Source organism: Streptomyces sp. NPDC028711 (assembly GCF_055565415.1).
In genome coordinates this window covers 511601-565790 of record NZ_JBVHUJ010000001.1, presented here as the reverse complement: position 1 = coordinate 565790, position 54190 = coordinate 511601, and the positions used below count along the sequence as shown (strand labels likewise).

General features: G+C 73.2%; 54 protein-coding genes, 1 other RNA gene and 1 pseudogene (2 of these 56 cut by a window edge). 29 read left to right on the top strand and 27 right to left on the bottom strand.

From position 1 onward, the window contains the following. The 3 genes from ACZ4VK_RS02540 to ACZ4VK_RS02530 all read left to right on the top strand — a co-directional run. Window positions 1-28 carry the final stretch of a lipid-transfer protein gene (locus tag ACZ4VK_RS02540; protein ID WP_468347650.1) on the top strand. It extends 1169 nt beyond the left edge of the window, so 28 of the gene's 1197 nt are visible here — the last part of the coding sequence; the start codon falls outside the window, past its left edge; it ends in the stop codon at window positions 26-28. Between the two features lie 76 nt (window positions 29-104). Further along, the gene (locus ACZ4VK_RS02535) at window positions 105-1574 is read left to right on the top strand and encodes an MFS transporter (protein ID WP_468347648.1); all 1470 of its coding nucleotides are present in this window, start codon (window positions 105-107) and stop codon (window positions 1572-1574) included. 14 nt (window positions 1575-1588) lie between these two features. Continuing rightward, window positions 1589-2878 carry a phospholipase D-like domain-containing protein gene (locus ACZ4VK_RS02530; RefSeq protein WP_468347646.1) on the top strand — a complete coding sequence of 430 codons (1290 nt, stop codon included), beginning with the start codon at window positions 1589-1591 and terminating at the stop codon, window positions 2876-2878. A 74-nt stretch (window positions 2879-2952) separates the two neighbouring features. On the opposite strand, the pseudogene ACZ4VK_RS02525 reads toward ACZ4VK_RS02530, so the two are convergent. Continuing rightward, window positions 2953-3357: pseudogene (locus ACZ4VK_RS02525) on the bottom strand (response regulator); the annotation flags it as partial. Between the two features lie 321 nt (window positions 3358-3678). Between ACZ4VK_RS02525 and ACZ4VK_RS02520 the strand changes: the two are divergent. From ACZ4VK_RS02520 to ACZ4VK_RS02510, 3 genes are read left to right on the top strand one after another with little or no spacing between them, the layout of a single operon-like run. After that, on the top strand, window positions 3679-4533 hold the full coding sequence (locus ACZ4VK_RS02520) for a MaoC/PaaZ C-terminal domain-containing protein (RefSeq protein WP_468347644.1): 855 nt from the start codon (window positions 3679-3681) through the stop codon (window positions 4531-4533). A 33-nt stretch (window positions 4534-4566) separates the two neighbouring features. Next, window positions 4567-5643 (top strand): Zn-dependent alcohol dehydrogenase, encoded by a 1077-nt coding sequence (locus tag ACZ4VK_RS02515; RefSeq protein WP_468347642.1) that lies wholly within the window; start codon window positions 4567-4569, stop codon window positions 5641-5643. Window positions 5644-5654: 11 nt separating this feature from the next. Then, entirely contained in the window at window positions 5655-6599 is a 945-nt protein-coding gene (locus tag ACZ4VK_RS02510) for a 3-oxoacyl-ACP reductase (protein ID WP_468347641.1), read from the top strand. Window positions 6600-6693: 94 nt separating this feature from the next. Here the strand turns inward: ACZ4VK_RS02510 and ACZ4VK_RS02505 are convergent, their stop codons facing one another. Together ACZ4VK_RS02505 and ACZ4VK_RS02500 are read right to left on the bottom strand one after the other, a co-directional pair. Then, on the bottom strand, window positions 6694-6822 hold the full coding sequence (locus ACZ4VK_RS02505; protein WP_389683828.1) for a hypothetical protein: 129 nt from the start codon (window positions 6820-6822) through the stop codon (window positions 6694-6696). A 48-nt stretch (window positions 6823-6870) separates the two neighbouring features. Then, entirely contained in the window at window positions 6871-8043 is a 1173-nt protein-coding gene (locus ACZ4VK_RS02500) for a hypothetical protein (protein ID WP_468347639.1), read from the bottom strand. A 227-nt stretch (window positions 8044-8270) separates the two neighbouring features. Here ACZ4VK_RS02500 and ACZ4VK_RS02495 point away from each other — a divergent pair, with 227 nt between their 5' ends. The 5 genes from ACZ4VK_RS02495 to ACZ4VK_RS02475 all read left to right on the top strand — a co-directional run bounded on the left by ACZ4VK_RS02495 (window position 8271) and on the right by ACZ4VK_RS02475 (window position 13320). Continuing rightward, complete coding sequence (locus ACZ4VK_RS02495) at window positions 8271-9308, top strand: ABC transporter substrate-binding protein (protein ID WP_468347637.1); 1038 nt, start codon at window positions 8271-8273, stop codon at window positions 9306-9308. Window positions 9309-9418: 110 nt separating this feature from the next. Next, a complete protein-coding gene (locus tag ACZ4VK_RS02490) occupies window positions 9419-10237 on the top strand; it encodes a Nif3-like dinuclear metal center hexameric protein (RefSeq protein WP_468347635.1) in 819 nt (272 codons plus the stop codon). Further along, window positions 10234-10977, top strand: coding sequence for a zinc ribbon domain-containing protein (locus tag ACZ4VK_RS02485; RefSeq protein WP_468348806.1), 744 nt, complete (start codon window positions 10234-10236; stop codon window positions 10975-10977). The genes ACZ4VK_RS02490 and ACZ4VK_RS02485 overlap by 4 nt, the downstream gene beginning before the upstream one ends. Further along, the gene (locus ACZ4VK_RS02480) at window positions 10977-12464 is read left to right on the top strand and encodes a bifunctional RNase H/acid phosphatase (protein WP_468347633.1); all 1488 of its coding nucleotides are present in this window, start codon (window positions 10977-10979) and stop codon (window positions 12462-12464) included. Before ACZ4VK_RS02485 ends, ACZ4VK_RS02480 begins: the two co-directional genes overlap by 1 nt. Window positions 12465-12513: 49 nt before the next feature. Continuing rightward, entirely contained in the window at window positions 12514-13320 is an 807-nt protein-coding gene (locus ACZ4VK_RS02475; RefSeq protein ID WP_468347632.1) for a GNAT family N-acetyltransferase, read from the top strand. 131 nt (window positions 13321-13451) lie between these two features. Here the strand turns inward: ACZ4VK_RS02475 and eda are convergent, their stop codons facing one another. Together eda and yaaA are read right to left on the bottom strand one after the other, a co-directional pair. Further along, a complete protein-coding gene (gene eda / locus ACZ4VK_RS02470) occupies window positions 13452-14084 on the bottom strand; it encodes a bifunctional 4-hydroxy-2-oxoglutarate aldolase/2-dehydro-3-deoxy-phosphogluconate aldolase (RefSeq protein WP_468347630.1) in 633 nt (210 codons plus the stop codon). A 63-nt stretch (window positions 14085-14147) separates the two neighbouring features. Beyond that, window positions 14148-14915, bottom strand: coding sequence for a peroxide stress protein YaaA (gene yaaA / locus ACZ4VK_RS02465; RefSeq protein WP_468347628.1), 768 nt, complete (start codon window positions 14913-14915; stop codon window positions 14148-14150). 202 nt (window positions 14916-15117) lie between these two features. Between yaaA and ACZ4VK_RS02460 the strand changes: the two genes are divergently transcribed. Further along, window positions 15118-16560, top strand: a complete 1443-nt coding sequence (locus ACZ4VK_RS02460; RefSeq protein WP_468347626.1) for an RNB domain-containing ribonuclease — start codon at window positions 15118-15120, stop codon at window positions 16558-16560. On the opposite strand, the gene ACZ4VK_RS02455 is transcribed toward ACZ4VK_RS02460, so the two are convergent. Beyond that, window positions 16505-17416: a hypothetical protein gene (locus ACZ4VK_RS02455; RefSeq protein WP_468347624.1), complete on the bottom strand. Its 912-nt coding sequence runs from the start codon at window positions 17414-17416 to the stop codon at window positions 16505-16507. The two genes, ACZ4VK_RS02460 and ACZ4VK_RS02455, sit on opposite strands and share 56 nt — an antisense overlap. Further along, window positions 17413-18195, bottom strand: a complete 783-nt coding sequence (locus ACZ4VK_RS02450; protein WP_468347622.1) for a MerR family transcriptional regulator — start codon at window positions 18193-18195, stop codon at window positions 17413-17415. Before ACZ4VK_RS02450 ends, ACZ4VK_RS02455 begins: the two co-directional genes overlap by 4 nt. A 78-nt stretch (window positions 18196-18273) precedes the next feature. Between ACZ4VK_RS02450 and rnpB the strand changes: the two genes are divergently transcribed. Further along, window positions 18274-18672, top strand: an RNA gene (rnpB, locus tag ACZ4VK_RS02445) — RNase P RNA component class A. 51 nt (window positions 18673-18723) lie between these two features. Here the strand turns inward: rnpB and ACZ4VK_RS02440 are convergent. After that, window positions 18724-19233: a DUF1203 domain-containing protein gene (locus ACZ4VK_RS02440; RefSeq protein WP_468347620.1), complete on the bottom strand. Its 510-nt coding sequence runs from the start codon at window positions 19231-19233 to the stop codon at window positions 18724-18726. Between the two features lie 187 nt (window positions 19234-19420). On the opposite strand from ACZ4VK_RS02440, the gene ACZ4VK_RS02435 reads away from it, so the two are divergent. Continuing rightward, entirely contained in the window at window positions 19421-19882 is a 462-nt protein-coding gene (locus ACZ4VK_RS02435) for a VOC family protein (protein WP_468347618.1), read from the top strand. 32 nt (window positions 19883-19914) lie between these two features. Here ACZ4VK_RS02435 and ACZ4VK_RS02430 read toward each other — a convergent pair whose 3' ends face one another. Further along, on the bottom strand, window positions 19915-20985 hold the full coding sequence (locus ACZ4VK_RS02430; protein WP_468348803.1) for a serine hydrolase domain-containing protein: 1071 nt from the start codon (window positions 20983-20985) through the stop codon (window positions 19915-19917). A 241-nt stretch (window positions 20986-21226) separates the two neighbouring features. Between ACZ4VK_RS02430 and ACZ4VK_RS02425 the strand changes: the two genes are divergently transcribed. Both ACZ4VK_RS02425 and ACZ4VK_RS02420 read left to right on the top strand, forming a co-directional pair. Then, window positions 21227-22531 (top strand): sensor histidine kinase, encoded by a 1305-nt coding sequence (locus ACZ4VK_RS02425; RefSeq protein ID WP_468347616.1) that lies wholly within the window; start codon window positions 21227-21229, stop codon window positions 22529-22531. After that, entirely contained in the window at window positions 22528-23292 is a 765-nt protein-coding gene (locus ACZ4VK_RS02420; protein ID WP_468347614.1) for a response regulator transcription factor, read from the top strand. The genes ACZ4VK_RS02425 and ACZ4VK_RS02420 overlap by 4 nt, the downstream gene beginning before the upstream one ends. Before the next feature lie 103 nt (window positions 23293-23395). Here the strand turns inward: ACZ4VK_RS02420 and ACZ4VK_RS02415 are convergent, their stop codons facing one another. Continuing rightward, the gene (locus tag ACZ4VK_RS02415; RefSeq protein ID WP_468347612.1) at window positions 23396-23830 is read right to left on the bottom strand and encodes a hypothetical protein; all 435 of its coding nucleotides are present in this window, start codon (window positions 23828-23830) and stop codon (window positions 23396-23398) included. A gap of 170 nt (window positions 23831-24000) precedes the next feature. Here ACZ4VK_RS02415 and ACZ4VK_RS02410 point away from each other — a divergent pair, with 170 nt between their 5' ends. Continuing rightward, on the top strand, window positions 24001-24324 hold the full coding sequence (locus ACZ4VK_RS02410) for a nuclear transport factor 2 family protein (protein ID WP_468347611.1): 324 nt from the start codon (window positions 24001-24003) through the stop codon (window positions 24322-24324). A gap of 33 nt (window positions 24325-24357) precedes the next feature. On the opposite strand, the gene ACZ4VK_RS02405 is transcribed toward ACZ4VK_RS02410, so the two are convergent. After that, the gene (locus ACZ4VK_RS02405) at window positions 24358-25134 is read right to left on the bottom strand and encodes an SDR family oxidoreductase (RefSeq protein ID WP_468347609.1); all 777 of its coding nucleotides are present in this window, start codon (window positions 25132-25134) and stop codon (window positions 24358-24360) included. A 102-nt stretch (window positions 25135-25236) separates the two neighbouring features. Between ACZ4VK_RS02405 and ACZ4VK_RS02400 the strand changes: the two genes are divergently transcribed. Then, on the top strand, window positions 25237-26868 hold the full coding sequence (locus ACZ4VK_RS02400; RefSeq protein ID WP_468347607.1) for an alkaline phosphatase D family protein: 1632 nt from the start codon (window positions 25237-25239) through the stop codon (window positions 26866-26868). Here ACZ4VK_RS02400 and ACZ4VK_RS02395 read toward each other — a convergent pair. Continuing rightward, window positions 26855-27859, bottom strand: a complete 1005-nt coding sequence (locus ACZ4VK_RS02395) for a Gfo/Idh/MocA family protein (protein WP_468347605.1) — start codon at window positions 27857-27859, stop codon at window positions 26855-26857. The two genes, ACZ4VK_RS02400 and ACZ4VK_RS02395, sit on opposite strands and share 14 nt — an antisense overlap. An 83-nt stretch (window positions 27860-27942) precedes the next feature. Here ACZ4VK_RS02395 and ACZ4VK_RS02390 point away from each other — a divergent pair, with 83 nt between their 5' ends. The 3 genes from ACZ4VK_RS02390 (at window position 27943) to ACZ4VK_RS02380 (ending at window position 30753) form a co-directional block, all read left to right on the top strand. Beyond that, window positions 27943-29214, top strand: a complete 1272-nt coding sequence (locus tag ACZ4VK_RS02390; RefSeq protein WP_468348801.1) for a Bcr/CflA family multidrug efflux MFS transporter — start codon at window positions 27943-27945, stop codon at window positions 29212-29214. Between the two features lie 59 nt (window positions 29215-29273). Continuing rightward, complete coding sequence (locus ACZ4VK_RS02385; protein ID WP_468347603.1) at window positions 29274-29705, top strand: VOC family protein; 432 nt, start codon at window positions 29274-29276, stop codon at window positions 29703-29705. 64 nt (window positions 29706-29769) lie between these two features. Further along, window positions 29770-30753, top strand: a complete 984-nt coding sequence (locus ACZ4VK_RS02380; RefSeq protein WP_468347601.1) for a small ribosomal subunit Rsm22 family protein — start codon at window positions 29770-29772, stop codon at window positions 30751-30753. 25 nt (window positions 30754-30778) lie between these two features. Here ACZ4VK_RS02380 and ACZ4VK_RS02375 read toward each other — a convergent pair whose 3' ends face one another. Together ACZ4VK_RS02375 and ddaH are read right to left on the bottom strand one after the other, a co-directional pair. Then, on the bottom strand, window positions 30779-31252 hold the full coding sequence (locus ACZ4VK_RS02375) for a hypothetical protein (RefSeq protein ID WP_468347599.1): 474 nt from the start codon (window positions 31250-31252) through the stop codon (window positions 30779-30781). Between the two features lie 98 nt (window positions 31253-31350). Then, window positions 31351-32181: a dimethylargininase gene (gene ddaH, locus ACZ4VK_RS02370; protein WP_468347596.1), complete on the bottom strand. Its 831-nt coding sequence runs from the start codon at window positions 32179-32181 to the stop codon at window positions 31351-31353. Between the two features lie 155 nt (window positions 32182-32336). Between ddaH and ACZ4VK_RS02365 the strand changes: the two genes are divergently transcribed. Both ACZ4VK_RS02365 and ACZ4VK_RS02360 read left to right on the top strand, forming a co-directional pair. Then, entirely contained in the window at window positions 32337-32957 is a 621-nt protein-coding gene (locus ACZ4VK_RS02365; protein ID WP_468347594.1) for a TetR/AcrR family transcriptional regulator, read from the top strand. Window positions 32958-33060: 103 nt separating this feature from the next. Continuing rightward, complete coding sequence (locus ACZ4VK_RS02360; RefSeq protein WP_468347593.1) at window positions 33061-33840, top strand: bifunctional DNA primase/polymerase; 780 nt, start codon at window positions 33061-33063, stop codon at window positions 33838-33840. An 84-nt stretch (window positions 33841-33924) separates the two neighbouring features. Here ACZ4VK_RS02360 and ACZ4VK_RS02355 read toward each other — a convergent pair whose 3' ends face one another. From ACZ4VK_RS02355 to efeO, 4 genes are read right to left on the bottom strand one after another with little or no spacing between them, the layout of a single operon-like run. After that, window positions 33925-34947: an SCO2278 family lipoprotein gene (locus ACZ4VK_RS02355; RefSeq protein WP_468347591.1), complete on the bottom strand. Its 1023-nt coding sequence runs from the start codon at window positions 34945-34947 to the stop codon at window positions 33925-33927. After that, window positions 34907-35800, bottom strand: a complete 894-nt coding sequence (gene efeU, locus ACZ4VK_RS02350) for an iron uptake transporter permease EfeU (protein ID WP_468347590.1) — start codon at window positions 35798-35800, stop codon at window positions 34907-34909. The genes ACZ4VK_RS02355 and efeU overlap by 41 nt, the downstream gene beginning before the upstream one ends. An 18-nt stretch (window positions 35801-35818) precedes the next feature. Then, a complete protein-coding gene (gene efeB / locus ACZ4VK_RS02345; RefSeq protein ID WP_468347588.1) occupies window positions 35819-37075 on the bottom strand; it encodes an iron uptake transporter deferrochelatase/peroxidase subunit in 1257 nt (418 codons plus the stop codon). 60 nt (window positions 37076-37135) lie between these two features. Further along, the gene (efeO, locus tag ACZ4VK_RS02340) at window positions 37136-38293 is read right to left on the bottom strand and encodes an iron uptake system protein EfeO (protein WP_468347586.1); all 1158 of its coding nucleotides are present in this window, start codon (window positions 38291-38293) and stop codon (window positions 37136-37138) included. A gap of 196 nt (window positions 38294-38489) precedes the next feature. Between efeO and ACZ4VK_RS02335 the strand changes: the two genes are divergently transcribed. After that, the gene (locus tag ACZ4VK_RS02335; protein WP_468347584.1) at window positions 38490-39200 is read left to right on the top strand and encodes a PhzF family phenazine biosynthesis protein; all 711 of its coding nucleotides are present in this window, start codon (window positions 38490-38492) and stop codon (window positions 39198-39200) included. 46 nt (window positions 39201-39246) lie between these two features. On the opposite strand, the gene ACZ4VK_RS02330 is transcribed toward ACZ4VK_RS02335, so the two are convergent. Continuing rightward, window positions 39247-39897, bottom strand: a complete 651-nt coding sequence (locus tag ACZ4VK_RS02330) for a biliverdin-producing heme oxygenase (protein WP_468347582.1) — start codon at window positions 39895-39897, stop codon at window positions 39247-39249. A gap of 114 nt (window positions 39898-40011) precedes the next feature. After that, complete coding sequence (gene map, locus ACZ4VK_RS02325; protein WP_468347580.1) at window positions 40012-40869, bottom strand: type I methionyl aminopeptidase; 858 nt, start codon at window positions 40867-40869, stop codon at window positions 40012-40014. A gap of 61 nt (window positions 40870-40930) precedes the next feature. On the opposite strand from map, the gene ACZ4VK_RS02320 reads away from it, so the two are divergent. Beyond that, window positions 40931-41161, top strand: coding sequence for a hypothetical protein (locus tag ACZ4VK_RS02320; RefSeq protein ID WP_468347578.1), 231 nt, complete (start codon window positions 40931-40933; stop codon window positions 41159-41161). A 78-nt stretch (window positions 41162-41239) separates the two neighbouring features. Here the strand turns inward: ACZ4VK_RS02320 and ACZ4VK_RS02315 are convergent, their stop codons facing one another. Continuing rightward, window positions 41240-42565 carry an MFS transporter gene (locus ACZ4VK_RS02315; RefSeq protein ID WP_468347576.1) on the bottom strand — a complete coding sequence of 442 codons (1326 nt, stop codon included), beginning with the start codon at window positions 42563-42565 and terminating at the stop codon, window positions 41240-41242. Between the two features lie 222 nt (window positions 42566-42787). Further along, window positions 42788-43390 carry a hypothetical protein gene (locus ACZ4VK_RS02310; RefSeq protein ID WP_468347574.1) on the bottom strand — a complete coding sequence of 201 codons (603 nt, stop codon included), beginning with the start codon at window positions 43388-43390 and terminating at the stop codon, window positions 42788-42790. A gap of 103 nt (window positions 43391-43493) precedes the next feature. Between ACZ4VK_RS02310 and npdG the strand changes: the two genes are divergently transcribed. Further along, window positions 43494-44192 (top strand): NADPH-dependent F420 reductase, encoded by a 699-nt coding sequence (gene npdG, locus ACZ4VK_RS02305; protein ID WP_468347572.1) that lies wholly within the window; start codon window positions 43494-43496, stop codon window positions 44190-44192. Between the two features lie 46 nt (window positions 44193-44238). Next, window positions 44239-44478 (top strand): hypothetical protein, encoded by a 240-nt coding sequence (locus ACZ4VK_RS02300; protein ID WP_468347571.1) that lies wholly within the window; start codon window positions 44239-44241, stop codon window positions 44476-44478. A 19-nt stretch (window positions 44479-44497) separates the two neighbouring features. Here the strand turns inward: ACZ4VK_RS02300 and ACZ4VK_RS02295 are convergent, their stop codons facing one another. Beyond that, window positions 44498-45292, bottom strand: a complete 795-nt coding sequence (locus ACZ4VK_RS02295; RefSeq protein ID WP_468347569.1) for a site-2 protease family protein — start codon at window positions 45290-45292, stop codon at window positions 44498-44500. A 147-nt stretch (window positions 45293-45439) separates the two neighbouring features. Between ACZ4VK_RS02295 and ACZ4VK_RS02290 the strand changes: the two genes are divergently transcribed. Continuing rightward, complete coding sequence (locus ACZ4VK_RS02290) at window positions 45440-49147, top strand: AfsR/SARP family transcriptional regulator (RefSeq protein ID WP_468347567.1); 3708 nt, start codon at window positions 45440-45442, stop codon at window positions 49145-49147. A 30-nt stretch (window positions 49148-49177) separates the two neighbouring features. Here ACZ4VK_RS02290 and ACZ4VK_RS02285 read toward each other — a convergent pair whose 3' ends face one another. The 3 genes from ACZ4VK_RS02285 to panB all read right to left on the bottom strand — a co-directional run bounded on the left by ACZ4VK_RS02285 (window position 49178) and on the right by panB (window position 51992). Further along, a complete protein-coding gene (locus tag ACZ4VK_RS02285; protein ID WP_468347565.1) occupies window positions 49178-50032 on the bottom strand; it encodes an ABC transporter permease in 855 nt (284 codons plus the stop codon). Next, a complete protein-coding gene (locus ACZ4VK_RS02280; RefSeq protein WP_468347563.1) occupies window positions 50029-51021 on the bottom strand; it encodes an ATP-binding cassette domain-containing protein in 993 nt (330 codons plus the stop codon). Before ACZ4VK_RS02280 ends, ACZ4VK_RS02285 begins: the two co-directional genes overlap by 4 nt. A gap of 107 nt (window positions 51022-51128) precedes the next feature. Continuing rightward, on the bottom strand, window positions 51129-51992 hold the full coding sequence (gene panB / locus ACZ4VK_RS02275; protein ID WP_468347561.1) for a 3-methyl-2-oxobutanoate hydroxymethyltransferase: 864 nt from the start codon (window positions 51990-51992) through the stop codon (window positions 51129-51131). Window positions 51993-52369: 377 nt separating this feature from the next. Between panB and ACZ4VK_RS02270 the strand changes: the two genes are divergently transcribed. Next, complete coding sequence (locus ACZ4VK_RS02270; protein WP_468347559.1) at window positions 52370-53392, top strand: endonuclease/exonuclease/phosphatase family protein; 1023 nt, start codon at window positions 52370-52372, stop codon at window positions 53390-53392. Window positions 53393-53417: 25 nt separating this feature from the next. On the opposite strand, the gene ACZ4VK_RS02265 is transcribed toward ACZ4VK_RS02270, so the two are convergent. Next, window positions 53418-54190 carry the 3' portion of an alkene reductase gene (locus ACZ4VK_RS02265; protein WP_468347557.1) on the bottom strand. It continues 367 nt past the right edge of the window, so 773 of the gene's 1140 nt are visible here — the last part of the coding sequence; its start codon lies off the right edge, out of view — the gene reads right to left on this strand; it ends in the stop codon at window positions 53418-53420.

Genomic DNA, 54190 nt, shown 5'->3' with positions numbered 1-54190 from the left:
GGTGGTGACGCTGCTGCGGAAGCCGTAGGACTCCCGGCGTAGGCGAAAGCCGTAGGACTCACGGCGTATGTACGGGGTGGAGGCCGTCTGCGACCATGACATTCATGCCGCAGAACGACCCCGTCAGCAAGGCCGTCACGGCCTCCGCCCCCCTCCCCTCCATACCGGCCGCGCCGCCCCGCGCCTGGCTCGTCGTCCTCGCCGCCTGTGCCGGGCAGTTCCTCGTCGTCCTCGACGTCTCCGTCATGAACGTGGCCCTGCCGTCGATGAAGGCCGACCTCGGCCTCTCCACGCTCGGACTGCAGTGGGTGCTCAACGCCTACTCGATCGCCTTCGCCGGCTTCATGCTCCTCGGCGGACGGGCCGCCGACCTCTACGGGCGCAAGGCGATGTTCCTGCTCGGGCTCGGGCTCTTCACCGCGGCCTCCGTCGTCGGCGGCGTCGCCCCCGAGGGCCAGTACCTGATCGGCGCCCGTGCGGTGCAGGGCCTCGGCGCCGCCCTCCTCTCGCCGGCCACCCTCACCCTGGTCACGGCGGCCGTCCCCGCGGGAGCCGCCCGCACCCGGGCCATCGGGACGTGGACGGCGGTCGGCGCGGCCGGCGGCGCGGCGGGCGGCTTCGTCGGCGGGCTCCTCGTCGACCTGCTCTCCTGGCGCTGGGTCCTCCTCATCAACGTGCCCGTGGGCATCCTGGTCCTCGCCGCCGGGGCCCTGTGGCTCCGCGAGAGCCGCACCGGCGCGGGCCGCCGCCTCGACCTCCCGGGCGCCGTCCTCGTCACGGCGGGCCTCGCCACCCTCGCGTACGGCATCGTGCAGACGGAGGCGACGGGCTGGACCGCCCCGGCCACCCTGCTGCCGCTGCTCGGCGGCCTCGCCCTCCTCGCCGTCTTCGTCGTCGTCGAGTCCCGCACCCGGGAGCCCCTCGTACCGCTCGGCATCTTCCGCAACCGTGCCGTGTCGGCGGCCAACGCGGCGATCCTGCTGTGCGGTTGCAGCTCCTTCGGCATGTGGTTCTTCATGACGGTGTACGCGCAGAACGTCCTCGGCTACACCCCGCTCCAGGCGGGTCTCGCGCTCGTCCCCAGCTCCCTGAGCGTGCTCCTCGGCTCCAAGCTCGCGCCCCACCTGATGCCCGTGGTCGGCGCGCGGAACCTCGCCGTCATCGGCGCGCTCCTCGGTGCCGCGGGCTTCGCCTGGCAGTCGACGCTGACCGTCGACGGCACCTTCCTCGGCACGATCCTGGGCCCCGGCGTCCTCATGATGGGCGGCATCGGCCTCGCGACCACCCCGCTCGCGACCCTGGCCACGTCCAGCGCCTCGCCGGGCGACGCCGGCCTGGTCTCCGGGCTCGTCAACACCTCCCGCACGATGGGCGGCGCGATCGGTCTCGCCGTCCTCACGACCGTCGCCGCGGCCGCCACCCCGACGGTCGTCCACTTCGGCCTCGTACCCGACCCCGCCTGGCTGGTTCCCGGTTACGCGGCGGCCTTCCGCGTCTCCGCCGGGGTCCTCGTGACGGCGGCCGTCCTGATGCTGTTCTGGCTGCCGAAGGAGGCGGACCGGCGCGGGGCGTAGGCGACAATGCGGCCATGATGATCAAGAGCAGATTCAGAACCGCCGTGACCGCCCTCGCCGTCGGCGCCGCCCTGACGGTCGCGCCCTCGGCGTCGGCGGAGCCCGTCGTGGCCGTGACCACCGGCGCGATATTCAACGACCCGACGAGCACCGACAAGGCCGCCACAGGCCGCATCCTCTTCCACCTGACGGGCCTCGTCGACGGAGCCGAGGCAGGGTCGTCCATCCGGATCTCCCTGTACCTGTTCCACTCCCAGTACATGGCCGACCGGCTGGTCGCCGCCCACCGGCGGGGCGTCTCCGTCCAGGTGGTCCTCGACGCGGACAGCACCTCGGGGGCGGCCACGTACCTCGCGACCGAGCTGGCGAAGCCCGGCAGCGCGCCCTCCTGGGTCCGCACCTGCAAGCCCTCGGAGGCCTGCCTCGCCCTGGACCCGGGCACCACGGCCACGGACCCCGACGGCTGGTACAACAACGTCAACCACAACAAGTTCTTCCTGTTCTCCCGTACCAAGGGCAAGGGCGACACCCCGGTCGACAACGTCGTGGTGCAGTCCTCCGGCAACCTCACGGGGCAGGACACCGACGCCTGGTGGAACGACGCCCTGACGGTGGTGGGCAACACGGAACTGTTCGCCGCGTACAGCCGGTACTTCGACGACCAGGCGGCGGCCGCCGTCGGGGAGACTCCGCAGGTCGCTGACTACGCCCACGACACCCAGGCCGGCAAGGCCAAGGTCTACTTCTTCCCCCGGTCCTCCACCGACGTGATCGTGAACATCCTCAAGACGGTGGCGCCGGCCGGCACCGCGAACCCCTGCGGCGGCAACTCCCCGGGATTCGGCACCACCGACGGTCGTACGAAGATCCGCATCGCGCAGGGCCACATCACCCGCACCGAGGTGGCCAGGCAGCTGTGGGAGCTCGCCGAGCAGGGCTGCCACATCGAGATCGTGTACCGCTCGCTCGAGAACTGGGACGCGGCGGCCGGCAAGCCGATGACCGAGGTGTCCTCCTGGCTGTCCAGGCCGACCTCGGGGAAGGGCCGGATCATCCTGCACAAGCTCGACAACGACGGCCGCGGCGGCTCCGACACCCACACCAAGTACCTGCTGGTCGAGGGCACGTATCTCGGCGGCGTGAACAAGAAGATCGTCTTCACCGGCAGCCACACGTACACGGGAATGGCGCTCACGGTGAACGACGAGACCCTCCTCAAGTACGAGGACTCGACGGTCTTCGACCAGTACGCGACCAACTTCGAGGCCCAGCGCGCCGCCTCCCTCGCGGAACGCGAGCTGTAGGCGCCTGCCCCCCCACGCGTGACGCCGGGTGGCCCGCACCGCCTCCGTACGGTCGCGGGCCGTCAGTACTGCTCCGAGGCGGCCGCCGCCGCGAGCGCCGGGTCGATCACCGTCTCCCCGCGCAGCACCCGCCGGACCGCGTCGGCCAGCTCCTCCACGGGCCCGTCCTTGACCAGGAACCCGGCCGCCCCCGCCTCCCGTGCGCGCCGGAGATACCCCGGCCGCCCGGCGGTCGTCAGGACCACCACCCGGCAGTCCGGCACCTCGTCCCGCAGGTCCGCGGCGGCGTCGAGCCCCGAGCGCCCCGGCAGCCCGACGTCGAGCAGCGCCACATCGGGCCGCACGAGGAGCGCCGCGTCCACGACCTCGTCGCCGCGCCCGACCTGCGCGACCACCTCGAAGTCACGCTCCATCCCGAGCAGCATCGCCAGGGCGCCCCGTGTCGTCCCCTGGTCCTCGGCGAGCAGGATCCTGATCATTTCCGTGGGCTCCCCGTCGTGCGGGCCGGGGGCCGCCACGGGGAATTCCGCGGCGGCCCGGGATCCGCGCCCGGGGGCCGGTCCCGAGACCAGCGTGCCGCCTGCGGCCGCGACCCGCTCGCGGAGAGCCGTGCGCCGCCGTTTCTGACATACCGTCAGGAGGGTTCACAACCGTCATCGGCTCGGCTATACATGGGGACCACCGACCTAGAACGCGTTCTAGAACGGGCGCGTACGGGACGGTCCCCGCACGGCCTCGGTGCGGCCGACGGTGCGGACGGCCGCGCCGAGGTCTTCCCCGCCACGAGGAGCAGCAGCCCGATGCCGATCGACCCCGCCAAGGCCCTCGCCGCCGAACCCCGCAGCGCCGGGATCTCCTGGGACCACAAGGACGTCCAGCTCTACCACCTCGGACTCGGAGCGGGCCTCCCCGCCACCGACCCCGACGAGCTCCGCTACACCCTCGAATCACGGCTCCACGTCCTGCCCAGCTTCGCCACCGTCGCCGGCGCCGGCATGGGGGTCGTCGGCGGGCTCTCCGCCCCCGGCATCGACATCGACCTCGCCGCCGTCCTGCACGGCGGACAGTCGATCACCCTCCACCGCCCCGTCCCCGTCGCCGGCCGCGCCGTCTCCACCTCCCGCGTCGCCGCCGTGTACGACAAGGGCAAGGCCGCCGTCCTCGTCCTGCGCTCCGAGGCCGCCGACGACGAGGGCCCGCTCTGGACCAGCGACGCCCAGATCTTCGTACGCGGCGAAGGCGGCTGGGGCGGCGACCGCGGGCCCTCCGAGCGCCTCGCCCTCCCCGACCGCGCGCCCGACGTCACCGCCGAACGCCCGATCCGTGAGGAACAGGCCCTCCTCTACCGGCTCTCCGGGGACTGGAACCCGCTCCACGCCGACCCCGAGTTCGCCGAGCTCGCCGGCTTCGACCGGCCGATCCTGCACGGCCTCTGCTCGTACGGCATGACCCTCAAGGCGGTCGTGGACACGGTGCTCGGCGGGGACGTCACCCGGGTCACCTCGTACCGCACGCGCTTCGCCGGAATCGTCTTCCCCGGCGAGACCCTGCGCATCCGGATGTGGGCCGGGGAGGGCCGCGTCCAGGTGACGGTCACGGCCGTGGAGCGCGACGACGCCCCCGTACTCGCCGACACCCTCGTCGAACACTCGTAGAACCATCACACCCGTCCCGGAGGGAGCCGCACCATGCGCGCAGCCGTACTGCACGAGATCGGCCAGGACAAACTCGAAGTCCTCGACGACGTCGAGGCCGTGGGCTTCGGCCCCGGCAAGGTGCGGATCCGGGTCCGGGCCACCGGCCTCTGCCACTCCGACGTCTCCGCGATGAGCGGCGTCCTTCCGCAGCCCGCCCCGTTCATCCCCGGCCACGAGGGCGCGGGCGAGATCCTCGACGTCGGCGACGGCGTCACCGGACTCGACCAGGGCCAGCGGGTGCTGCTCTGCTGGCTGCCCGCCTGCGGCAGCTGTCCCGCCTGCCGGCGCGGCCAGACGCACCTCTGCCTTGCCGGCTTCATGAACGCCGGCACGCCCAACTTCAAGCGCCCCGGCGGCGACCTCTTCGGCTTCGCCGGCACCGGCACCTTCACCGAGGAGGTCGTCGTCGACGCCGGCTGCGCCGTCCCGATCCCCGACGACGTCCCCTTCGAGATCGCCGCCCTCATCGGCTGCGGCGTCACCACCGGCCTCGGCGCCGCCATCAACACCGCCAAGGTGGAGGCCGGTTCGTCGGTCGCCGTCATCGGCTGCGGAGGCGTCGGCGTCTCCGCGATCCAGGGCGCCAGGCTCCAGGGCGCCGCCCAGATCGTCGCCGTCGACCCCGTCGCCTCGCGCCGCGAGGCCGCCCTGCGCTTCGGCGCCACCGAGGCCGTCGCCCCGGACGCCCTCGCCGACGCCAAGCAGCGGATCACCGGCGGGGAGGGCTTCGACTACGTCTTCGAGGTCGTCGGCAGGTCTGCCACCGCCCGCACCGCGTACGAGACGACCCGGCGCGGCGGCACCCTCTGCGTCGTCGGCGCCGGAGCCCTCGACGACCACCTCAAGCTCAGCATGTTCGAGCTGTTCTTCGACGAGAAGCGGATCCTGCCGTCCATGTACGGCGGCGGCGACGTGCTCCGCTCGTACGAGAGGGCCATCGCCCTCTGGCGGGCGGGCCGCATCGACCTGGAGTCGCTCATCACCCACCGGGTGCCGCTCGCGGGGATCAACGAGGCCCTGGAGCAGATGCGCACGGGCGCCGCTCTCCGTACCTGCATCGAGATCTGAGAGGGACGGCCATGACCCTTCCGCTCGACGGACTGAGCGCGATCGTCACCGGCGCCGGGCGCGGTCTCGGCCGCGCCGAGGCCCTCGAACTGGCCCGGCTCGGCGCCGCCGTCGTCGTCAACGACTACGGGCAGCCCGGCCGCGACGGCTCGGGCACGGCCTCCGCCGGGCCCGCCGAGGAGGTCGCCGCCGAGATCCGCGCGGCGGGCGGCCGGGCCGTCGCGCACCTCGGCGACGTCTCCGACTTCGAGACCGCACGGGCCCTGGTCGCCCTGGCCGTCGCCCAGTTCGGGAAACTGGACGTCCTGGTCAACAACGCGGGCATCCTGCGTGACCGGATGGTCTTCTCGATGAGCGAGGACGAGTGGGACTCGGTCGTACGGGTCCACCTCAAGGGCCACTTCAACACCACCCACTTCGCCGCCGCGCACTGGCGGGGCCGCGCCAAGGCGGGGGAGACCGGTGTTCACGGCCGGATCGTCAACACCTCGTCCGAGGCCTTCCTCGCCGGCTCGGCCGGACAGCCCAACTACGCGGCGGCCAAGGGCGGCATCGTGGGCCTGACCACGTCGACGGCGCTCGCGCTCGCCCGGTACGGGGTGACGGCGAACGCGATCTGCCCGAGGGCCAGGACGCGGATGACGGAGGACGTGTTCGCCGGCTTCGGGGAGCCGACGGAGGAGGGCGCGCTCGACCCGCTGTCCCCCGATCACGTGGCGCCGCTCGTCGGCTATCTCGCCTCCCCGGCGGCGGCCGGGGTCAACGGCCAGCTGCTCGTCGTGCACGGCGGGATGGTGGCGGTCGTCGACCGGCCGCGGGTGTCGGCCAAGTTCGACACGGCCAAGGAGGCGTTCACGTACGAGGAACTGGACGGCCTGCTCACCCCGCACTACGCCGCCCGCCCGGCGGGCGAGACCTTCGCGGCGACGGAGGTGCTGGGACTCAAAAGGGGCTGAGGACCGGCCGTCGCACGAGGACGGTCAGCGGTGGGGATGACGAAGGGCCCCGGGGGAGACCCCGGGGCCCTTCGCCTCATCTGGACCTACCCGGTCACTGCGCGTCGGGCTCGCGGCGGTGACGGCCGTGCGGGGAGGACGCGGAGTCCTCCGCCGGCGCGGCCTGACCGCGGTGCTTGCCGGAGCCGTTGCGCTCCTGCCCGTGCGTGCTGTTTTCCGACATGGTCGAACTCACCCCGTTGACATCGGTCTTGCTGTGCAGCCCGAGAGTCTAGTCAGCGGGTTTCCGGTCGGTGAGAGGTGCCTGCTGAAGCGGCACCGGACGGCACACCCGGGGCTCCTCGACGACCGCCGCGGCGACCGCGACCGGCACCGGCTCGGGCTCCGGCGGCGCCTCCACGTCCGCGAGCCCGCACGGCGCCCCGGCCGTCACGTACGGCAGCCGCAGGACACCGCCGGCCGTCCAGAGCCCCGCACCGGCCAGCCAGCCCGCGGGGGCCGCCACCTGCCCCATCCGCCGGGCCGAGGGCTGCCAGGTCCCGACCCAGCTCCCGCCCGCCGCGTCGATCCGCAGCGCCACCCCGCAGCTCTCCGGCATCAGCACCTGCCCCGGCTGCACGGCGAACGGCGTCACCGCCGCGTCGTCGAGCCGCAGGCACTCGGGGAACCGCACCGGGAGCAGACTCCCGAGCACCCCCCAGCCGAGCCGGTCATGCCCGGGCGACGGCGCGTCGGAGCGGATCAGGAGCAGCCCGCTGTCCGGGTCGGCGAGGAGCAGCCGGTCGTGACTGTCCTCGGTGATCTGGAGCAGCGGCGTCACCTCCCCGCCCCGCTCCAGGTCGACGGCGACGGCCTTCACGGGACCGCCGTCGAGCCGCCGGTCGAGCGCGAGCATCCGGCCCGTGCGGTCGAGCCACACCCCGCCCGCGCAGCGGCCCTTCACCTCCGCCACCTGCTCAGGGCCGAAGGCGCCGCCCGCGACCAGCCAGAGCGTCGTCGTGTCGGGGCCGACGCACATCGCGTACGCGCAGATGCCGTCCGGCGAGGGCGGGAGCAGCGTCAGGTGCTCGGAGCCCGGGGCCTCCACCGCGCCGAGCTGGAGCTCGCCGGTGGCCGGTCCCGTGGGGTAGAGCAGCGAGAACGTGTTCCGCCGCCCGTCCACGCGGCGGGCGACGAGGACCCGGCCGTCGGCGAGGGGCAGCAGCTGGGTGCCCGGCTCCTCCGGCTGGTCGAGGGGGAGCGGCACCGCGTACGGCTCAGGACCGTCGAGGGTCCACCGCTCCACGTACAGGGCGTCCCCGGCGCCCGCGAGCCGGGCCGCGTACGCGCCGTTCGCCGTGATCGTGAACCCCGTCGGCCGGACGGCTCCCCCGGGGCGCTCCCCGTCCCGGCTTCCCTCGCGGTCGTCGTCCTCGGCCGCCGTCTCGATGGCACACGCTGTCATCGACTCGTCACCTCCGGCCACGAAGCTAGTTTTCGCACTTCCAGCCGAACAACACGAGCCCGGTCACTTCACACATAAGGGTGGCCGTGCGGCGGTTCGGCTGAGGGGAGGGGGGCGGCTGTGCTGGAGTGACCCGTGGTGAGTAAGGTAAGGCGAACCTAAACGGAGTCTGTGGCTCCGTCCGGTCGTGCCCGTAGCCCCGCCAGGACCCTTACAGGAGCCTTCTCATGTCCCTCCGCCGCCGCGGCACCGCCGCTGTCGTCGCCCTCGCCGCCTCGCTCTCGCTCGCGGCCTGCGGAGGAGGGGACGGAGGCTCCGACGCCTCCGCGAAGGAGGACACGACCAAGAAGAAGGACGTCGCCACCGGCGGCAAGGACTTCGGCGACGCGGCGGCCAAGACCGCGGCCCTGGGCACCGACGCCAAGGCCGGTCAGTTCCCCCGCACCCTGACCCACGCCCTCGGCAAGACCGAGCTGAAGTCCGCGCCCAAGCGGGTCGTCGTCCTCGACGTCGGCGAGCTCGACAACGTCGTCTCCCTCGGCATCCAGCCCGTCGGTTACGCCCCCTCCGAGGGCGACGACGGCATCCCCGGGTACCTCAAGAAGGACGCCGGCGCCCCGAAGTCCGTCGGCACCATCAACAACCTCAACCTGGAGGCCATCGCCAACCTCCAGCCCGACCTGATCCTCGGCAGCCAGCTCCGCGCCGCCGACAAGTACGACGAACTGTCGAAGATCGCGCCGACCGTGTTCTCCATCCGTCCGGGCTTCACCTGGAAGGAGAACTACCTCCTGAACGCCGCCGCGCTCGACAGGACCGCGGAGGCGAAGGCGAAGCTCGCCGCGTACGAGACGAAGGCGAAGCAGCTCGGCACGGACATCGGACCGAACAAGCCGACCATCTCGATGGTCCGCTACCTCCCCGGCAAGATCCGCCTCTACGCCAAGGCGTCCTTCATCGGCACCATCCTCGAGGACACCGGCCTGCCGCGGCCCAAGAACCAGCAGATCGACGACCTCGCCGCCGAGATCAGCCCCGAGAAGATCGACGAGGCCGACGCCGACTGGATCTTCACCGGCGTGTACGGCGACGCCAAGGCCACCAAGAAGGACACCGCCCAGGGCAACCCGCTCTGGAAGAACCTCAAGGCGGTCAAGGCCGGCCAGGCCAAGGACGTCCCGGACGAGACCTGGTACCTCGGCCTCGGCGTGACGGCGGCGAACGAGGTCCTCGACGACCTGCGCGCGGACCTCGTCAAGAAGTAGGGACGACGACCGGACGGCCACGGGAGTACGGGGGCCGGTGCGCGCCCCCGTACCCACGCCCCCGCACCGGGCACGACGGTCGGGCGCGTGAGCCAGGTAGCCTTTCCCCCGTGCCCCGTCTGTCTGAAGTCATCGCCGCGCTCGACGCCCTCTGGCCACCCGAGCGGGCCGAGTCGTGGGACGCCGTCGGCACCGTCTGCGGCGACCCCGACGCCGAGGTCACCCGCGTGCTCTTCGCCGTCGACCCCGTCCAGGAGATCGCCGACGAGGCCGTCTCCCTCGGCGCCGACCTGATCGTCACCCACCACCCGCTCTATCTGCGCGGTACGACGACGGTCGCGGCCGGCCACTTCAAGGGCCGCGTCGTGCACGGCCTCATCAAGCACGACATCGCCCTCCACGTCGCGCACACCAACGCCGACACCGCCGACCCCGGCGTCTCCGACGCCCTCGCCGGCGCCCTCGGCCTCCGCGTCACCGGCCCCCTCGTCCCCGAGAACAACCTCGGCCGGATCTGCGAACTCGACCACCCCGAGACCCTCGCGGAGTTCGCCGAGCGCGCCGCGAAGCGACTGCCCGCCACCGCGCAGGGCATCCGGGTCGCCGGCGACCCCGCCATGACCGTGCGCCGCGTCGCCGTCAGCGGCGGCTCGGGCGACAGCCTCTTCGACGCCGTACGCGCCGCGGGGGTGGACGCCTTCCTCACCGCCGACCTGCGCCACCACCCGGTCTCCGAGGCCACCCAGCACTCACCCCTCGCTCTGGTCGACGCCGCCCACTGGGCCACCGAATGGCCCTGGTGCGAGCAGGCCGCCGCCCAGCTCGACGAGATTTCCGACCGCCACGGCTGGGACCTCCGCGTCCACGTCTCGAAGACGGTCACCGACCCCTGGTCCTCCCACCACACCTCCCCTGGAGCCCCCAACTGAACGCCGCGCCCGCCGACCAGATCCGCCTCCTCGACGTCCAGGCCCTGGACGTCCGCCTCCAGCAGCTCGCCCACAAGCGGCAGTCGCTGCCCGAGCACGCCGAGATCGAGTCGCTGACCAAGGACCTCACCCAGCTGCGCGACCTGCTCGTCGCCGCGCAGACCGAGGAGAGCGACTGCGGCCGTGAGCAGACCAAGGCCGAGCAGGACGTCGACCAGGTCCGCCAGCGGGCCGCCCGCGACCAGCAGCGCCTCGACTCCGGCGCCGTGTCCTCCCCGAAGGACCTGGAGAACCTCCAGCGCGAGATCGTCTCCCTCGCCAAGCGCCAGGGCGACCTGGAGGAGATCGTCCTCGAGGTCATGGAGCGCCGCGAGTCCGCGCAGGAGCGCCTCGCCGAGCTGACCGAGCGGGTCTCCGCCGTCCAGGCCAAGACCGACGACGCCACCGCCCGGCGTGACGCCGCCGAGGCCGAGCTGGACGCCGAGGTCGCCTCGGTGACCAAGGAGCGCGAGCTCATCTCGGCCTCCGTCCCCGCCGACCTCCTGAAGCTGTACGAGAAGCTGCGCGTGCAGCAGGGCGGCGTCGGCGCGGCCCGGCTGTTCCAGCGCAAGTGCGAGGGCTGCCACATGGAGCTCAACATCACCGAGCTCAACGACATCCGCGCCGCCGCCCGTGACGCGGTCGTCCGCTGCGAGAACTGCCGCCGCATCCTCGTCCGCACCTCGGAGTCCGGTCTGTAATGTCCGCCCTTCCGTCTCCGCGAGAAGTGATCGTCGAGGCCGACGGGGGATCCCGGGGCAACCCGGGGCCCGCCGGCTACGGGGCGGTCGTCCTGGACCCCGTGACGGGCGAGACGCTCGCGGAGGCGGCCGAGTACATCGGCGTGGCGACGAACAACGTCGCCGAGTACAAGGGTCTGGTGGCGGGCCTCAAGGCGGCCCGGGCGCTGTTCCCCGACGCCGTCGTCCACGTCCGGATGGACTCCAAGCTGGTCGTCGAGCAGATGTCCGGCCGCTGGAAGATCAAGCACCCGGACATGAAGCCGCTCGCCGCCGAGGCGGGCCGGGTCTTCCCGGCCGGCCGGGTCCGCTACGAGTGGATCCCCCGGGAGCGCAACAAGCACGCGGACCGGCTCGCGAACGAGGCGATGGACGCGGGCAGGCGGGGCCGCCCGTGGGAGCCGTCCGCCTCGACGGCCGCGCTCGACGCCTCCGCCGCGCGCAACGCCGCCCTCGCCCCGTCGGGCCCGCCCGGCGACGCGACGGCGGGCGCGGCCCGCGCGAGGGCGGCGCTCGGCGCCCGGCCCTCGGGCGGCGCCGGGACCCGTACGGCGGACCGCGAGGGCATGACCGGGGGTGCCACCGGCACCGCCGCCTGGCCGAGCGCCGCGTCGCGCCCGTCGGCTCCGTCCGCGCCGGACGACGGCCTGTTCGCGACGGAAGCGCTGGTGGCCTCGGGCGAGCTCGTGACCGCGGGTGACGTCGTGACTTCGGACGAGCCCGTGTCCTCGGGCGACGTCGTGACCTCGGCCGACCTGGAGACCTCCCCGCCCGCCGCCGTCGCCCCCGCGCCCCCACAGGGCCAGGTCGGGCCCGACATGGGGGCGCCCGCCACGTTCGTGCTGTTGCGGCACGGGGAGACCGCGCTCACGCCCGAGAAGCGGTTCTCGGGAAGCGGGGGGTCCGACCCCGAGCTGTCACCGGCCGGGCTGCGGCAGGCGCAGGCCGTCGCCGAGGCGCTCGCCGCGCGCGGCACCATCCAGGAGATCGTCAGCTCGCCCCTCACCCGCTGCCGCCAGACCGCCGCCGCCGTCGCCGCCCGCCTCGGGCTCGACGTACGGATCGAACAGGGGCTCCGGGAGACCGACTTCGGTGCCTGGGAGGGGCTGACCTTCGGTGAGGTCCGGGAGCGGTACCCCGAGGACCTCGACGCCTGGCTCGCCTCCCCGAAGGCCGCGCCCACCGGCGGCGGAGAGAGCTTCGCCGCCGTGGCCCGCCGCGTCGCCGCGACCCGGGACCGGCTGACCGCCGCCCACGCGGGCCGGACCGTCCTCCTCGTCACCCATGTCACGCCGATCAAGACCCTGGTCCGGCTCGCGCTCGGCGCCCCGCCCGAGGCGCTGTTCCGGATGGAGCTGTCGGCCGCGTCGATCTCCGCCGTGGCCTACTACGCCGACGGCAACGCCTCCGTACGGCTCCTCAACGACACCTCGCACCTGCGGAACTGACGCCGTAAAGAGCTGGCGCGGAGCCCTCGCCCCGTACCAGCATCCCGTCATGACCTGGCACTTCACCGAGGACGCCACCGCGTTCCGTACCGCCGCCGCTGACCACCTGGCCGCCGAGCCCGCCCGTAACACCGCCGTCCTGACCCTCATGGACAGGGCGGACCTGCTCGGCTGGTGGGCCGAGCCCGACGGCCGCGTCACGGGCGTGTTCGTCGTGTCACCGGCCCGCGTGCCCGCCTTCGGGGCCATGACCGTGGCGGCGGCCCGCGCCCTCGTCCTCCCCGCGGGTGAGGAGCCGACCGGGCTGCGCGGTGAGACGGCCGCCGTCGAGGCGTACGCGGAGGCCTCGGGCCGCCCCTGGTCGCCCACCGTCCGGATGCGGCTCTTCCGGCTCGGCGCGCTGGTCCCGCCGGAGCCCGCCCCCGAAGGCAGGGCCCGTGTCGCGGACGCGGCGGACGTGCCGCTCGTCACCGCCTGGGCGCGCGGCTTCGCCCGAGCCATCGGGGAGGACCCCGAGCAGGACGTCACGGGCCCCGTCGCCGAACGGATCCGCGAGGGGCGGCTGCTGCTCTGGGAGACCCCCGGCGGCCGCCCGGTCGCGATGGCCGCGGTGTCCCGCACGATCGAGGGCCAGGCCCGTGTCCACCTCGTCTACACCCCGCCCGAGGAGCGCCGCAGGGGCTACGCGGCCGGGGTCACCGCCGCCGTCAGCCGGGCCGCCCTGGACGGCGGCGCCGCGCAGGTCCTGCTCTTCACGGACCTGGCCAACCCCACCAGCAACGCCCTCTACCAGCGTCTCGGCTACCGCCCGGTGACCGACCACCTCGGGGTGGAGTTCGCCCCCGCGCCCGTATGATCGCGCGGCTGTCGTCCGGAGGCGTGGGGGTGCGGCCGTGGAGACGGTGCTTTCGGGGAGGGGCACGCGCGCGCGGTTCGACGGCACGCGCCTGAGGATCGTGCGGGACGGCACGACATGGACGGTGCCGGTCAGCGCAGCGCCGCCGCCTCGCGCGCGAGGGACTCGACCCGTGCCCAGTCGCGGGCCGCGAGGGCGTCGGGCGGCAGCATCCACGTACCGCCGACGCAGCCGACGTTCGGCAGGGACAGATAGGCGGGGGCCGAGGCGAGGGAGACGCCGCCGGTCGGGCAGAAACGGGCGCGGGGGAGCGGTCCCGCGAGGGACCTCAGATACGGGACGCCGCCCGCCGCCTCGGCCGGGAAGAACTTCATGGTGTCCACGCCCTGTTCGAGCAGGGCCACGACCTCCGAAGTCGTCGACACCCCCGGCAGGAACGGCAGGCCCGACTCCCGCATCGCGCCGAGCAGCCGCCCGGTCCACCCGGGGCTGACCAGGAACCGGGCGCCGGCGCCGACCGCGTCCGCGACCCCGGCCGCCGAGACGACCGTCCCCGCGCCGACGACCGCGTCCGGCACCTCGGCCGCGATCGCGCGGACCGCGTCGAGTGCGGCCGGGGTGCGCAGGGTGACCTCGATCAGCGGCAGCCCGCCGGCCACCAGGGCCCGCGCCAGGGGTACGGCGTCGGCGGCGTCCTCGATCACGACGACCGGGACGACGGGCACGGGGGCGGCTTCCGGGGCAAGGTCGAACACGCTCGTCATGGCGTCATCCTGGCCATGACGAGCGTTCTGCGCAACGATCGTTGTGCAGGGCGCAATGAACCCCTAGTGGATCTCGTCCACCAGGACGTCAAGGGCTCCCGCCTTCGCGCCCTCCTCCACCACGTACCCCAGGTCCCGCAGCGCCACCACAAGATCCCGAGGCGACCCCGGCACCGCGCCCGCCTCCAGGAGGCTCCGCACGATCCGCCCCTTCGTCGCCTTGTTGAAGTGGCTGACGACCTTCCGGGTCGGCGCGTGCAGCACCCGCACCGTCACCGTCCGCGCCGCCACCTCCCCCTTCGGCTTCCACGCCGACGCGTACGCCGACGAACGCAGGTCGAGGACAAGACCCTCCCCGGCCTCCTCGGGAAGCACGGACGCCATCGCCCCGCGCCAGTGCGCGCCCAGCGCGCCGAGCCCCGGCAGCTTGACCCCCATCGAGCAGCGGTACGACGGAATCCGGTCCGTCACCCGCACCGCGCCCCAAAGCCCCGAGAACACGAGCAGCGACCGCCCCGCCCGCTTCCGGGCCGCCGCGTCCAGGGTCGCCAGGCCGAGCGCGTCGTACAGCACGCCCGTGTAGACCTCGCCGGCCGGGCGGGCGCCCGCCGTCCGCAGCTCCACGTTCTTCGCGACCTCGCCCCGCAGGCCCTCGCTCAGGCCGAGCACCTCACGCGCCTTCTCCTCGTCGGCCGCGCACAGCTCGACCAGCTCGTCGAGGACCGCCGCCCGCGCCTCCGCGAGCCCCGGCAGGGACAGCGACTCCGGCTTGAGCGGCGCCCCGCGCCCCGAGGAGGCCTTGCCCTCGGAGGGCGGCAACAGCACGAGCACGGTGGTTCTCCTTCGTCCGTACGGGATCGGGGGTGCGGCCCCGGCCGTCAAGACTACAAAGCGCGGACGCCCTTCCCCGCCGCGCGGCCGCTCAGCGGCAGCAGCTCCGGTGCCGTACGGGCCGAGCGCGTACGGCACCCCGGACCCCTGCCGCGCGGCCGTTCAGGGTGCCGTGCCCCGCGCCCCGCCCTACGCTCGGTCCATGCCCCGCCGCCCCATTCACGTGACCGGCGCAGCCGAGGCTCCGCTGCGGGCCGCCCTGCGCGCACTCCGTACCGAGCTCGCGATCCCCGAGGAGTTCCCGCCCGCCGTCCTCGCCGAGGCCGAGGCCGCCGCGAAAGCCCCCCGGCTCCCCGCGCACGACGCCACCGACCTGCCCTTCTTCACCGTCGACCCGCCCACCTCCACCGACCTCGACCAGGCCATGCACCTGGCCCGCAGGGCCGACGGCGGCTACCGCGTCCACTACGCCATCGCCGACGTCGCCGCCTTCGTCACCCCCGGCTCCGCGCTCGACGCCGAGGCCCACCGGCGCGTCCTCACCCTCTACTTCCCCGACGGCCGCGTCCCGCTCCACCCCGCCGTCCTCTCCGAGGGCGCCGCCAGCCTCCTCCCCGGCGATCCCCGCCCCGCCCTGCTGTGGCGGATCGACCTCGACGCCGAAGGGCGCAGGGTCGCCACCGACGTCCGCCGCGCCCTCGTCCGCAGCCGGGCCCGGCTCGACTACGCGGGCGTGCAGCGGCAGATCGACAGCGGTACGGCGGAGGAGCCCGTCGCCCTCCTCCGCGAGATCGGGCTGCTCCGCGAAGCCCTGGAAGTCGAGCGGGGCGGGATCTCCCTCAACGTCCCCGAGCAGGAGATCGTCGAGCAGGACCACACCTACGCGCTCGCGTACCGGGCCCCGCTCCCCGCGGACGGCTGGAACGCCCAGATCTCCCTCCTCACCGGCATGGCCGCCGCCGACCTCATGACCGCCGCCGGCACCGGCATCCTGCGCACCCTCCCCACCGCCCCCGACGGCGCCGTCGCCCGCCTGCGCCGCTCCGCGCACGCCCTCGGCGTCGACTGGCCGCACCACGTCTCGTACGCGGACGTCGTCCGGGCCGCCGACCCGACGAACCCGCGCCACGCCGCCTTCCTCCAGGAGTGCACCACCCTCCTGCGCGGCGCCGGGTACACCGTCTTCACCGACGGCCACATCCCCACCCCCGCCGTGCACGCCGCCGTCGCCGACGAGTACACCCACTGCACCGCGCCGCTGCGGCGGCTCGTCGACCGGTACGCGGGCGAGCTGTGCGTGGCGGCGGTGGCGGGCGACGAACCGCCCGAGTGGGTACGGGCCGCCCTGCCCACCCTCCCCGACGAGATGGCCGCGGGCTCGCGGCGCGCGAACACCGTCGAGCGCGAGAGCGTCGACATCGTCGAGGCCGCCCTGCTCAGGGAGCGGGTCGGGGAGGTCTTCGACGCGTACGTGATCGACGTGAAGGAACGCGAGCCCTCCACCGGCACCGTCCACCTGGACGACCCGGCCGTCGTCGCCCGGATCACGGGCGGCGAGGCGCGGCTGCCGCTGGGGGAGTGGCTGCGGGTCAGGCTGGCGGAGGCGGAGCCTGGGTCGGCGAAGGTGCTGTTCGCGCCCGCGTGACCGCCCGCGTGAGCCGCGTGTACAGGGCGCGCGGGTCGTCGGCGTGGACACGGATCAGCCGTACGGGGCGGGGCCCGCCCAGGAACCGGGGCGCGTTCACCGGTTCGGCGAGCTCGATCGTCAGGGAGGTCTGGGAGCCGACGGCGAGGTTCAGTTCGCCCTCGGTCTTCTCGTGCGTGAACCGCAGCTCGTGGCGGACGGCCGCGACCAGGCCGAGGGGCACCCGTACGTCGACGTGCGCGGCCTGCCGCAGCCGCAGGACGTCCCCGGTGAGGGTGTGCGGACGGGTCACGGACGCGGCGTGCAGCCCGAGGACGAAGAGCACGGTGTACACGTCCAGGACGAGGACGACCGTGTGGACCAGGGGCCAGTCGCCGAGCAGGTACGACATGCCGACCGTCTCCACCAGGCACACGAACGCGAAGCCGTACATCAGCGCCGCCTGGTCCCGCGCGTGCGGGAACACCGCGTCCGCGCCGTCGACCCCCTGCGGGCGCCGTGCCACCCACCGCGCCAGGCTCACCATGATCCGCAGCTCGTGCCCCATGATCCGCAGCACGGGCTCGGGCACCAGCTCGGCCACGGCGGCCCGCCGGGAGAGCCCCCGCCGTCGCAGCCGCAGATAGGACAGCCCCTCGGCGAGCAGCAGCACGACGAGCAGGAGCTCGGCCACGGCCCACACGGCCCCGGGGACCCGGACCCCGCCGACGAGCAGCACGGCGAGGACGACCTCGGCGGGCAGGGCGACATAGGCGAGGAGACGGAGAAGACGGACGGGACGGGTACGGGCGGGGGGCCCGGTGCGGGGGCGGTCGGCAGCGTCCGTCGGGCGCGGGGCGTCGAGTTCCGCCGTCATCGGCCCTGCTCCCGTCGCCGGCCCTGCTCCCGTCGCTCCGCGACCAGGCGGATCGCCAGGCGCACGGCCGCCGACTGGGCCGGGGCGAGGTCCGCGAAGAAGGTGTCGGCGAGGGAGCCGTCGGGAGCGTCCCCCGACTCGGCGCCCGGGATCTCCACCCCGAGCTCGTCCGGCAGACAGGCGGCGAGCACCCGGGCCGCCTCCGTGACCCGCGGGTCGTCCGGTTCCGCCCCGGCGAGGGCGTCGAGGAGCGGGTACACCACGCGCGCGTGCTCCGCCGCTCCCCGCATCAGACCCATCAACCGGGCCCGTTCGTCCTCGGGTACGACGGCGTCGAGCAGGGCCAGGATCTCCCGGTCCTTCACCGCCATCGGCGACTCGGGCAGCTCGCCGAGACCCGCGAGCAGCGCCGTGAGATCCGGCGACAGGGGCCCGTCGGCGGGCAGCCGCCCGGCCCGCGCCTCGACGAGGAGCGGGGCGAGCCGGGCCCGGCGCTCCCGGATCACCGCCTCCTGGCGCGCCAGGTCCTCCGCCAGCTCCTCCAGCACCTCCACGAGCCCCCGCCCCTCGTCGCCGGCGATCACGTCCCGTACCTCGTCGAGCCCGAGGCCCAGCTCGGTGAGCCGCCGGATCCGGGCGAGCAGGACGGCGTCGCGGATGCCGTACTCCCGGTACCCGTTGGCCCGCCGTACGGGCTCGGGCAGCAGGCCCGACTGGTGGTAGTGCCGCACGGCCCGGGGAGTGACCCCGACCAGGGCGGCGATCTCGCCGATACGCATGCGCCCAGTAGAAACCCTGACGCTGCGGCAAGGTCAAGCGGTGTCCGCGCCGACGGGTAGCATGGTCGGCACGGCAGACGAGCCGGGCGGACGGCCGCGTGAAGATCCCCGGATCTTCCCGAGGAACGTCCGGGCTCCACAGAGCAGGGTGGTGGCTAACGGCCACCCGGGGTGACCCGCGGGACAGTGCCACAGAAAACAGACCGCCGGGGGCCTCGGTCCTCGGTAAGGGTGAAACGGTGGTGTAAGAGACCACCAGCGCCTGAGGTGACTCAGGCGGCTAGGTAAACCCCACTCGGAGCAAGGTCAAGAGGGGACACCCCGGTGTCCCTGCGCGGATGTTCGAGGGCTGCTCGCCCGAGTCCGCGGGTAGACCGCAGGAGGCCGGCGGCAACGCCGGTCCTAGATGGATGGCCGTCACCCCGACGACCGCGAGGTCCCGGGGTACAGAACCCGGCGTACAGCCCGACTCGTCTGTCGGCCCGCGTGGAAGGGCCCCCTGGTCAGGGGGCCCTTTTCCGTGGCTGGTCAGGGGCGCCGCACCTCGAAGTGGAAGCAGCCGTACTCGACCGCCCTGACGTGCGCCAGGGCCACGGCCGGGTCGGCGAAGGCCTCCGTCAGCGCGTGGTCGAAGCCTTCCGTCGTCGCCTCCGGGATCTCCAGGAGCCGGCCGCCGACGATCCGGCCCGCCGCGTCGTAGCGGCGGACGGTCCGGAGCGCCCCCGGCCGGGCGAAGGGGTACGTCTCCGAGGGCGCGGGGCCGCCGCACTCCTCGGCGTGGATGAAGACGGGGCCCTGCTCGTCGTACGCGCCGGGATCGGCCCCGGTCCCGGCGGCCCAGCGCCGCAGCGGCGCGTACGAGACGAGCGCGATCCGCTCGCCGGGCACGGAGAGCCGCAGACAGCAGCGGAGCGGGTGCCCGCCGTCGGTGGCGGTGTACGGCGCGCAGGCGCGGCCCGCGTCGTCGCTGACCCGCAGCTCGGCGAGGGCCGTGGGTGGCACGGCGCGGGCGGTGTAGGCGGTGGTGTGGGTGCTCATACGGCCAGGGTGGCCGGGCCGGACGCGTACGGCTGGCGGAATTCGGACCGAGCGGTGGGAGCCCCGTTCCGTCGTGTGCCGGTCGTCCCGTTCACGGATTCGCCCTGGCATGGCGGACCGTTCCTGTCCTCATCGGGTGCCAGGGTGGATCCACCGACGCGGAATCCGCAACGAACGGAGCAGCATGATGAGCCGTCATTTCCAGGTCACGTTCGACGCTCACGACCCGAGGGCGCTGTCGTCCTTCTGGCGTGACGTCCTGGGGTACGTCCATCCCGCGCCGCCGGGGATCGAACTGCCGGAGGGCGCCGACCCGCTGGCGGCGTGGGACGACTTCCTCGCGACGATGGGCGTACCGGAGGATCAGCGCAACACGCGATCGGCCATCGAGGACCCGGCGGGGCAGGGACCCCGGGTGTTCTTCCAGCAGGTGCCGGAGGACAAGGTCGCCAAGAACCGGGTCCACCTCGACGTCCGGGCGGCTCCCGGACTGGAGGGGGAGGAACGCATGGCGGCTCTTGAGGCCGAGTGCGACCGGCTGGTCGCGCTGGGGGCGAGGCGGCAGCGCCGCTTCGAGCCCGAGCCGCCGATGAGCAACGGGTGGATCGTGATGGCCGACCCGGAGGGCAACGAGTTCTGCCTGGACTGACGCGGGCGCCCCCCCCCGGCACCCGGCCCCCATCAACCGCACAGAGCCGTGTCCACGACCTTCGTCACGCCCTTGATGCCCGCGTCCTCCGTGGGAATGCTCGTCACCGTGACGTTCGCGGCGCGGCCGTCGTCGGTCGCTCCGCCCCGGGTCTCGTAGCCCGCGATGTCACCGCCGTGGCCCCAGTAGACGCCGCCGCACGACAGCGGCCTGCTCATGAGCCCGAGGCCGTAGCGGAAGGGGGTGCCCTCGATGGGGACAGTGGTGCGCATCTGGGCGCGCTGGGCCTCGGCGAGGAGGAGGTCGCTGCCGAGGAGCTTGCCGAAGAAGCGGTTGAGGTCGGAGCCGGTGGAGATCATCTGCCCTGCCGCCCAGCCCGCCGACGGGTCGAGTTCCGTGAAGTCGCGCAGCGGCTCCTCCGCCTTCGTCCGGTGATAGCCCCTCGGGTGGGGCTCCCGGATGGTCCTGTCACCGGGGGCCGGGAAATACGTGTGGCGCAGCCCGATCTTCCTGATGACGCGCCGGTCGATCTCCTCGGCCAGCGGCCGGCCGGTGACCTTCTGGATGATCAGTCCGGCCAGGACGTAATTCGTGTTGCTGTAACTCCACTTCTCTCCCGGGGCGAAGACGGCCTTGTGCTTGAGCGCGATGTCGACGAGGTCGCGGGGTTCGAAGTACCGGTACGGGAGTTCGTCGTCGCTGATGTCCTCGGAGTACTCGGGAATTCCGCTCGTGTGCTGCAGGAGCTGCCGGACGGTGATGCGGCGTCCGTCGACCCCCTCCCCGCGTACGAGGCCCGGGAGGTACGTGTCGACCCAGCCGTCGAGGTCGATCCTTCCCTCGCCGACGAGTTGCAGGAGGACCACGGCCGTGAACGTCTTCGTATTGCTGCCGATCCGCACCTGACCGTCCCTCGGCACCTTCGCGCCGGTGGCCAGATCGCCGACCCCGGCGGTGTAGGTGCGCGTGCGGCCCGCCCTGTCCTTGACGCTCGCGAGGGCGGCGGGCTGGCCGTCGCGCACCAGGGCGTTCAGGCCCTGCTGGACCGTGTCGTGTTTCGGGGCGGCGAACGCGGTGGGCGGCGTCAGGGCACCCGCCGTCATCACGGCGACGACCACCGCCGCCGCGGCGGTCGCTCCTCGTCGTCGGCCTCCCCTCTGTCGCAGGGAGAAGCGAGTCCGTGACGCATTCGTCGCTTGCGTGTTCATCAGCTGTCCTTCCGTCGATCGGGCAGGACACGATCATGTTTTCCAGGGCTCGGACGCGCATCGCGGGAAGGCGGGAGTTTTCGCTCCCCCGATCGGGGGAGGCCGTTCGTGAACCGCCGGTACATACTGGCCGATCATGATCAAGGGACTTCGGCCGCTGCTGCGCCGCTCCACGTACTCGGGAGCGTTGTTCGCCTTCGGCGCCGCTCTGGCCAGCCTCCCCCTGTTGTCCTTCGCGCTGCTGCCGGCGCTGGCGTGGCGATCCGCTCCCGAGGGTGTGCAGGTCGTCGTGGTCCTGCTCGTCTGGGCGGCACTGATCGGCCTGGTCGGCCTGGCCCGCACCACGCGGCGGGTGCTGATCGTGTCCGCCCGGCGGCTGTTGAGCGTGGCGTTGCCGACCCCGGCCGCGCCGGGGGGTGCCGCTTCGTCAGCCGTCCCTTCCGGCGGCCCTGTTTCCGTTCGGTCCGGCGTCCCGTCCGTCGCCGGCCGTTGGCGGACTCCTCTCTGGCTGTTGCTGCATGTGGTGGTCGGCTGGACGGGTGCGCTCACGAGCGGTGTGCTGCTCTTCTTGGCCCTGGCTCTCCCGGGGGGCTGGCTCGGCGCCGAGTTCGGGCTCAGCCTGTTCGGCCGGTCGGTGCGCGTGGACGGCGGCTGGCAGAGCTGGGCGGTGGCGTTCGGCTGCCTGCTGCTCGCGGCAGCCGTCTGCGTGCTGGTCACGAACGCCCTGCGGTGGTCGGCGCCGAGGCTGCTCGGGCCGTCGGCGGCCGAGCGGCTCGCCCTCGCGGCCGAGCGGGAACTGAGGCTGGCCGCACGCAACCGGCTGGCCCACGACCTGCACGACTCCATCGGGCACACGCTGACGACGACCACGATCCAGGCCGCTGTCGCGGGCGAGCTGATGTCCGCGGACCCGGTGGCGGCGCGGGCCGCCCTGCGCAGCATCGAGGAGTCGGCCCGGGCCGCGCTCGAAGACCTGGACTACGTGCTGGGGGTACTGCGCGAGCAGGAGGCCGAGACGGCACCGGCCCGCACCCTGGCCGACCTGTCCGAGCTGCTCGACCGGGTGCGGCACGCGGGCGCGGTGGTGGATCTCGACCGGTCGGGGGATCCGGCGCAGGTGCGGGGGACGCTGTCCCGGGCGGCGTACCGGATCCTGCAGGAGGGGCTGACGAACGCCATGCGGCACGGAGCGGCCGGTCCCATCGCGGTCCGGGTGGCGGTCGGTCCTGACGTCCTCGAGCTCGGCGTGGTCAACGAGACGGGGGCCGGTGCGGGCGTGAGCGCGGGACCGGGCCGCCGGAAGGCCTTCCCCACCTCCGGTCACGGCCTGCCGGGTCTCGTCGAGCGCGTGCGACTGCTGCACGGGGAGATCGAGGCCGGTCCTGACGGGCCGACGCACTGGCGACTGGTGGTCAGGCTGCCCGTACGGTTGTCGGCATGACCGGCTCCGACGCCAGCGAAACCGTCACGACCCTCCTGATCGCGGACGACGACGAGGTGACCCGCAGCGGCCTGCGCACCCTGCTGGCCGCGCAGCCGGGGATCGAGGTGATCGGGGAGGCCGCCGACGGCGTGGAGGCGGTCGAGCGGGCGCTGCGGCTGCGTCCGGACGTGGTCCTGATGGATGTACGGATGCCCCGCCGCAACGGGATCGAGGCCACCCGGCAACTCCTCGCCGAGTCAGCCGAGACAGCCGAGTCAGCCGCGTCAGCCGCGTCGGGCACGTCCACCACGTCCGTCACATCGGCCGGGTCTCCTGACCACGACGCACCGGCGCCGAAGGTCGTCGTCATCACCACCTTCGAGAACGACGACCACGTCACCGCCGCGCTCAGCGCGGGGGCCAGCGGGTTCGTGCTCAAGCGGCTTCCGGTCCGGCAGATCGCGGAGGCCGTGCGGGTGGTGGCGGCGGGGGAGGCGATCCTCTTCCCGGCGACCCTGCGCCGGATGGTCGCCGCCCGTCCGCTGGACTCCGCGGAGGCGCTGCCGAGGGCGGCGCTGACGGGGCGGGAGGAGGAGGTGCTGCGGCTGATGGCCACCGGCCTGTCCAACCCGGAGATCGCGGAATCGCTGACGGTGAGCCTGGAGACGGTGAAGACGCACGTCGGGAACGTGCTGACCAAGCTCGGCGCGCAGAACCGGACCCACGCGGTGGTCATCGCGTACGAGTCCGGTCTGGTGGTGCCGGGGTTCACCGGCTGACGCGGTCGGTGGCCGTGGTGTTCACCGGCTGACGCGGCCGGCGGCGCGTCACCCCGGCCCGGGAGGGCCCGGCCGGACGGACACCGGCCGGGCCTCCGTGGGCTCAGTCGAGCACCTCGATCGTCCACTGGGGGTCCCGGTCGTCCGTACGGACGAAGACGGGCTTCGGAAGCGTGGACCGGTCCTCGAACAGGTCCCGGCCGAGGGCGAGACCGTTCTGGTCGATGGTGTAGGTGCCGTCCCGGAGTTCGGCGAGTGAGGTGATCGTCGTGACACCGCTCTCGTCGACGCGCTGGAGGCGCCAGATCGAGGCGGGGGAGTCGTCGGGGCGGACGACCGCCGGGGCGCGCTCGGTGCCCTCGGACGCGATGGTCTCCTCCGTGCCCTTCGCGGTGAGGCGGAAACCCCCGGCCTCATGGGTGATCAGCCACTCCGGTGCCCGCCCCCGGTCGACGAGGAACCCGACCGGTGTTCCGTCCTCGACCCCGACCGGGGCCCCCTTCACATACAGCTTGACGACCTTGCCGGCGTTCGGCATCGCTCCTCCTGGGTTGGTTCGGGAGTCACCCGACCATGCCCGGACGGCCGCGCCCGCGGGCGAGTGAACACGCAGGTCATAGGCTGGGTGGAGCTCAGAAGTCGTCAGTGAGGTGACACTTCCGCGTGGCCGGGCCGCGGTGCGCACCGGCCCGGTGTACGGGTGGGGGCATGACGATTCCTGTGAACCAGCTCAGCGATCCCGCCGTGCGCGCCTTCGTCACGGCCCTCAACGCCAACGACGTGGAGGCCTTCCAGCAGGCGCTCGCGCCCGGGGCGACCATGTCCGACGACGGGTCCGACCGCGACCTGGCCGCGTGGACCGAGAAGGAGGTCTTCTCCTCGCGCGGGCACATGGAGATCGAGTCCGAGAAGCGCGGCGGTCTCGATCTCGTCGCCCGCTTCCGCAACGACACCTGGGGTGAGATGCGGACCCGCTGGCACTTCACCGTCGCGGACGGCCGGATCTCCCGCTTCGAGACCGGCCAGGCCTGACGCCGCCGGGGCCCGGGGGTGGTCCCCGAGGGACTACCCCCGCCCGATGTACGGCATCCCCGTCGCCATCACCGTCGCGAACTGGACGTTCGCCTCAAGCGGCAGGGACGCCATGTGCACCACCGTCGCCGCCACGTCCGCCGCGTCCATCACCGGCTCCACCGCCGTTTCGCCGTTGGCCTGGAGGATCCCGGTCTGCATGCGGGCCGTCATCTCGGTCGCCGCGTTGCCGATGTCGAGCTGGCCGCAGGCGACGCGGTACGGGCGGCCGTCGAGTGACAGGGACTTCGTCAGGCCCGTCATCGCGTGCTTCGTCGCCGTGTACGCGATCGAGTGCGGGCGCGGGACGTGGGCGGAGATCGAGCCGTTGTTGATGATCCGGCCGCCCTGCGGGTCCTGTTCCTTCATGGTCCGGAAGGCGGCCTGCGCGCAGAGGAACGCGCCCGTCAGGTTGACGTCGACGACCGCGCGCCAGGTGGCCGGGTCCAGGTCCTCGGTGGGGACGCCGCCGCCCGCGAACGTACCGGCGTTGTTGAAGAGCAGGTCGACCCGGCCGTAGTGGTCACGGACCGCCGAGAAGAGAGCCGTGACCGCCTCCGCGGAGGTCACGTCCGTCGGGACGCACAGGAAGTCGCCGTCCGGCAGGGCCGCCGCCGTCTCCTCCAGGGCCTCGGCCCGGCGCCCCGCAAGGGCCACCGACCAGCCGGCCGCCGCCAGGGCGAGGGCCACACTGCGGCCGATGCCCGATCCCGCTCCCGTCACCACTGCGATGCTCATGGCCGCGCAGCGTACGCGAGACGCGTGCCCCATGAACTCATCCGTCCGACACGTGGATGTCCTGTACCCGACAACGTGACGTCGTCCCGCCCCACTCCAATACCGGACGGAGAGCATCCGTCAGGGGAGGGGCACATGACACACATACAGGGCCACAGCGAGGAACTCCGCGCCGCCGCACGCCACTTCGGCCGCCGCCGGTTCCTCACCGTCACCGGCGCCGCAGCCGCGCTCGCCTTCGCCACCCAGCTGCCCGCGGCCGGTGCCGCGGCCGCCGCCGAGCTCGACGGCCGGCGCGTCACCGAGGACCCGTTCACCCTGGGGGTGGCATCCGGTGACCCCCTGCCCGGCTCCGTACTGCTCTGGACGCGGCTGGCGCCCCGCCCCTTCGAGCCGGGCGGCGGGCTGCCGGCCGAGAGGGTCTCCGTCCACTGGGAACTCGCCCGCGACGAGCGCTTCACCCGGACCGTACGGCGCGGCCGGGCCACCGCGCACCCGGAGTTCAGCCACACCGTCCACGTCGAGGTGGAGCACCTCGACCCCGACCGCGCGTTCTTCTACCGCTTCCGCGTCGGCGACTGGACCAGCCCCGTGGGGCGGACCCGTACCGCGCCCGCGCCCTCGGCCCGCAACTCCGCGCTCAAGCTCGCCGCCGTCTCCTGCCAGGCGTACCACGACGGCTACTTCACGGCCTACCGCCACCTCGCCGACGAGGACGTCGACGTCGTCTTCCACCTCGGCGACTACCTGTACGAGTACGCCGTCAACGCCACCGGCGGCGCCCGCTCCTACAGCGACCGCACCCTCCCGGCCGTCTTCAACCGCGAGACGGTCACCCTGGAGGACTACCGGCTGCGCTACGGCCTCTACAAGACCGACCCGGACCTGCGGGCCGCGCACGCCGCCCACCCCTTCGTCGTCACCTGGGACGACCACGAGACCGAGAACAACTACGCGGACGGCACCCCCGAGAACAACGTCCCGCCGGAGGAGTTCCTGCTCCGCCGCGCCGCCGCCTACCGCGCCTACTGGGAACACCAGCCCCTGCGGGCGCCCCAGCGCCCCGAGGGCCCCGACATGCGGCTCTACCGGCGGCTGCGCTTCGGACAGCTCGCCCGGTTCGACATCCTCGACACCCGCCAGTACCGCTCCGACCAGGCGTACGGCGACGGCTGGCAGGTCCCGGGGCCGGAGTCCGAGAACCCGGCGCGGACGATGACCGGCGCCGCCCAGGAGCGGTGGCTGCTCGACGGCTGGAGGGCCTCCCGCGCCCGCTGGAACGTGCTGCCGCAGCAGGTCGTGTTCGCCGAGCGCCGCGACCGGCCCACCGCCGACTTCAAGCTCTCCATGGACTCCTGGGACGGCTACCCGGCCTCCCGGCAGCGGCTCCTCGCGGGGGCGGAGGCCGCCGGGATCGAGAACCTGATGGTGCTCACCGGCGACGTCCACGTCGGGTACGGCCTCGACATCAAGGCCGACTTCCGCGACCCGGCCTCCCGGACCGTCGGCACCGAGATCGTCGCCACCTCGATCAGCAGCGGCAAGGACGGCGCCGACCGGCCCGCGAACTACGACAGGCTGACGGCCGCCAACCCGCACCTGAGGTTCTTCAACGGGCGGCGGGGCTACGTCACGGTCGCCCTCGGCGAGGACGGCGCCCGGGCCGACTTCCGTACGGTGCCGTACGTGACGACCCCGGGCGCCCCCGTCACCACGGCCGCCTCCTTCGTCACGGAGGCGGGCGACCCGGGCCTCAAGCCCGCGTGACCGCCATCTCCTGGGGATAGCGGACGCCGATGCGGTCACGTACCGCGTCGAGCGTCCGCATCACCGCGAGCGAGCCGTCGAGGGGCACGAGCGGGGACTCGGTCCCGCCCGCCCGCAGACAGCGCATGACCTCGGCGGCCTCGTGCCGCAGCGAGTGCGGGTCGTCCCCGTTCGTGAACTCCTCCGGCTCCCGGCCGTCGCGGTGCAGCGTGAACCGCTCGGGGAAGAAGAAGCCGCGCGGCAGGTCGATCCGGCCGAGGGTGCCGGTCACGGACGCCGTCAGCGGCGTGTCCGCGACGAGCGAGCAGGAGAGCAGCGCCGACGCGCCCGCCTCCGACCAGCCCAGCAGCATGCCGGTGTTGAGGTCCACGCCCTCCGGCGAGAGCAGCGCGTGCGCCTGCACGGAGTCCGGCTCACCGAGGAGCAGCTGCGCGAACGACACGGGGTACACGCCCAGGTCGAGCAGCGCCCCGCCGCCCACCGCCGGGTCCCGCAGCCGGTGGTCCGCCGCGAACGGGCCCGCGAGCCCGAAGTCCGCCTGTACGGTCCTGACCTCGCCGATCGCCCCCGCGCGGACGAGCTCCACGAGCCGCCGGATCAGCGGGTTGCAGTACATCCACATGGCTTCCATGAGGAAGAGGCCACGGTCCCGGGAGAGCGTGACGAGTTCCTCCGCCTCGCGGGCGTTGAGCGTGAGGGCCTTCTCGCAGAGGACCGCCTTTCCCGCCTCAAGGGCGCGGCCGGCCGCCTCCCGGTGGGCGTGGTGCGGGGTCGCCACGTACACCACGTCGACGTCCTCGTCGGCGAAGAGCCCGTCCCACTCCCCGTACGCGCGCGGGATCCCGAACCGGTCGGCGAAGGCCTTCGCCGACGCCTCCGTGCGGGAGGCCACGGCGACGACCTCCGCGCCGCCGAGCGTCAGCAGATCCGTCGTGAACCGCTCCGCTATGCCGCCCGTCGCCAGGATTCCCCAGCGCACCTTCTCGCTCATGTTCCCCACCCATCCCAGAGAGGTCTCGACCATGCCGGTCGAGCTGAGAGCATAGGCAAGGTTTCAACGAAATGGAGCGGTCGATGCCGGAGAGCGGCCAGAAGACAACACAAGGACACATATCCCAACCCGCGCCCGTCGAGGCCGCCCGGCGGACCGGGCTGCTCGTCACCCTCGTCCTGGGCGGGCTCACCGCGCTGCCGCCGCTCTCCATGGACATGTACCTCCCGGCGCTGCCGGAGGTCACCGGCGCACTGAACGCCCCCGCCGCCACCGTCCAGCTCACCCTCACCGCCTGCCTCGCCGGCATGGCCCTCGGCCAGCTCGTCGTCGGCCCCATGAGCGACAAGTGGGGGCGCCGCCGCCCGCTGCTCATCGGCATGATCGTGTACGTCCTCGCCACCGCCGTCTGCGCGCTCGCGCCCACCGCCGAACTCCTCATCGGCTTCCGGCTGCTCCAGGGCCTCGCGGGCGCCGCCGGCATCGTCATCGCCCGAGCCGTCGTCCGCGACCTCTACGACGGCGTCGAGATGGCCCGCTTCTTCTCCACCCTGATGCTGATCTCCGGCGTCGCCCCGATCATCGCGCCCCTCATCGGCGGCCAGATCCTGCGGATCACCGACTGGCGGGGCGTCTTCCACGTCCTCACCGTCATCGGCGTCCTCCTCACCCTCGTCGTCTGGCGCTTCCTCGGCGAGACGCTGCCCGCCGAGCGGCGCCACGAGGGCGGGGTCGGCGCGGCCCTGCGCACCATGAAGGGCCTCCTCGCCGACCGGATCTTCACCGGCTACATGCTGACCGGCGGGCTCGCCTTCGCCGCCCTCTTCGCGTACATCTCGGCCTCGCCGTTCGTCGTCCAGGAGATCTACGGCGCCTCGCCGCAGACCTTCAGCCTGCTCTTCGGGCTCAACTCGATCGGGCTCGTCGCCGTCGGCCAGGTCAACGGCAAGCTGCTCGTCGGCCGCGTCAGCCTCGACAAGGCACTCGGCTGGGGCCTCGGAACCATCCTCGTCGCCTCGCTCGCGCTGCTCCTCATGACCAGCGGCGTCTTCGGCGAGGTCGGACTCGTACCCGTCGCCGCCGGGCTCTTCGTCCTCATGTCCGCGATGGGCCTCGCCATGCCGAACACCAACGCCCAGGCCCTGATGCGCACCCCGCACGCGGCCGGCTCGGCCTCCGCCCTCCTCGGCACCACGTCGTTCCTCATCGGCGCCGTCGCCTCCCCGCTCGTCGGCATCGCGGGCGAGCACACCGCCGTGCCGATGGCGGTCGTGCAGCTCACCTGCGCCGTCCTCGCCGTCGCCTGCTTCCTGGGCCTGTGCCGCCCGTGGCAGAACATCACCCGCACTCCCTAGGGGGTGTCCGTCCGGCGGATCTCCGGTGAGGCACGGCCCTGGCGTCCTATCGTGGCGTCATGGAACAGCGCATCAGTCTCGTCACGCTCGGCGTCGCCGACCTCGCCCGTGCCCGTACGTTCTACGAGCGCCTCGGCTGGCGCGGCCAGGAGGTCGAGGAGACCGTGTTCTTCCAGGCCGGCGGCCTCGGCCTGGTCCTGTGGAGCCGGGAGAAGCTCGCCGATGACTGCGGGGTCGACGATCCCCGCACCGACGGGTTCGGCGGCATCGCCCTGGCACACAACGTCCGCTCGGCCGCGGAGGTCGACCAGCTGCTCGCCGTGGCCGCCGACGCCGGTGCCACCGTCACCCGGCCCGCCGCCACCACCCCCTACGGCGGATACGCCGGAGTCTTCCTCGACGTCGACGGACACGCCTGGGAGATCGCCCACAACCCCGGCTTCCCCCTCGCCGAGGACGGGACCCTCACCCTCCCCGACTTCGGCGGTTAGCAGACCCCGCGAGGGCGCTGATCAGCGGGAGAGTGCCCCGGACCCGGCCGCCTAGACTGTTTCGGTGAACGCCTCCACCCCCTCCGCCGACTCCCTGCGCGCCGCCCTCGCCGGACTCCTCGACGGACTGCCGCCCAACCGGGCCGCCCGTGCCGTCGAGCGGCTGATCGCCAACTACCGGGGCACCACCCCGACGGACGCCCCCGTCCTTCGCGACCGCTCCGACGTCGCCGCGTACGCCGCGTACCGGATGCCGGCGACCTTCGAGGCGGTACGCGGCGCCCTCGGCGCGCTGCGCGAGGCCGCGCCCGACTGGGAGCCGCGTACGCACACCGACGTCGGCGGCGGTACGGGCGCGGCGAGCTGGGCGGTCGCCGAGGCCTGGGCGGAGGAGCCGCCCCGCACCACCGTCCTCGACTGGGCGGAGCCGGCCCTCGCGCTCGGCCGCGAGCTCGCGGCCGGGGCCCTGGACGCCGAGTGGCGCACCGCCAGGATCGGCGGCGCGCTCCGGCTCGCGGACACGGACCTCGTCACCGTCTCGTACGTCCTCAAGGAGCTGACCGAGGCGGACCGGGCGGCGCTCGTCGCCGAGGCGGCGCGCGCCGCGCGGACGGTCGTGATCGTGGAGCCCGGCACCCCCGACGGCTACGAACGGATCATCGCCGCCCGCACCCTCCTCGTCGACGCCGGGTTCACCGTCGCCGCCCCCTGCCCGCACAGCGGCGCCTGCCCGATCGAGCCGGGCACGGACTGGTGCCACTTCTCGGCCCGGGTGAGCCGCTCGTCGCTGCACCGCCAGGTGAAGGGCGGCTCGCTGCCGTACGAGGACGAGAAGTACAGCTACGTCGCGGCGACCAGGGACCCGGCGGCCGCGGCGGCCTCCCGGGTCATCCGCAGGCCCCAGATCCGCAAGGGCCTGGTCCTCCTCGAACTGTGCGGCCCCGAAGGGCTCGCCAGGGAGACGGTCACCAAGCGCCACGGGCCGCTGTACAAGCAGGCCCGCGACACCGAGTGGGGCGACTCCTGGCCGCCGGAGGACGAGGCCTGACGGGGCACGGGGCACGGGGCCCGGGTCAGTCGTCCGACGCCGAGGAGCGCTCCGGTCGGTCGACGGCCGGGACCAGGCCGTCCCGGAGGTCGGCGCGGAGCCCGGCCTGCCAGACGGTGGGGTCGCACTTCGGGCCGTTGGGCGTGGACTTCCGCAGGATTGCCTCCGTGGTGCGGTCGTAGACCGTCCGGCCGGAGGCCGGGTCCGTCACCTGGAGACGCACGGTCGTCCGCCGCTCGCCCGTGGCCTCGGGCAGGGGCACGGTGAAATGACCGACGGGCTCGGGCGGCCCGGTGGTGCGCAGCTCCTTGCAGACCTCGTCGACGCAGAACCGGTAGTGGGCGCCCGCGGAGAAGTCCGTCGGCCGGTAGACGACGTTCACCCCGGACTCGGCTCCGATCAGGGTGCACACCTGGCGGTCCCCGCTCCGGCAGCCGGTGGCCGCCGACAGGACCGCGACCATGACCACGGCGTACCGGAACGTGTCACGCGTACGCATCGAGAACGCCCCCCTGACGTCACGTCTCCGTGGATCAGGGGGACTCTACGGAGGCGGCGCGGGGAAGTCGACACCCCCCCCCCGCGAACCGCCACCCCCTACGGCCGCAGCTCCTGGGTGCAGCACTTCACGCTGCCGCCGCCCTTGAGGAGCTCCCCCAGGTCCATGCCGATCGGCTCGAAGCCCCGTCGGCGCAGGGGGGCGAAGAGACCCACGGCCGCCTGCGGCAGCAGGACGTGGTGCCCGTCGCTCACCGCGTTCAGACCGAGGGCCGCCGCGTCCTCGGCCGTGGCGATCAGGGCGTCGGGGAAGAGCCGGGCGAGCACCGCGCGGCTGCCGGGGGAGAAGGCGTCCGGGAAGTACATGACCTCGTCCCGGGCGTCGTCCAGGACGCACAGGGCGGTGTCCAGGTGGTAGTAGCGCGGGTCCACCAGTTCGAGGCCGATCACGGGCCGGCCGAAGAACTCCTGCGCCTCGTCGTGGGAGAGCGGGCTGGAGCGGAAGCCGCGCCCGGCGAGGATCCAGGAGGCGGTGACGGCGAAGTCGCCCTCGCCCTCGTTGACGTGCTCCGGGACCCGCACGGCGTCGTCCGCCCAGCCGTTCCTCCGGAACCAGGCCAGATGGGCCTCGGCCTCGGCCGCGCGCTCGGCGTGGGCGAACTTCGCGCCGAGGACCCGGCCGTCGACGACGGTGGCGCCGTTCGCGGCGAAGACCATGTCCGGGAGCGCCGGGTCGGGGGTGAGGAGCTCGACGGTGTGTCCGAGCGCCCGGTAGCGGTCGCGCAGGTCCTCCCACTGGGCGAGGGCCAGCGGCAGGTCGACCGGTTTCGTGGGGTCCATCCAGGGGTTGATGGAGTACGTCACCGTGAAGTGCGTGGGTGGGCACATCAGGTAACGGCGGGGCGAGGACGAGCGCGGAGTGGGGCGCAATGAGGGCTCCTCACGGACGGGTGGACGGAAGAACCGAAGGTCGGTGGACCCCATGGTCCGCCTTCCGGGCCCCGCACGCTGTGGACCGTTCGGGTGGTTCGGAACCGGCCCGTTCGGGCGAGACGCAGCGTCTCGCGTGCTGCTAGATTGGCCCCATGCCCGACACCAAGGCCCCCGACGCCTCCCGCCGCAGCGAACGCTCCCGCCGCGCCATCTTCGACGCCGCCCTCGCCCTCGTCGCCGAGACCGGCTACGCGAAGACCACCATCGAGGGCATCGCCGCCCGCGCCGGCGTCGGCAAGCAGACCATCTACCGCTGGTGGCCCTCCAAGGCCGCCGTCCTCCTCGACGCCTTCCTCGACCTCCAGACCCGGGCCGCCGAAGCCCTCGGCGGCGACGCCGGGAACGAGATCCCCGACACAGGGGACCTCGCCGCCGACCTGAAGCACGTCCTGCGCGCCACCGTCGACGAGCTGAACGACCCGGCCGTCGACGGCCCCACCCGCGCCCTCGCCGCCGAGGGCATCGTCGACGCCGAACTCGGCGCCCGCTTCACCGAGGCCCTCCTCGAACCGCAGCTCCAGTACTACGTCCGCCGCGTCGAGGCCGCCCAGGCCGCCGGCGACATCGACCCGGACGTCGACCCCCGGATCGCCCTCGAACTCCTCGTCGGCCCCCTCCACCACCGCTGGATCCACCGCACCCTGCCCCTCACCCACGCCTACGCCGACACCCTCGTCGACCTCGCCCTGAGGGGCCTCGCCCCGAAGCGCTGAGACGTCCCGGCCCACCCCGGTTCCGCACTCCGGTCACCCGAGGCGCAGGATGGTGGGACCATGGGCAGAGCCGAACGGGCGAGCATGAGGTGTGAGGGGATAGATGGGCGACGGCATCGGCCGCTACCGCGGCACGGAGAGCAAACTCGCACAGTGGCTGCGCAGGCGCCCGAAACGGACCGCGGCCGACGACGAGAACGACCGCGAGAAGCTGCTCCTGGCCACCGCCGCCGCCGGGCTGCCCCTCGCCCCCGCCGCGTACCCCGTCGGCTACAGCTGCTCCTGTGAGCGGATCGGCTGTCCCACCCCGGCCCGGCACCCCGTCTCCTTCGCCTGGCAGACGCAGTCGACCACCGACCGCGCCCAGATCGAGCGCTGGGCCCGCAACGAGCCCGAGGCGAACTTCATCACCGCCACCGGCATGGTCCACGACGTCCTCGACGTGCCGATGGCCGCAGGGCGCGCCGCCCTGGAGCGCCTCCTCGCCGAAGGCGTCGAGGTCGGGCCCGTCGCCGAGTCCGCCGACGTCGACCCCCTCGGCGGCCGGATGCTCTTCTTCACCGCCACCCGCGGCACCCCCGAGGACGAGGACGAGTGGTGGCCCTGTGAGCTCGACTGCCACCCGGAGACCATGGACGAGCACCCGGGCCTTCGCTGGCACTGCCGCGGCAGCTACGTCCTCGTGCCGCCCGCCCGGCTCCCGGGGGACGAGAGTGCCCATCCGGTCGTCGCCTGGGTCCGCGGCCCCGAGCATCCCCTGCCCGATCCGCTGAACCTCCTGGAGACCCTCCAGGACGCCTGCGCCCGCCACGCGGCGGAACGCCAGGCGGACGGGGACGGCGAGCACACGGCCCACGAGATCGCCTGGCCGCTGACCCGGTGACCCGCCGGCCCGCCCCGCCGACCCGCGGACGGGGCCTGACGGCGGGACCCGAGGGGGCGGGCCCCCTCCCCGGGCTCCGTGGGGTTACGAGCCCTCCGCGCCCACCACGCCCTGGAGCCGGCCCTTGACCGTGACCCCGTCGCGGTCCGTGCCCACCGGCTTCACGAGCGCCGCCTGGCTGGACACCCACTCCTTGGTGACCGTGTTCTTGATCTCGCCCGTCAGCAGCGCCTTGACGCCCGGGTCGACCTTCGGCCGGTAACCCGGCGCCGCCGTCTGCCGCTCGAAGAAGCGGGTGGCGAAGAAGACGAGCGCACCGCCGTCCTTCGTCCGCAGTCCGAGCGGCGCGAAGTCGCCCTGGTCGGTGACCCGGTCGAGGTACTGGGTGGCGAGCCCCGGCCGCTTGGCCGTCCTCAGCCGCTGCTCGCGCCACAGCGTCGTGTGCGGACCCGCCCCGAACTGTCCGGGCTCCCCGTCCTTCAGGAACGAGACGTACTGCGCGCCGAGATCCTCGGGCGCGACCGCCAGCGTCCCCGTGTCCGCGGCGACCGGCACCGCGTACCCCTCCTCCTCGGCGAACTCCGGCACCTCGGCCGGGTCCAGGACCACCAGGTGGGCGACCTCCCACAGCTGCTCGGGTCCGTTGCGTACGAAGACCAGGAGCCAGCGGCGCTCGGCGGAGCCCCGGTTGGAGTCGGTGTCCGCGAGGAACCACCGCGGCCAGCCCGCCTTCCGGGGCAGCACGAACCGCGCGTCCGAGAGTTCGAGGGGCTCGTGGTCCGGGTTGCCCCCGGGGTCGGTGATCGCCCGTGCCCGCAGGCCCGCCTGGTTGATCTCCCCGAGCGGGCCGGTGACCCTGCCCGCGTCCAGGGCGGGATCGTGGGCCTCGTCGGCCCGGTTGTAGGCGTTCGTGAAGTCCGCGAGGGCCTGCGCCGCCTCGGCCTCCGTCGCCGGCGGCAGCAGGGCGAGCTCGCCGTGCACCGTCACGCAGCCGCTCGCCGTCAGCGCCAGGACGGTCGCCGCCGCCGTGGCCGCGAGGAACCTCGCGGGCCGTGCCGTCAGCCGCTCAAGCGGTCTCGGCGCTCGCCTCAGCCTCAGCCTTCTCATCGGTCGCCTTCTGCCTCTTCACCCGCACGGACGGACCCGACCCTATCGGGGCCAGGAACAGCGCGAGCGCCGGGATCAGATACAGCGCCCACACCGTGACCTGAAGGACCGTCGGGTTCGGCTGGAAGTTGAAGACGCCCTTGAGGAGCGTGCCGTACCAGCTGTCCGGCGGGACCGTCGCCGAGACGTCGAAGGCCTTGTTCGCCAGGCCGTCGAGGAAGCGGGCCTCCTGGAGGTCGTGCACGCCGTACGCGAGGACGCCCGCCGCCACCACGACCAGCATCCCGCCGGTCCACGTGAAGAACTTCGCCAGGTTGATCCGCACCGCCCCCCGGTAGAACAGCCCGCCGAGGAGCACCGCCGTGAGGAGACCGAGGAGGACCCCCGCCAGCGGCGCGTACGTGCCGCCCGAGCCGCCGTCCGAGGAAGCCGCCCGTACCGACGCCCACACGAAGAGCGCCGTCTCCAGGCCCTCACGGCCCACCGCGAGGAAGGCGGTGGCGACCAGCGCGCCCGTGCCCATCCGCAGGGCCTCGTCCAGCTTTCCGTGCAGCTCGGCCCTGAGGTTCCTGGCCGTCCGCTTCATCCAGAAGACCATCCAGGTCACCAGGACCACCGCGAGGATCGACAGCGAGCCGCCGAGCAGCTCCTGCGCCTCGAAGGTCAGCTCCTGCGAGCCGAACTCCAGGCCCGCGCCGAAGGCGAGGGCGATGCCGACGGCCACGCCGATGCCGGTCCAGACCGGCTTCAGCGCGTCCCTGCGGTCCGTCTTCACCAGGTAGGCGATGAGGATGCAGACGACGAGACTGGCCTCAAGGCCCTCGCGCAGGCCGATCAGATAGTTGCCGAACACGTCAGTTCCCCTCCTCGGTCACGAGAACAGCGCCCGTCCCCACCAGTCGTCCTCGTCGCGGACGCCCGGCGGGATCGCGAACAGCGCCGAACCCACGTGCTGGATGTACTCGTTGAGGGCGTCGGCCCGGCCGAGCGAGGTCTGCACCGGGATGAAGCCGGTCCGCACGTCCCTCTGGTACGCGAGGAAGAACAGGCCCGCGTCGAGCCGGCCGAGCCCGTCCGTGCCGTCGGTGAAGGAGTAGCCGCGCCGCAGGAGCGTCGCCCCGCCGTTGGTGTCGGGGTGGGCGAGCCGGACGTGCGAGTCCGGCTTCATCGCCTTCAGGAACGGCTCGTCGTGCTCCGCCGCCCTGCCGACCGGGGCGCCCTCGCGCTTGTCGCGGCCGAAGATGTCCTCCTGCTCGGCGAGCGGCGTACGGTCCCAGGTCTCGACGTTCATGCGGATGCGGCGGGCGACGAGGTACGAGCCGCCGTCCATCCAGGCCGCAGGGCCCTCGGCGTCCTTCCCCGAGACCCACACGTGCCGCGCGAGCCGCTCGGTCTCGGTGCCCGCGATGTTGCGGGTGCCGTCCTTGAAGCCGAAGAGGTTGCGCGGGGTCTGGGCATCCGGGGTCGTCGACGACGTCTTGCCGAAGCCCAGCTGCGACCAGCGCACCGCGACCTTGCCGAAGCCGATCCGCGCCAGGTTCCGGACGGCGTGCACGGCGACCTGCGGGTCGTCCGCGCACGCCTGGACGCACAGATCGCCGCCGCTGCGCGCCGGATCCAGGTTGTCGCCCGGGAACCTGGGCAGCTCCACCAGGGCCCCGGGCCGCTTGTCCTTCAGCCCGAAACGCCCGTCGAAGAGCGTGGGGCCGAAGCCGATCGTGAGGGTGAGACGGGACGGCTTGAGGCCCAGGGCCTCGCCGGTGTCGTCGGGCGGCGCCTCCGGCAGCCCGCCGTAGGCGCCGCCGCCGACCTCCGCGCCGGCCGTCAGACGCTCGGCGGCCCGCGTCCAGTCCTTCAGGAGCTGGACGAGCTCGGCGCGGTCCTCCGTCCTCACGTCGAAGGCCGCGAAGTGCAGCCGGTCCTGTACGGCGGTGGCGATGCCGGCCTGGTGCGGCCCGTGGAAGGGCACGGCCGCGCCGCTGTCGGCGACCGGTACCGGGGTCTCCCCGTCCCGGGCCAGCAGGGTGGCGCCGCCCGCCACGGCGGCGGCGAGCCCGGCGCCGCCCAGAGCGATGACCGTACGGCGGGAGGGCGCGGCGGCCCCGGCTTCCCTGTCGTCCTCGGACATGTCCCCGTCCTCCCCGTCCCTGACTGTCTCTCGACTGCTCGACTGCTCGGTGGTCGACGGCTACTTGACGACGGCGGCGGCGAGCTTGGAGAGCGGTTCGGCCAGCGCGTTGACGCCGTTCGACAGCTCCTTGCGCTCGGCCGGGCCGACCTTGTCGTACGAGGTGAAGACGTAGCTGTTCTTGTCCGTGCGGTACTTGTCGAGCAGCGTGTTCAGCGCGGCGAACTGCTCGTCCAGTTCGGCGACGAGCTTCGGGTCGTTCTTCGCGGCGACCGGCTTGAGCAGCTCGAAGGACTTCTGCGCGCCCTCGACGTTCGCCTTGAAGTCGACGAGGTCGGTGTGCGAGTAGCGCTCCTCCTCGCCGGTGACCTTTCCGGTGGCGACCTCGTCCAGGAGTTCCTTGGCGCCGTTGGCCATCGAGGTCGGGGTGATCTCGGCCTTGCCGACCCGCTTCACCCAGTCCGCGAGGTCCTTGTCGAGGGTGTCGGCGAGGGTCTTCTCGATGGCGCCGATCCTCTTGTCCTGCCAGAGCGCCTTCTCCAGGCGGTGCCAGCCGGTCCAGTCCTTCGCCGGGTCCTGGCCCGCTTCGAGGCCGTCCTCGCGGACGTCGACCTTGGGGTCGATGTCGCCGAAGGACTCGGCGACGGGCTCGGTCCGCTCCCAGCCGATGCGGGACTCGGCGTAGGCCTTCTTCGCGGCCTCCATGTCACCGGCGCGGACGGCGTCGGTGAAGACCTTCACCTTGGGGAGGGTGGCGTCGGCCTGCGCCTGGACGTACTGGCGGTAGGCGGCGACGGCGGCGTCCATCTCGGGGGAGCGCTTCGGGCCTGCGGCGGCGGCGCCGGTGACCTCGACCTGCTGCCGGATGCCCGCGCCGGTCATGCCGGGCTTGCAGACGATCGCGTAGGAGCCGGCCTTGATCTCGGCGGTGACGGTGGCCCTGGTGCTGGGGCCGATGTTCTCGCGTTCGGTGACGATCCGGTCGTCCGGGTAGAGGACGTAGACCTCGGTGACCTTGGAGCCGCGGTTCTCGACGGCCAGCGTCACATGTCCGGCGGGGAACCGCTTCTTCGACACCTCGCAGGAGTCGTCCTTGGCGACGACGGTGATCGCGCCGTCCTCGCCCTTGGCGTCGCTCTTCTCGGTGCAGCCCGTGACGGCGGTCAGAGCGGCCGCGGTCACGGCGGCGGTGACGAGGGGGAGGCGGACGGCTCGCATGAGGACTCCAGGACGGCGGGTGCGGGGCTGAGGGCAGTGCTCGGTACGGGGCGGTGCGGGGCCGAGGCGGACCCAACTTAGCCGTGGCTTACCTAAGAAAGGGTCAACAGTCGGTCAAGCACCGGGAACCGTCGGGCCGCACCCGATCGGCGGATGCGGCCCTGCCGCCATGTCGCGGAATGGTTCAATTTCTGCCATGAACACGACCGCCACTGACTTCGCCACTGACATCGACGTCCTCCGGGTCTTCTGCGCGGGCGACGGCCGGTACGGCAACGCGCTCGGAGTCGTACGGGACGCCCGTACGCACCCCGACGAGTCCTCCCGGCAGGCGCTCGCCAAGGAACTCGGGTTCAGCGAGACGGTGTTCGTGGACGACCCGGAGCGCGGGATCGTCGACATCTACACCCCCGGCCTCCGGCTGCCGTTCGCCGGACACCCGCTCGTCGGCGCCGCCTGGCTGCTCGACCTGGAGGTCGTGTGCCCGCCCGCCGGTGAGGTGTGGGTGCGCGGCGACGGGGAGTTCACCTGGATCGAGGCGCGCGCCGAGTGGGCACCGCCGCGGACCCTCCGCCAGTACGGCTCCGCCGCCGAGGTGGACGCCCTCGACGTGCCCGAGCCGGGCTATGGGGCATCCCCTGGACGAAGTCCTTGGGGAGGGATTTACGCCTGGGCCTGGGAGGAGGAGGCCGCGGGCCGCGTCAGGGCGCGGGCGTTCCCGGGGCGCGGCGACGGCATCGACGAGGACGAGGCGACCGGCGCCGCGGCGCTGCTGCTCACGGCCGAGCTGGGACGGGCCCTGAACATCACGCAGGGCCGGGGGTCGCAGCTGCTGACCGCCCCCGGCCCGGACGGCATCGTGGAGCTGGGCGGACGGGTCCGCCTCGAAGGAACGCTCACGCGCTGAACGCGCGGGCCCGGGGAGCGGAGGACCCGCACGCTCCCCGGAAGCCTCACGCGCTGAGCGGGTACTCGCCTCCCAGCTGGTGGAAGACCGCGCTGTTGAAGGCGAAGGCGCGCTTGCACTCGTCGACGATCCGCTGCTTCTCCAGGTCGTCGGCGTTCACCCCGTCGAGCAGCTCCCGGTACGCCCGCTTGAACGCGGCCGGGTTGGCGATCTCCTCGAAGACGTAGAAGCGGACGCCGTCCCCCTTGCGGGAGAAGCCCCAGGTGCGCTCCGCCTTGTCGCGGATGATCTGACCGCCCGACAGGTCGCCCAGATAGCGCGTGTAGTGGTGGGCCACGTACCCGGCGGGCCAGTCACGGGCGCACTCCGCGACCCGCTCGGCGTACGCGGTGGTCGCGGGCAGCGGTGAGAGTCCGGCCCGCCAGCCGGGGCCGCGCAGATGCGCGAGGTCCTGTTCGAGGGCGGCCGTGCGGAACAGCTCGGACTGTATGAAGGGCCCGGCGACCGGGTCCTCGCGCAGCGCCTCCGCCCCCTCCTCGAGCGCCCGGTACACGAACCACAGCTGCTCCGTGTAGCGCGCGTAGGCGTCGACCCCCAGACGCCCGCCGAGCAGGTCGCCCATGAAGGACGAGGTCTCCGCCTCGGTGTGCTGCTCGTGCGAGGCCGTTCGGATCAGGGTGGAGAAGGGGGTGTCCAAGGCGTGCCTCCGTGACCGATGGGACGGGAACCAGTGACGATCCTGCCAAGTTAGGCTTACCTAAGTCAACTGGTTCCCGACGTCCTGTCGGTAAAACGGTACCCACCTCGGGGGTCAGGGCAACGTGAGGATTTCGGCCCCGCTCTCGGTCACGACGAGCGTGTGCTCGAACTGCGCGGTCCGCTTCCGGTCCTTCGTGACCACGGTCCAGCCGTCGTCCCACATGTCGTAGTCGTGCGTCCCGAGCGTCAGCATCGGCTCGATCGTGAAGGTCATGCCGGTCTTGATCTCGGTGGTGTGGTGGGGCGAGTCGTAGTGCGGGACGATCAGGCCCGAGTGGAAGGACGAGTTGATGCCGTGCCCGGTGAAGTCACGGACGACGCCGTAGCCGAAGCGCTTGGCGTACGACTCGATGACCCGCCCGATGATGTTGATCTGACGGCCCGGCCTCACCGCCTTGATGGCCCGGTTCAGGGCCTCCCGGGTCCGCTCGACGAGCAGCCGCGACTCCTCGTCGACGTCCCCGCAGAGGTAGGTGGCGTTGTTGTCGCCGTGGACGCCGTTGATGTACGCGGTGACGTCCAGGTTCACGATGTCGCCGTCCCGCAGGACGGTGGAGTCGGGGATGCCGTGGCAGATGACCTCGTTGACCGAGGCGCACAGCGACTTCGGGAACCCGCGGTAGCCGAGGGTGGACGGGTAGGCGCCGTGGTCGCACATGAACTCGTGCGCGACCCGGTCGAGCTCGTCGGTGGTGACGCCCGGGGAGATGTGCTTGGCGGCCTCCTCCATCGCCTGCGCGGCGATGCGGCCGGCGATCCGCATCCGCTCGATGGTGTCGGAGTCCTGCACCTCGGGGCCGGTGTACGGGGTCGGGGCGGGCTTCCCGACGTACTCGGGGCGGCGGATGGAGCCCGGAACGGAACGATGGGGGGAGAGCTCCCCCGGTACGAGAAGCGACTGGCCAGACATGCCAGCGAGTCTAACGACCGGGTCTGGGGCAGCATGGTCTCGGAGGAAGGAGCCGACCACGATGGCCCTGTTCAAGAAGCGCACGGTGGGCAAACCGGGCGAGTGGTACTACTGCCTGCAGCACAAGAAGGTCGAAGAGGGCCCCGAGTGCCCGGCGAAGAACCGCTTCGGCCCGTACACGACGCGCGAGGAGGCCACCCACGCCATGGAGACCGCCCGCGAGCGGAACCAGGAGTGGGAGACCGACCCGCGCTGGCACGACGAGCCCCGGCCGCAGGAGCCGCCGGACTAGGGGGTCGCCCTGCGGACCGCGGCCGGGCTCCTCCCACGGTCTCGGCTGTGGTCCGGCCGGGTCCGCGTACGGGACCCCCTAGGAGCCGGTGGCCCGGTGGTCCGGCTCTCGTGGGCCGTCCTGCCGGGCCGCGTCCTGCTGGGCCTTGCGCCGCAGGGCGTCCTCGTCCGTGCCGGAGTCGTACGTCAGGAGCTTCGGCAGCGCCAGGCAGAGCAGCCCCACCGAGGCCACGCAGGCCACACCGCCCGTCCAGACCGCCGCCCGGGTCCCCGTCCAGCCGGCCATGACGCCCGCCCGTACCTGGCCCAGCTGCGGGCCGACGCTGTACGAGAGCACCTCGATGCCCGCGAGCCGCCCGCGCAGCTCCTCCGGGATCGTCTGGTTCCAGATCGTGGCGCGCCCCAGCCCGCTCAGCATGTCGCCGGCTCCCGCGAACGCCAGGCAGAGCAGGACCAGCCAGACGTTCCCGAACCAGCCCGCCGCCGCGATCGCGAGACCCCAGCCGGCCGCGCCCCCGACCACGAGCAGCCCGTGCCGCCGCACCTTCGACGTCCAGCCGCTCGTCAGGCCGAGCAGCAGGGAGCCGACCGAGCCCGCCGCGTACATCAGGCCGAGCGACCAGTCCGCGTCCAGGTCGTCCGCGAGGAACGGGAAGATCGTGTTCGGGAAGGCGAAGAACATCGCCGCGAGGTCGATCGCGTACGTGCCGAGCAGCACCGGCCTCGACCAGGCGTACCGTGCCCCCTCCGCGATGCCCCGCAGCGAGGGCTTCTCCGCGTCGTGGGCGGGCGGCGCGGGGGAGAGCCGGCGGCAGAGCAGCACCGAGACGGCGAAACCGGCGATCGTCACCCCGTACGCGGGCGCGTGACCCGCGTACGCCACGACCAGACCCGCGAGCGCGGGACCCGCGATCGCGCCCATCTGCCACCGCAGCGAGTTCAGCGCGGCCGCCGCCGTCTGCTGCTCGTGCGGCACGATCCGGGCGAGCAGCGAGTCCAGGGCCGGGCGCTGGAGCCCGGCGAGCGCCGAGACCCCGGCCGCGACCACGTACAGCGGCCACAGCAGTGGCTCCGGGAGCAGCGCGTTGACCAGGAGGATCAGGGCGAGGAGCCCGAGGCCTGCCTCGGTCGCGAGGATCACCTTCCGCCGGTCGACCGCGTCGGCGAGCGCCCCGCCGTACAGCCCGAACACCACGAGCGGCACCAGTTCGACCGCGCCCATCGCGCCGACCGCGAGCGGTGAACCCGTCAGCTCCTTGATCTGCAACGGCAGGGCGATCATCGCCATCGCGCTGCTGAAGTAGGTGACGAGCCCCTGGATCCACAGGAGCCGGAAGTCCCGGGACGAGCGCCACGGCGCGAGGTCGGGCAGCAGGGCGGAGATCTTCGCGAGGGGGGAGGACACGAGGGGTCATGCTCCGGCGGGAGCGCGCCGGGGGCAACCGAAATTAGCGGGACGACCCGGCCCCGGGCCGCTACCGGCGGGGCGCGGAGCCGTACGGGCCCGTGCCCGGGCCGCTACCGGCGGGGCGGACGTACGGGCCGGTACCAGCGCCGTTGGAGCCGTACGGGCCCCGCTCCCGGGCCGCTACCGGGGGCGGAGCCGTACGCCCGGTCCCAGGCGCCGCTACCAGCGCGACGGCGGCGGGGCCGTCAGCCGGTCCGCGAGGCTCGCGAGGCGGTCACGGAAGCGCCGGGCACCGCGCGGCGACGGCAGGCTGTTCTCGCCGGCCGCCGCGCTCACCAGGTGCTGCACCGTGTCCAGGTCCACCCCCGCGTCCTCCGCCACCGTGAGCGTCTCGTGCGCGAGCCCCCGCACCTCCTCGTCGCCCCCGTCGAGCGAAAGGACCGTCGCCCCCGCCCGCCGGGCGTCGTGCACCCGCTGGAGCAGCCCCGCGCCCGGCCGCCGCGGCGCCACCATCAGCAGAGTCGCCCCACGCCCCGCCGCCTCGATCCGGCCCAGGCCGACCGCCAGATGCGCCGGATCACCGGGCCGCACCCGGTGGCGTACCAGCGTCGGCGCCAGCTCGGGCAGCCCCGACCAGGCGGACTCGTCGACGAGGTGCGCGGCCAGGTGCCAGGGTTCGTACTCCTCCGTGCCGACCAGGAGCAGCCCCTCCCGGTGCGGGACGACCGAGGACCTGAGCGCTCCGGCGAACCTGCGGGCCGCCGCCGGCCACTCCGTCCCGGCGAGCACCTCCCGCAGCAACGCGACCCGTACGGCATCCATGGGCCCGCATCCTGCACCAGAAGGAGGCGGGCGCGCGGCCGGTTGCGGCGGTTCCACCCGTACGGGAGTCCCCGCGGCGCGACCGCTCGGTAATGTCGGGTCCATGACTACGACTGACAGCAAGCCCGCCCCCAAGGACCCGTGGGACCTCCCCGACGTCTCCGGTCTCGTCGTCGGCGTCCTCGGCGGCACCGGCGAGCAGGGCCGCGGCCTGGCCTACCGGCTCGCCAAGGCCGGCCAGAAGGTGGTCCTCGGCTCCCGCGCCGCCGACCGCGCGCGGGCCGTGGCGGCGGAGCTCGGGCACGGCGTCGAGGGCGCCGACAACGCCGAGTGCGCCCGCCGCAGCGACATCGTGATCGTCGCCGTGCCGTGGGACGGTCACGCCAAGACCCTGGAGTCGCTCCGCGAGGAGCTCGCCGGCAAGCTCGTCGTGGACTGCGTCAACCCGCTCGGCTTCGACAAGAAGGGCGCCTACGCCCTGAAGCCCGAGGAGGGCTCCGCCGCCGAGCAGGCCGCCGCGCTCCTCCCGGACTCGCGGGTCGCCGCGGCCTTCCACCACCTCTCGGCCGTCCTCCTCCAGGACACCTCCCTGGAGGAGATCGACACGGACGTGATGGTCCTCGGCGAGGAGCGCGCCGACGTCGAGCTGGTGCAGGCGCTCGCCGGCCGCATCCCCGGCATGCGCGGCGTCTTCGCAGGCCGGCTGCGCAACGCCCACCAGGTCGAGTCGCTCGTCGCCAACCTGATCTCGGTGAACCGCCGCTACAAGGCCCACGCGGGGCTCCGCGTCACCGACATCTGAGCCGGTCCCGGCGGGCGGCCTGAGCCGGTCCCGGCGGGCGGCGGGCATGGGGGACACTGGACGGGCACCAGCAGCCGTACCCGGACAGGAGCCGACCCCCATGCCCCGCCTCGCCCTCTACGCCCTCGTGGTCTGCGCCCTGGCCGTCACCGCGGCCGTCGTCTCCTTCGTCGAAGGCAGCTTCCTCGGCATCGTCTGGGTCCTGCTCGCGGGCCTCTCCTCCAACATGGCCTGGTACCACATCCGCCGGGCGAAGATGGAGAAGGCGGCCGCCGCCGAGGGCTAGGACGCGTCGGGTCCGGGCCCTAGACCTGGCAGAACTCCGGTGTCTCCTGCCAGAACCGGAACAGCTGCGAACCGCAGTAGCGGAAGACGTCCGGCACCCCGAGCGACCGCAGCAGCGCGTCGATCGCGTCGAAGAAGGCCCCGTTGACCGCGGGCACGAACAGCAGCGCGATCACGATGAAGAAGCCGTACGGCGCGTACGGCTCGATCTGCCGCTTCACCTTGTACGACAGCCAGGGCTCCACGATGCCGTAGCCGTCGAGCCCCGGCACCGGCAGCAGGTTCAGGAGCGCGGCCGTCACCTGGAGGAACGCCAGGAACGCGAGCGCGAACCGGAACGCCGGCGGCACGCCGTCCAGGGCGTCCAGCCAGAACGGGGCCGTGCACACGAGGGCGAAGAGCACGTTCGCCAGCGGGCCCGCCGCCGAGACCAGACTGTGCTTCCAGCGGCCCTTGATCCGGCCCTGCTCGATGAAGACCGCGCCGCCCGGCAGACCGATCCCGCCCATGATCACGAAGAGCACCGGAAGCACGATGCTCAGGACGGCATGGGTGTACGCCAGCGGGTTCAGGGTCAGATAGCCCTTCGCGCCCACCGTGATGTCCCCGCCGTGCAGCGCCGTACGGGCGTGCGCGTACTCGTGCAGACAGAGCGACACCACCCAGGCCGAGGTCACGAAGAGGAAGACGGCCAGGCCTGGCGAGGCGGCGAAGTCCGTCCACACCGCCCAGCCGGTGACGGCCATGACGGCGAGGATCGCCAGGAAGACGGGACTGATCCGCCGTTCGTGGCGCCGGGTGGTGGCCGTGGTCATCGCGGGAGCTCCCAGGGGACGGGGACGGAGGGGCCGACAGGGGTGACGAGGTGTCTGACGGGGTGTTGCCGGTCCTGTTGTGCGGGAAACGTACCGGGGGACGGGGCGAGTTCCGGAGACGGGGGCCGTCTCACGGAGAATGGGCCCGTGCGCTACTCCGTCCTCGGCCCCACCCTCGCCCACGCCCCCGACGGCACCGACGTGGCCGTCGGCGGCCCCCGGGTCCGTGCGCTGCTCACCGTCCTCGCCCTGCGGGCCGGCCGGACCGTGCCCGTCCCCGAACTGGTCGACGAGGTGTGGCACGGCGACCAGCCGCCCGCCGACGCCGTCGCCGCGCTCCAGGCCCTCGTCGGACGGCTCCGCAAGGCCATCGGCCGGGAGCGGGTGATCTCCGCCGAGGGCGGCTACCGGCTCGACGCCCGCCGGGAGGACGTCGACGCCCGCCGCTTCGAACGCCTCGCCGCGCTCGGCGTCGCCGCGCTCGGCACGGGGGAACCGGCGAGGGCCGCCGCCCTCCTCGACGAGGCCCTCGGACTCTGGCGCGGGCCCGCCCTCGCCGATCTGCCGGACCGGGACGCGGAGGCCGCCCGCTGGGAGGCCCGGCGGCTCGACGCCCGCCGCGCCCGGCTCGACGCGGCCCTCGCGCTCGGCGAGGCGGCCACGGCCCTCCCCGAACTGACCGCCCTCTGCGCGGCCCACCCGCTCGACGAACCCCTCCAGGCCCTGCGGATCCGCGCCCTCCGCGACACCGGCCGCGCGGCCGAGGCCCTCGCCGCGTACGAGACGGTCCGCCGCACCTTCGCGACCCGCCTCGGCACGGACCCGTCCCCGGCCCTCCGCTCCCTCCACGCGGAACTGCTCACCCCACCCCCGACACAGAACGGGCTACGGGAACCCGAGCGTGCCCCGGCGCCGCAGCCGCCGCCCGGGCGGGGCCGGGTGCCGTGGCCCGGCCCCGCGCCGCAGCCGACGTCCGGGCAGGCACCCGGCCCGACATCCGGGCAGGAGTCGGGCCCGGTGTCGGGCTCCGAGGTCGCTCCCGCGTCGCGGTCGGCGTCCTGGCCCGCCGCTGGGGACCAGCCGACGCCGTGGCCCGCGTCCGGGCCGCAGTCGGCGTCCGGACAGACGCCGGGCCCGGCCCCCGGGCAGGCGTCCGCCCCCGGCCAGGCCCCCGCCCCCGAACAGCCGCCGGCCCCCCTACCTCCCGTCCCCGGCAACCTGCGTGCCCGGCTCACCAGCTTTGTCGGGCGGGAGCAGGAGATCGCCGCCCTTCAGGAGGATCTGCGTACCGCCCGGCTCGTCACTCTTCTCGGGCCCGGTGGGGCCGGGAAGACGCGGCTTTCGCAGGAGGCGGCCGATCGGGGGGCCGGGGCGTGGCCCGATGGGATCTGGGTCGCCGAACTCGCCGCCGTCACCGACCCCGAGGCCGTCGCCGAGGCCGTCCTCGCGGCCGTCGGTGCCCGAGAGACCGTGCTGCGCGGCGCCGGAGCCGAGGAGCTGCGGGCCGGGGGCGACCCGCTCGCCCGGCTCGTCGAGCACTGCGCCGCGCGCCGGATGCTGCTGCTCCTCGACAACTGCGAGCACCTCGTCGCCGCCGCCGCCGAACTGGCCGAGACGCTCCTCGCCCACTGCCCCGGCCTTCGGGTCCTGGCGACGAGCCGGGAGCCGCTGGGCGTGCCGGGGGAGAGGGTGCGGCCGGTGGGCCCCCTGCTGACCGAGACCGCCCTGCGGCTGCTCGGTGAGCGCGGCGCGGCGGTCAGGCCGGGGTTCCGCGTCGAGGAGGACCCGGAGGCGGCCGCCGAGATCGTGCGTCGGCTGGACGGGCTCCCCCTGGCGATCGAGCTGGCGGCGGCCCGGCTGCGGATGCTGACTCTGCGTCAGATCGCGGACCGGCTCGACGACCGCTTCCGCCTCCTCACATCGGGCGCTCGGACGGTACTGCCCCGCCAGCAGACCCTGCGCGCGGTCGTCGACTGGTCCTGGGACCTCCTCGACGACACCGAGCGGGCCGTCCTGCGCCGCCTCTCGGTGTTCACCGGCGGCAGCGACCTGGAGGCGGCGGAAGCCGTATGCGCCGAAGCCGGGGCCGGAGCCGGAGCCGAAGCCGGAGCCGGAGCCGGAGCCGGAGCCGGGGCTGACGTGGCCCGAACCGCCCCCGGACCCCCCGCCCCCGCCGCCCCGCCCGCCGACGTCCGGCCGACCGACGTCCTCGACCTCCTCGGCTCCCTCGTCGACAAGTCGCTCGTCGTCTCCGCCCCCGACGGCGCGGCCGGTATGCGGTACCGGCTTCTGGAGACCGTCGCCGAGTACGCCGGGGAGCGGCTCGACGAGGCCGGGGAGCGGGCGGCGACCGAGCGGCGGCATCTCACGTACTACCGGGAGCTGGCCCGCCGTACCGACCCCGAGCTGCGTGGCTCCGGCCAGGTCGCCGCCATCGCCCGCTTCGGGACGGAGTACGGCAACATCCGTACCGCCCTGCGCCGGGCCCTCGACAGCCGTGACGAGGACGAGGCGCTCGTCCTCGTCCACTCCCTGCTCTGGTACTGGCAGATGCGCGACCTCCGCACCGACGCCCTGTACTGGGCCAGGGCCGCCGCCGCCCTCGGCCCCGACCCGTTCACCCCGCCCGCCGCCCCCGTCGTCCCCCTGGACGAGCCGTGCACGGCCGCGCCGCCGCCGCTCTCCGAGGAGCAGCGCTGGGAGGCCCGGCGCGGGGTGCGGCTCGTCGAGCTGCTCAACATGGACCACGAGACCGGCCGCTGGACCACCCCGGAAGGGGTGCGGCGGCTCCGTGAGATGACCGCCGTCTACGCGCCGGGCCTGCCGCAGACCTGCCGGCTGCCCGGTTCGTTCGCCGTCTTCGCGGTCCTCCTGACAGGCGAGGCCGGCCGGCTGCGGGAACTCCTCGACACGACCGTCGAGGCCTGCCGCCGCCACGGCTACGCATGGGAACTCGCCAACGCCCTCCAGCTGCGCGCCAACATGTTCGCCAACCGGACCGACCTCGCCGGCGAGGCGAGCGCCGACGCCGACGAGAGCCTGGAGATTTTCGTCCGCCTCGGCGACGCCTGGGGCGCGGCGGAGGCGCTCCAGTCCCGTGCGGAGGCCCGTGAGCGGCGGCTCGAATTCGACGGCGCGGCCGAGGACTTCGCCGCCGCGATCGGCTACGCGGAGAAGATCGGCGCCCAGTCGCAGATGGCGCTGCTGCGCGCCCGCTACGCCGGCATCCTCGTCGAGATCGGCCGGGGCGACGAGGGGGAGGCGATCCTGCGGGAGATCATCGCCGGGCGCCACGGCCGGGGCCATGAACCCATGCTCGGCGCCCGCCTGTTCCTCGGCATGACGCTCGGCCGCTCCGGCCGCACCGCCGAGGCCCGGGAGCATCTGAACGCGCTGCGGCGGGAGTTCCGCTCCGAGACCCTCTCCCTCTTCGAGGGCTTCACGATCGGCAGCCTGGGCTGGCTCGACGACCTCGACGGACGGTACGACTCCGCGCTCGCCCTCGCGGCGCAGGCGTACGAGCTCTCCCTCGGCGCGCTGTCGATGATGGTCGCCCCGCAGATGCCGGCGAGCCACCTCGTCATCGGGGCCTGGGCCCTCGCCGGGCTCGGCGGCCCGGAGGCGCGGACCGGCGCCGTGCTGCTGGGGGCCAGGGAGGGCCTGCTGCCGCCGGGGCACCTGGCGCCGCCGATGGAGCGGGAGAGCCTGGAGCGGGCGACGGAGCTCGCCCGGTCGGTGCTCGGCGAGGACGTGTTCGCGGCGGCGTACGCCGAAGGCGACGGCCTCTCCCTGGAAGAGGCCGCCGCCCTGCTCGGTCGCGCCGCCGACGCGATCAGTACGCGCGCCGAGTCCTGAACCCCCGCCGGGATCCCCGTACCCCCCGACTCAGGTCTTCTTGCGGAACTTGGCCACCGCGAGCGGCGCCGTGACGACCGTGATGAGGAGCGCCCAGCCGAGGGTCATCCACACGGAGTGGGCGACCGGACCGCCGTTGATCAGGTTGCGGGCGGCGTCGGCGAGGTTCGACAGCGGGTTGTAGTCGGTGAAGGCCTTCAGCCAGTCGGGCATCGACGTCGGCGGGGCGAAGATCGACGAACCGAACTGCAGCGGCATCAGGACGATCATCGCCATGCCCTGGACGGCCTGGGCGGTCTTCAGGGTGAGACCGAGGAGGATGAAGATCCACATCAGGGAGGCGCCGAAGACCATCGACAGACCGATCGCGGCGAAGAGGTGGAGCACCGAGGTGTGGATCTCCAGGCCGAGCAGGAAGCCCATGCCCAGCAGGATCGCGGTGGCGATCAGCATCCTGCCGACCTCGACGACGATCTTCGCGATGAGGACGGAGGACCGGGCGATCGGCATCGTCCGGAACCGGTCCATGACCCCCTTCTTGAAGTCGTCGTTGATGCCGACACCGACGGCCATGGCGATGTTCATGCCCATCATCGCCATCAGGCCCGGGGTCACGTAGTTGACGTAGACGTCGTTGTTGCCCTTGCCCGAGATGGCACCGCCGAAGACGTACACGAACAGCAGGATGAAGATGATCGGCATCATCACCGCGTCGAACATCGACTCCGGGTCCTGCTTGATCTGCAGCGCGTTGCGCCGGGCGAGCGCGCCGATGTGGCGGAGGTTGGCCCGGAGGCCGATCCGTCCCTCGGCGACGGGCGCCCGCCGCGCCGGAGCCGGCCCCGGGGTGCCGACGGGGGACTTGGTGACCGTGGTCGTGCTCACGCCGCGACCTCCTCGTTGATCTCGTCGGAAACGGCGGTCTTCTCGCCGGTGATCGCCAGGAACACCTCGTCCAGGCTGGGGAGATGCGTGCCGATGTGGGCGATGCCGAAGCCCCGCGCGCCGAGCAGGGCCACGACGGCCGTCAGCTGCTGGTCGGTGAGGATCGGTACGTACAGCGCGCCCTCGTCGGGCACGACCGTCGAGCCGGCGACGCCGTCGAGGCCGGTCTCGCGGAGCGCGGCCGCCATCGCCGACAGCTGATCCGGGTCCACCGGGCGGACCTTCAGGGTCCGGCCGCCGACCTTGGCCTTCAGCTCGTCGACCCCGCCCTTGGCGATGACCTTGCCCCGGTCGATGACGGTCAGCTCGCTCGCGAGCTGCTCCGCCTCCTCCATGTACTGCGTGGTGAGGAGGACGGTGACGCCCTCCGAGACCATCCGCTGGACCTCGTCCCACACCTCGTTGCGCGTGCGGGGGTCGAGGCCGGTGGTCGGCTCGTCCAGGTAGAGGACGGCGGGCTGCCCGATCATCGAGGCGGCGAGGTCGAGGCGGCGCCGCATGCCGCCGGAGTAGTTCATCGCGGGCCGCTTGGCGGCCTCGGTGAGGGAGAAGCGCTCCAGCATCTCGTCGGCCCGGCGGCGGGCGTCGGCGCGGGAGAGGTCGAGCAGCCGCCCGATCATGTACAGGTTCTCCCAGCCGGACAGCTTCTCGTCGACCGAGGCGTACTGTCCGGTGAGCCCTATGGTGCGGCGCAGCTGGCGGGGGTGCTTCACCACGTCGTACCCGGCGACGACGGCGGTCCCGGCGTCCGGCACGAGAAGGGTGGACAGACAGCGGACGAGCGTGGTCTTCCCGGCGCCGTTGGGCCCGAGCACCCCGAGGACCGTGCCCTCCCGTACGTCGAGGTCGACCCCGTCGAGGGCCCTGGTGGCGCCGAAGTGCTTCACGAGGCCCCGGACCTCGACGGCGTTGGTGTGTGATCGCGTCATGCCCCCACTAGACCAGGGGCCACCGACAATCCCCCTACAGACGACCGACAGCCCGCCGATGGGGGATGTCGGCGGGCTGTCGGCCTCTTCGGTGGAACCGCAGTGGACTAGTGGAAGGTGTGCTCCTCGGCGGGGAACGCCCCGCCGCTGACGTCCTCGGCGAAGGCGCGCGCGGCGTCGCCGAGCGTCTCGCGGAGGTTGGCGTACTGCTTGGTGAAGCGCGGGACCTTGCCGCCGGTCAGACCGGCCATGTCGGTCCAGACGAGGACCTGGGCGTCGGTGCCGGCGCCCGCCCCGATGCCGATGGTCGGGATGTGCAGCGAGCGGGTGACCTCGGCGGCCAGCTCGGCCGGCACGAGCTCCAGGACGACCGCGAAGGCGCCCGCGTCCTGCGCCGCCTTCGCGTCACGGAGCAGCCGGTGCGCCGCCTCGTCGGAGCGGCCCTGCACCCGGTAGCCCATGGTGTTCACGGACTGCGGGGTGAGGCCCAGGTGGGACATGACGGGGATGCCGGCCTGCACGAGCAGCTCGGTCTGCGGCAGCGAGCGCTCGCCGCCCTCCAGCTTGATCGCGCCGACCCCCGCGTCCTTGACCAGCCGGGTGGCGTTGCGCAGGGCCTGGACGGGCCCTTCCTGGTACGAGCCGAAGGGCAGGTCACCGACGACGAGGGCGCGCCTGGTGCCCCGTACGACGGCGGCGGAGAGCAGCGTCATCTCGTCCATCGTGACGGGCACGGTGGTGTCGTAGCCGAGGTGACAGTTGCCCATGGAGTCGCCGACGAGGATCACCGGGATGCCGGCCTCGTCGAAGACGGAGGCGGTCATCGCGTCGTAGGCGGTGAGCATGGGCCACTTCTCGCCGCGCGTCTTGGCGGCGGCGATGTCGTGGACGGTGATGCGGCGCGTGCCCTTGCCGCCGTACAGCGCCTTGCTGCTGTCGGCGGGAGTCTTCGGGGCAGGCTGAAGCGTCATGGTGAAGCTCCTTGTGTCATCTCGAGGCGCCCTGACGGCGTCCCCGGACCACATCCATGGTGGCACTTCGCCGGGCGAGCGGGGAAGTGGGCCGGAGTGGCGCTGTTCACACACCGGCGCGGCGGGGGTGGTCGTACGCCCGGTAGGGGCGGCCTCACGCCCCGCAGCCGGCCGCCCGGCCGGCCTGATGCACGCCGCCGGCCGGGATCGGCCAAATGTGCGCGTTCTGTCACAGCCCGCCCGCACGCGTCACCTGCGGGAACCCGCCACGCCGCCGACGTCGTCCCTCGGGACGTACGACGGACCCGTCATCCCCTAGTGTCGATGCCGGGTCGCGGAGCAGGACCGGCAGGACAGCAAGGCAGTGAGGACGGGCGATGGCGCGGGTGGACATGACGGAGACCGAGCAGGGCGGCGCGGGGCGGGAACACCCCTCCTCCCGCTTCCGGACCGCCCTCGACCGGCTCCGCCGTGACCGGGGGATCTGGCGCCGGGGCATCCTGATCGCTCTCTGCGCGGTGGCCCTCACCCTGCTGATGGTGTTCCGCGCCGACATCCCCAACAGGGTCGGCAACCTGGGCAGTCTGACCGAGACCTTCCTGCCCTGGCTCGGCCTCTTCGTGCCGATCCTGCTCGTCCTCGCCCTGATGCGCCGCTCCGCCACGGCCCTGATCGCCCTGCTGCTGCCCGCCGTGGTGTGGCTCAATCTCTTCGGCGGGCTCGTCGCCGACAAGTCGGCCGCCGGCGGTGACCTGACCGTCGCCACCCACAACGTGAACGCCGACAACCCGGACCCCGAGGGCACGGCCCGCCAGCTCGCCGCCTCGGGCGCCGACGTCCTGGCCCTGGAGGAGCTGAAGGGCGACATGGTCCCGGCGTACGAGCGCGGTCTCGCGGAGACGTACCCGCACCACTCCGTCCAGGGCACGGTCGGACTGTGGAGCAAGCTGCCGCTGCGGGCCGCGCAGCCGGTCGACATCCGGATGGGCTGGACCCGCGCCATGCGGGCGAACGTCGTCACGCCGCAGGGCGAGGTGGCCGTGTACGTCGCCCACCTGCCGTCCGTCCGGGTCAAGCTGAACGCCGGGTTCACCGCCAACCAGCGCGACATCAGCGCCAACGCCCTCGGCGAGGCCATCTCCGACGACCCGCACGAGCGGGTCGTCCTCCTCGGCGACCTCAACGGCACCATGAACGACCGCGCGCTCAACGCCGTCACCTCGCAGCTCCGCTCCACCCAGGGCGCGGCCGGCGACGGCTTCGGCTTCAGCTGGCCGGCCTCGTTCCCGATGGCCCGCATCGACCAGATCATGGTCAAGAACGTCGAGCCGATGTCGTCCTGGACCCTCCCGGAGACGAACAGCGACCACCTCCCGATCGCCGCCCGTGTGAAGCTCTGAGGACGAGGGCGCACGCGCCGGCGGTTCAGGCGAGCGTCGGATAGTCCGTGTAGCCCGTCTCGCCGCCCACGTACATCAGGTGGGCGTCCCGGATCGGGTTGAGGGGCGCGCCCACCCGCATCCGCGCCACCAGGTCCGGATTGGCCAGGAAGGAACGGCCGAGGGCGATCAGGTCGGCACCGGCCGCGAGCAGCCGCTCGCCGGCGCCCCGGCCGCCGTCGGCGGGCAGCGGGCCGGGCCACGGCAGGGCCGGGTTCGCGATGAGCGTGCCGGGCCAGGCCGCGCGCAGCGTCCGGAAGAGCGCGGAGTCCGGGTCGGCGAAGACCACGTGCAGATACGCGAGGCCGAGGTCGCGCAGCTCGCCCACGAGCGCCGGGTAGACCGCCTCGACGTCGTCCTCCCGCATGCCGTTGGCGGTGACGCCCGGGGCGATGCGCACCCCCACCCGGTCGGGGCCGATCGCCTCCGCGACCGCGCGGACGACCTCGACGGTGAAGCGGATGCGACGGTCGACGGAGCCGCCGTAGCCGTCGGTGCGCCGGTTGGTGGCGCCGGACAGGAACTGGTGCAACAGGTAGCCGTTCGCGGAGTGGACCTCGACCCCCGCGAAGCCGGCGTCGACCGCCCGGCGCGCGGCGGCGGCGAAGTCGGCGACGGTGGCCGCGATCTGCTCCACCGTCATCTCCTCCGGCACCACGGCCTCCTGGTGCCCGGACGGGGTGAAGACCGTGTCCGGCAGCGGGACCGGCGAAGGCGCGACCGGGTGGTGCCCGCTGGTCTCCGGGTGCCCGACCCGGC

Bases quoted from the DNA above. Each gene is read 5' to 3' on its own strand.
- panB (WP_468347561.1), bottom strand. From the start codon at position 51,992: ATGACGCTTCAGCCTGCCCCGAAGACTCCCGCCGACAGCAGCAAGGCG.
- ACZ4VK_RS02365 (WP_468347594.1), top strand. From the start codon at position 32,337: ATGCCCGACACCAAGGCCCCCGACGCCTCCCGCCGCAGCGAACGCTCC.
- ACZ4VK_RS02385 (WP_468347603.1), top strand. From the start codon at position 29,274: ATGGAACAGCGCATCAGTCTCGTCACGCTCGGCGTCGCCGACCTCGCC.
- ACZ4VK_RS02435 (WP_468347618.1), top strand. From the start codon at position 19,421: ATGAGCCGTCATTTCCAGGTCACGTTCGACGCTCACGACCCGAGGGCG.
- ACZ4VK_RS02295 (WP_468347569.1), bottom strand. From the start codon at position 45,292: ATGACCACGGCCACCACCCGGCGCCACGAACGGCGGATCAGTCCCGTC.
- ACZ4VK_RS02495 (WP_468347637.1), top strand. From the start codon at position 8,271: ATGTCCCTCCGCCGCCGCGGCACCGCCGCTGTCGTCGCCCTCGCCGCC.
- ACZ4VK_RS02475 (WP_468347632.1), top strand. From the start codon at position 12,514: ATGACCTGGCACTTCACCGAGGACGCCACCGCGTTCCGTACCGCCGCC.
- ACZ4VK_RS02400 (WP_468347607.1), top strand. From the start codon at position 25,237: ATGACACACATACAGGGCCACAGCGAGGAACTCCGCGCCGCCGCACGC.
- efeO (WP_468347586.1), bottom strand. From the start codon at position 38,293: ATGCGAGCCGTCCGCCTCCCCCTCGTCACCGCCGCCGTGACCGCGGCC.
- ACZ4VK_RS02455 (WP_468347624.1), bottom strand. From the start codon at position 17,416: ATGACGGCGGAACTCGACGCCCCGCGCCCGACGGACGCTGCCGACCGC.
- ACZ4VK_RS02440 (WP_468347620.1), bottom strand. From the start codon at position 19,233: ATGAGCACCCACACCACCGCCTACACCGCCCGCGCCGTGCCACCCACG.
- ACZ4VK_RS02460 (WP_468347626.1), top strand. From the start codon at position 15,118: ATGCCCCGCCGCCCCATTCACGTGACCGGCGCAGCCGAGGCTCCGCTG.
- ACZ4VK_RS02270 (WP_468347559.1), top strand. From the start codon at position 52,370: ATGGCGCGGGTGGACATGACGGAGACCGAGCAGGGCGGCGCGGGGCGG.
- ACZ4VK_RS02310 (WP_468347574.1), bottom strand. From the start codon at position 43,390: ATGGATGCCGTACGGGTCGCGTTGCTGCGGGAGGTGCTCGCCGGGACG.
- ACZ4VK_RS02420 (WP_468347614.1), top strand. From the start codon at position 22,528: ATGACCGGCTCCGACGCCAGCGAAACCGTCACGACCCTCCTGATCGCG.
- ACZ4VK_RS02320 (WP_468347578.1), top strand. From the start codon at position 40,931: ATGGCCCTGTTCAAGAAGCGCACGGTGGGCAAACCGGGCGAGTGGTAC.
- ACZ4VK_RS02405 (WP_468347609.1), bottom strand. From the start codon at position 25,134: ATGGGGCACGCGTCTCGCGTACGCTGCGCGGCCATGAGCATCGCAGTG.
- ACZ4VK_RS02480 (WP_468347633.1), top strand. From the start codon at position 10,977: ATGTCCGCCCTTCCGTCTCCGCGAGAAGTGATCGTCGAGGCCGACGGG.
- npdG (WP_468347572.1), top strand. From the start codon at position 43,494: ATGACTACGACTGACAGCAAGCCCGCCCCCAAGGACCCGTGGGACCTC.
- ACZ4VK_RS02300 (WP_468347571.1), top strand. From the start codon at position 44,239: ATGGGGGACACTGGACGGGCACCAGCAGCCGTACCCGGACAGGAGCCG.
- efeB (WP_468347588.1), bottom strand. From the start codon at position 37,075: ATGTCCGAGGACGACAGGGAAGCCGGGGCCGCCGCGCCCTCCCGCCGT.
- ACZ4VK_RS02280 (WP_468347563.1), bottom strand. From the start codon at position 51,021: ATGACGCGATCACACACCAACGCCGTCGAGGTCCGGGGCCTCGTGAAG.
- ACZ4VK_RS02375 (WP_468347599.1), bottom strand. From the start codon at position 31,252: ATGCGTACGCGTGACACGTTCCGGTACGCCGTGGTCATGGTCGCGGTC.
- ACZ4VK_RS02335 (WP_468347584.1), top strand. From the start codon at position 38,490: ATGAACACGACCGCCACTGACTTCGCCACTGACATCGACGTCCTCCGG.
- ACZ4VK_RS02500 (WP_468347639.1), bottom strand. From the start codon at position 8,043: ATGACAGCGTGTGCCATCGAGACGGCGGCCGAGGACGACGACCGCGAG.
- ACZ4VK_RS02530 (WP_468347646.1), top strand. From the start codon at position 1,589: ATGATGATCAAGAGCAGATTCAGAACCGCCGTGACCGCCCTCGCCGTC.
- ACZ4VK_RS02360 (WP_468347593.1), top strand. From the start codon at position 33,061: ATGGGCGACGGCATCGGCCGCTACCGCGGCACGGAGAGCAAACTCGCA.
- ACZ4VK_RS02505 (WP_389683828.1), bottom strand. From the start codon at position 6,822: ATGTCGGAAAACAGCACGCACGGGCAGGAGCGCAACGGCTCCGGCAAG.
- ACZ4VK_RS02355 (WP_468347591.1), bottom strand. From the start codon at position 34,947: ATGAGAAGGCTGAGGCTGAGGCGAGCGCCGAGACCGCTTGAGCGGCTG.
- ACZ4VK_RS02395 (WP_468347605.1), bottom strand. From the start codon at position 27,859: ATGAGCGAGAAGGTGCGCTGGGGAATCCTGGCGACGGGCGGCATAGCG.
- eda (WP_468347630.1), bottom strand. From the start codon at position 14,084: ATGACGAGCGTGTTCGACCTTGCCCCGGAAGCCGCCCCCGTGCCCGTC.
- ACZ4VK_RS02425 (WP_468347616.1), top strand. From the start codon at position 21,227: ATGATCAAGGGACTTCGGCCGCTGCTGCGCCGCTCCACGTACTCGGGA.
- ACZ4VK_RS02515 (WP_468347642.1), top strand. From the start codon at position 4,567: ATGCGCGCAGCCGTACTGCACGAGATCGGCCAGGACAAACTCGAAGTC.
- ACZ4VK_RS02535 (WP_468347648.1), top strand. From the start codon at position 105: ATGCCGCAGAACGACCCCGTCAGCAAGGCCGTCACGGCCTCCGCCCCC.
- ACZ4VK_RS02510 (WP_468347641.1), top strand. From the start codon at position 5,655: ATGACCCTTCCGCTCGACGGACTGAGCGCGATCGTCACCGGCGCCGGG.
- ACZ4VK_RS02520 (WP_468347644.1), top strand. From the start codon at position 3,679: ATGCCGATCGACCCCGCCAAGGCCCTCGCCGCCGAACCCCGCAGCGCC.
- ACZ4VK_RS02390 (WP_468348801.1), top strand. From the start codon at position 27,943: ATGCCGGAGAGCGGCCAGAAGACAACACAAGGACACATATCCCAACCC.
- ACZ4VK_RS02450 (WP_468347622.1), bottom strand. From the start codon at position 18,195: ATGCGTATCGGCGAGATCGCCGCCCTGGTCGGGGTCACTCCCCGGGCC.
- map (WP_468347580.1), bottom strand. From the start codon at position 40,869: ATGTCTGGCCAGTCGCTTCTCGTACCGGGGGAGCTCTCCCCCCATCGT.
- ACZ4VK_RS02415 (WP_468347612.1), bottom strand. From the start codon at position 23,830: ATGCCGAACGCCGGCAAGGTCGTCAAGCTGTATGTGAAGGGGGCCCCG.
- ACZ4VK_RS02430 (WP_468348803.1), bottom strand. From the start codon at position 20,985: ATGACGGCGGGTGCCCTGACGCCGCCCACCGCGTTCGCCGCCCCGAAA.
- ACZ4VK_RS02410 (WP_468347611.1), top strand. From the start codon at position 24,001: ATGACGATTCCTGTGAACCAGCTCAGCGATCCCGCCGTGCGCGCCTTC.